Genomic DNA, 56272 nt, shown 5'->3' on the forward strand with positions numbered 1-56272 from the left:
TCATCGTCGGCGGCGTCATCGCCACCGTCGCGGGCAAGATGGCCTTCACCAAGGTCGGCGAGGCCGCCTGGTTCGACATGATCACGCCCTTCCACTTCGGCATGCCGATCTTCGACTGGGTGATGATCCTGACCATGGTCATGGTGATGATCGTGGTGATGATCGAATCGACCGGCATGTTCCTCGCGCTGGGCGACATGACCGGGGTGAAGGTCACGCAGAACCGCCTGTCCGCGGGCCTGCGCACCGACGGCCTCGGCACGCTCATCGGCGGGGTGTTCAACACCTTCCCCTACACCTCGTTCAGCCAGAACGTGGGTCTCGTCGGCGTCACGGGGATCAAGAGCCGCTTCGTCTGCGTGGCGGGCGGGCTGATCCTGATCGTGCTCGGCCTCGTGCCGAAGATGGGCGCACTGGTCGAGGCGGTTCCGACCTCGGTCCTGGGTGGCGCGGGGCTCGTCATGTTCGGCATGGTCGCCGCGACCGGCATCCGCATCCTCGCCGGCGTCGACTTTGCGAGGAACCGCAATAACCTTTTCATCGTTGCGGTCTCGGTCGGGTTCGGGATGATCCCGCTCGTCGCGCCAAACTTCAAGATGTGGATGCCGCACGAAATCCACCCGCTGATCGAATCCGGCATCCTGCTGGCGACGATCGCCGCGGTGGCGCTGAACGCCTTCTTCAACGGCGCGCGCGGCACCGCGGAAGATCTGCGGCAGGCCGCCAGCGTGGCCGATCACTGAGACCCCGGCAGGGGGCGGCGGCGCCCGCCCCCTGCTGCTTCGCGCTTGAACGGGCGCCGCTTTCGTGGTGAGGTGGCGTGAAGATTTGATCAAATTGAATGACCGTGATCGCCGCCGCCCCAAGCCTCACCGCACCGCCCCCGGCCTTCACCCCGGACGAGGCGCTCGGCCTTGCCGAACGTCACTTCGGGCGGACCGGGCGGCTTGACCGGCTGACCTCCGAACGGGACCTGAACTTCCGCCTGACCACCGCGGCGGGCGACAGCTTCGTGCTCAAGATCGGCAACGCCGCCGAGCCGGCGGACGTGACGGATTTCCAGATCGGCGCCCTGCTGCATATCGCGGCCCGCGATCCCGCGCTGCCGGTCCCGCGCGTCGTCCCTGCGCTTGACGGACGCTGCTCCGTGCTCCTGCCGGGGGGCGAGGTGCTTCGGCTGCTCAGCTGGGTGGACGGCCACCCCATGCCCCGCGTCCCGTCCAACCCGGCGCTGCGGCGCAGTCTTGGCTTGACGGCCGCCCGACTGACGCGCGCGCTTGCCGGGTTCGACCATCCCGCCGCCGGGCACGAGCTTCTGTGGGACATCCGCAATGCGGCCCGGCTGCGCCCGTTCCTGCCCTCGGTGACCGACCCGCGTCTCCATGACCTCGCCGCGCTCTGGCTCGGCCGGTTCGACGCTGAAATCGCCCCGGCGCTTCCCGGTCTTCCTTGGCAAGTGGTTCACGCCGACCTCAACCCGTTCAACCTGCTGACTGATCCGGACGGGCAGGCCGTCACCGGCATCCTCGATTTCGGCGACATGGTGCGCACGCCGCGCATCTGCGACCTCGCCGTGGCAGCCTCCTATCACGCGGACCCCGCCCGCCCGCTCGACACGCTGGCCGAGGTCGTGGCGGCCTGGCATGCGGTCCTGCCGCTGACGGCGGAGGAGGCGCGGCTTGTCCCTGACCTCATCGCCATGCGCATGGTGCTGACGGTCGTTATCGCCCACTGGCGCGCCGGCCTGTACCCCGACAACGCGCCCTATATCCTGCGCAACGTCCCGGCCTCCGGCGCCGGTCTCGCCGCGCTCACCGTCGCGGGCCGCGCCGCCGCCCGTACCCATATCGCCCGCGCAACGGAGACCCGGCCATGACAGCCCGCGAAGCCATGCCCAACGCCTTCGTCCCCGGCAAGGGCGACCTTCCGCCAGAGGATGCGGTCCTTGTCGCGCGCCGCGCGCGCGCGCTCGGCCCCGCCTACCGGTTGTTCTATGAAACCCCGGTGCACCTCGTCCGGGGCGAAGGCGTCTGGCTTTACGATGCGGCGGGCGAGGCCTACCTAGACACCTACAACAACGTCGCCTCGGTCGGGCACTGCCACCCCCGCGTGGTCGAGGCGATGGCGCGGCAGGCCGCGACCTTCGCCAGCCACACCCGCTACCTGCACGAGACGATCCTGGAGTACTCCGAGCGCCTGCTTGCGACGTTTCCGGCCGAACTCGGCCACCTGATGTTCACCTGCACCGGGTCCGAGGCCAATGACCTCGCGCTCCGCATCGCGCGCGAACACACGGGCGGATCGGGCATCATCGTGACCGAAAACGCCTATCATGGCGTAACACTTGCCGTCGCCGGCTTCTCGCCCTCGCTCGGCCCCGGCGTGCCCCTGGGCGAGCATGTCCGCACCGTCCCCGCGCCGATCCCCGCCCTTGGTGCGCGGACCGGAGAGGTCTTTGCCCTAGGCGTGCAGGCCGCCATCGAAGATCTTGCCCGCCACGGCATCCGCCCCGCAGTCCTGATCGTCGACACGGTCTTTTCCTCGGACGGCGTCATCCCCGACCCCGCGGGTTTCCTCGCCCCTGCCGTCGCCGCCATCCGCGCGGCCGGTGGTCTCTTCGTCGCCGACGAGGTGCAGCCCGGCTTCGGACGCACCGGCGCCGGGATGTGGGGCTTTGCCCGCCACGGCATCGTCCCCGACATGGTCTCGCTCGGCAAGCCCATGGGCAACGGTTACCCTGTCGCGGGCCTCGTGCTGCGCCCCGAGGTCGTCGCGGAGTTCGGGGCCAGGGGGCGCTACTTCAACACCTTCGGCGGCAATGCCGTTGCCGCGGCGACCGCCGCCGCCGTCCTTGACGTGATCGAGGCGGAAGACCTGATCGCCAATGCCCGGAGCACGGGGGCCTATCTCGTCCAGGGTCTCCGGACACTTTCGACCCGCTTCCCGGCGCTCGGCGCGGTGCGCGGTGCGGGCCTCTTCATCGGCGCCGACATCGTGACCGAAGGCGCGCCCGATGCGGCCCTGGCCCACCGCATCGTCAACGACCTGCGCGCGGCGCGGGTGCTGATCTCGGCCACCGGCAGGACCGCCAGCACATTGAAGATCCGCCCGCCGCTCGTCTTCGCCCCGGACCACGCGGACATCTTCCTTGAGCGGCTCGAAGGGGTGCTGGCCGCGCTCGCCTAAAGCGCCGCCATCAGACGCGCGGCATCGAGCATGCGGTTGGAAAACCCCCACTCGTTGTCGTACCAGCCGAAGACCCGGACCAGCCCGCCCGCGGTCACATGCGTTTCCGGCAGTGCCATGACGATGCTTTCGGGCCGAGCGCGCAGGTCCGACGATACCAGCGGCCGCTCGGTCCAGCCGATAACGCCACCCGCGGCCTTCAGCACCGCGTTCACTCCCTCGCGCGTGACGGCGGAGCGCGTCATCACGCTCAGGTCCACCGCCGAGACCGAAGCCGTGGGCACCCTGACCGCCGCCCCCTCGATCCGCCCGGCGATCTCGGGCAGGACCACGTCGAGAAGCCGCTGCGCGGAGGTCGTCGTCGGGACCATCGACAGCGCGGCCGCGCGCGAGCGGGCAAAATCCGCCCCCGGTGCATCCACCGTCGGCTGCGACCCGGTATAGCAGTGGATGGTGGTCATCCACCCGGTCCCGATCCCCCATTCCGCCTCGATCAGCCGCGCCAGCGGCGCGAGGGCATTGGTGGTGCAGGACGCATTGGAGACGATCCGGTGGTCGCGCGTCAGCCGCCCCTCGTTCGCCCCGATCACCAAGGTGAAGTCCGCCGAACCCGAGGGGCCGGAGACCAGAACCCGTCCCGCCCCCGCCTTGAGCCCCGCCTCCGCAAAGGACCGCTCTCCGCCAAGGCCGGTGCATTCCATCACCACGTCGACGCCGCCAAGATCGAGCAATGACAGGTCGCGCACCGCGCTCAGCGCGATCCCCTGCCCGTCGACGATCAGCGCGCCGCCTTCCAGTCGGACCGAGCCTTTCCAGGGGCCGAAGGTGCTGTCGTACTCGAACAGATAGGCCGCCATCTCGGGTTGCGCGATGTCGTTGATGGCAACGATCTCGACATCGGCATGGCGCGGGTCCGACAGCGCCGCGCGCAGCACCGACCGGCCGATCCTGCCGAACCCGTTGATCGCGACCCGAACCGCCATGCCTGCCCCCCGTCAACCGTCCGGTTCAGTCAAACCACGAAGGCGCGCGTCACGGAACCCCCGATCTTGTACCCGATACGCAGGGGTCGCCCCGGGCATGCCTGCTCTTCATTCTGGCCGAAATACTCCACGGGGGTCCGGGGGTGTGAAACCCCCGGCGCCTGCACCCGGGCGCGCCGCCTCAGACCTCGACCGAAGCCGCCAGGCCGCGTTCCACCGCGCGCCGCACGGCAGCCCCGGCAACCGCGAGGTCCTGCAGGCCCACGCCGGTTCCGTCGAACAGGGTGATCTCTTCCTGCCCCAGGCGCCCCGGTGCAAGCCCCGCGATCACCGCCCCGATCGGGGTGATGTCAGCCTCGCGCACAAGGCCCGCCGCGATGGCATGCTGTGCCTCGCCGATGCTTACCGACTGCGCCACCTCGTCGGTGAAGAGGCGCGCACGGGCCAGAAGCGCCGGTTCCACCTCCTGCTTGCCCTTCGTATCGGTTCCCATGCAGGCCAGATGCGTGCCGGGGCCCACATGGGCGGACAGGAGCGAGGCCGCGGGCGAGGAGGTGATGGTGACGATCACATCGGCCTCCACCATCCGCTCCAGGGCCACCGCCTCGAAGGGCAGCCCCAGTTCCGCGGCCACCTCGCCCAGCTTCGGCAGCATGTCGGGATGGTAGTTCCAGCCGATGACCCTCTCGAAGCGCCGCACCCTTGCCGCCGCGCGCAACTGGAACGCCGCCTGGTGACCTGCGCCCACCATGCCCAGGACCTTTGCATCCGGCCGCGCGAGCCGGTCGATCGAGAGGGCCGAGGCCGCGGCCGTGCGCAGCGCGGTCAGAAGATTGCCGCCGACCATCGCCGTCGGCCGCCCGCTCTCGGGGTCGAACAGGTAGACCGTCGACTGGTGATTGGTCATGCCCCGCGCCATGTTGCCGGGAAAGTAGCCCCCCGCCTTCACGCCCAGCATGCCGCCCGCGCGATCCAGCCCCGACTTGAAGCCGTATTGCCGGCCCTCGCCCAGGGCCTCCCGCACCACCGGAAAGTTGGTGGCCTCGCCCCGCGCCATGGCGGCAAAGGTCGCCTCGACCGCGGCAAAGGCATCCTCGGCCGAGACGAGATCGGCAATCAGCTTCTCAGGCACGATCAGCATGCCGCTTCCCTTTCATTCTGGTGCAAATACTCCGGGGGTGTGGGGGCAGCGCCCCCACCTGCCTAGCGCAATGCGCGATCAATAGGCCTTGCCGCGCGCCGACACCGGCCAGACCACCTCGACCTTGCCGTTCCGGACGCCGACGTACCAGTCATGGACGTTGGCGGTCGGGTCGCAGTGGCCGGGCACCAGCTTCAGTTTCTCGTTGACCTTCAGCACACCGCTGGGGTCCGAAATGACACCATGTTCGTCCGAGCACTTGATGTATTTCACGTCGTCGCGGCCGTAGACGACCGGCAGCCCGCTGTCGACGGACTGCGCCTTGAGACCCGCGTCGCATATCGCCTTGTCGGCCTTCGCGTGGCTCATGACGCTGGTCAGGATGAAGAAGGCGTTCTCCCATTCGCCCTGGTCGATCCGGTGCCCGTCCTTGTCGAGGATGCGGCCATAGTCGGCATCCATGAAGGCGTAGGAGCCGCACTGAAGCTCGTTGTAGACGCCCGAGGCACTTTCGAAATAGTAGGATCCGGTGCCGCCGCCCGAGACGAGTTCCGGATCCAGCCCCGCGGCCTTCAGCCCCTCGACCGCATCCCGGACCATGGCGATCGCCGTGTCCAGCTTGGCCTTGCGGTCCTCGTACTTGTCCATGTGCTGCATCGCGCCCTGATAGGCCTGGATGCCGGTGAACTTCAGCCCCGGCGCCGCATCGACGGCCTTTGCGATCGCTACCACCGCCTCGGTCGTCGTCACGCCGCAGCGGCCTGCGCCGCAGTCGATCTCGATGAAGACCTCCAACTCGGTCCCGTGCCGGACCGCCGCCGCCGACAGGTCGGCCACGTTGGCGATGTCGTCCACGCAGACGATGATCCGGCTGCCCAGCTTCGGCAACCGCGCCAGCCGGTCGATCTTCGCCGGATCGCGCACCTGGTTCGACACCAGCACGTCCTTGATGCCGCCGCGCACGAAGACCTCCGCCTCGCTCACCTTCTGGCAGCAGACGCCGACCGCGCCGCCCAGCCGTTCCTGCAGCTTCGCCACGTCGACCGACTTGTGCATCTTGCCATGCACCCGGTGGCGCATCCCGTGCGCCCGGGCATAGTCGCCCATCTTCCTGATGTTGCGCTCCAGCGCGTCAAGGTCGAGGACGAGGCACGGCGTCTGGATGTCCCTTTCGTCCATGCCGGGCTTGGCGGGAATGTCGAAGCCGACTTCCAGCGCGTTCAGGTTCACGGGTGCGTTCATTCTTGCCTCCTCAGCCCTGCATCCAGGGCAGTCTGTCCAGATCGACGTTGCCGCCGGTGATGATCACGCCGACGCGCTTGCCGGCGAAACGGTCGTGGTTCTTCAGGATGGTGGCCAGCGGCACCGCGCTTGACGGTTCCATGACCACGCGCAGGTGTTTCCAGGTCAGCTTCATCGCCTCGACGATCTCCGCGTCGGAGGCGGTGAAGATGTCGCTGACATGGGTCTTCACGAAGTGCCAGGTCAGGTCCTTGAGCGGCACCAGAAGGCCGTCGGCCACCGTCTTCGGCGCGTCATCGGCGATGATGTGGCCGGCCTTGAAGCTGCGATAGGCGTCGTCGGCCTGCTCCGGCTCCGCCGCGATCACCTTGGTCTCCGGCGCCAGCGTCGCAAGCGTCAGGCAGGTGCCCGAGATCATGCCGCCGCCGCCGATCGGTGCCACGACGAAATCGAGCCCGTCGGTATCCTCCACCAGTTCCCGCGAACAGGTTCCCTGACCGGCGATCACGCGCGGGTCGTTGTAGGGATGCACGAAGTCGCCACCGGTTTCGGCCTGCACCTTCGCGAAGGTCGCCTCACGCGATGAGGTCGAGGGTTCGCATTCGGTGATCCTGCCGCCGTAGCGGCGCACCGTGTCCTTCTTGGCCTGCGGGGCCGTGTGCGGCATCACCACGTTGCAGGGGATGCCGCGCAGCATGGCGGCATAACTCAGGCACGAGGCGTGGTTGCCGCTGGAATGGGTGGCCACGCCCCTGGCCGCCTGCGCCTCGTCCAGCCCGAAGACCGCGTTCGCCGCGCCGCGCACCTTGAAGGCGCCCGGCTCCTGGAAGTTCTCGCACTTGAAGAACAGCTCGCAGCCCGCCAACTCGTTCAGATAGTCCGAGGTGCGGATCGGCGTGCGGCGGATGAAGGGCTTGATGCGGTCGTGCGCATCCAGCATGTCCTGATAGCTCGGGATGTGCATGGACTGGTCCTTCATCTCACGCCGCCGCCTTCGCGGCCTCACCGGCGCTATTGCGATAATGATCCTGCGCCGCCGCGACGCCCGCGCCAAGCGTGATCGGATAGCCGAGGTCGGCCATGCACATTTCCGCCGTGGCCAGGCCCGCCAGCATCATCGCATCGGTCAGGCTGCCGAGATGGCCGATGCGGAAGACCTTGCCCGCGACCTCGCCGAGGCCGACGCCGAAGGCCATGCCATATTTCTCCGCGGCCAGCTTCACGATGTCGGTGCCGTTGAACCCTTCGGGCACGACGACCGCGGTGACGGTGTCGGAATAAAGGTCCGACGAGGCCGCGCAGGGCCGCATCCCCCAGGCGGCGACGGCGCGGCGCACGCCCTCGGCGATGCGGTGGTGGCGGGCGTAGACATTGGCCAGCCCCTCGTCCTGCAGCATCTGCACCGAGGTGGCCAGCCCGTTGATCAGCCCGACCGCCGGGGTGTAGGGATAGCCGCCCGCCGCGTAGGTGCGCATCATGTCGCGGAAGTCGAAGAAGGTGCGGGGCAGGGTGGCGGTGTCCATCGCCGCGACCGCCCTGGGCGACAGGCCGAGGATGGCGAGGCCCGCGGGCAGCATGAAGCCCTTCTGGCTGCCCGCGACCGCGATATCGACGCCCCAGCCGTCCATCTCGAACGGCATCGAGCCGATGGAACTGACCCCGTCGACGAAAAGCATCGCGGGATGCTTCGCCCGGTCCATGGCCTTGCGGATGCCGGCGATATCGCTTTTCACACCGGTCGCCGTCTCGTTGTGGGTGGCAAGAACCGCGCGGATGCGATGCGAAGCATCGGCGGCCAGCGCGGCCTCGATGGCCGCGAGGGGCGCGCCTTCGCCCCAGGGCGTCTCGATGATCTCGACGTTCAGCCCGTGGCGCTGGCACATGTCGATCCAGCGGTGGCTGAACATGCCGAAACGCGCCGCCAGCACGGTGTCGCCGGGGCTGAGCGTGTTGGAGATCGCCGCCTCCCACCCACCGGTGCCGGTCGAGGGGAACAGGATGACCTCGCCCGCCCGGGTGCCCAGCACCGCCTTCACGCCGGCGAGGGCCGGCTTGAAGATCCGCGCGAAGGCGGGCGAACGGTGGTCGACCGTCGGCATGTCGCAGGCCTTGCGGATGACCTCCGGGATGTTGGTCGGGCCGGGAATGAAGACCGGATTCTGATAGGACATGGGCTCCCCCAATTCGGAACAGCCTGCAGGATAGTCGAGCGGGGCAGAGTCTCCAATTTTTTCGAAAAATAATTTCAATGGACGGAAAAATGATTCAAGGTGTTGAAACGGTGATGATTTGCGTTTTTCATCGATTGAAACGTGTTTTCGGAATGGCAAAAGCAGGAGGGCAGGGGATGGCAGAGCCACGCGCCAGGGGGCGGCCGAAAAGCTTTCACGACCGCACCGAACAGAACACCATCCAGTCGCTCGACCGCGCGCTGATGATCCTGAAGGTGGTGAGCGAGGCGGGCGGCCTGACCCTGTCCGAGCTCGCGCACCGCAGCGGGCAGTCCATCCCCACCGTCTACCGCGTGCTGACCACGCTGCAGTCGCACGGCTTCGTCGAGGTGGAGGAACCGGGCCAGCTCTGGCATGTCGGCGGCGGCGCCTTTCGCGTCGGGTCGGAATTCCTACGCCGCACCAAGGTGGTGGAGCGCGCGCGTCAACCGATGGACCGGCTGATGCGGGAAACCGGCGAAACCTCGAACCTCGGGGTGGAACATCGCGACCGGGTGCTGTTCCTGAGCCAGGTGGAGACGCATGAGGCGATCCGCGCCTTCTTTCCGCCCGGCACGCTGTCGGCCATGCATACCTCGGGGATCGGCAAGGCGCTGCTGGCCTGGTATCCCGAATCGCGGGTGCGCCAGATCGCGGCCGAGGGGTTGGCGACGCTCACCCCCCGCTCGCTCGCGACGACGGAGGCGTTGCTGGCCGATCTTGCCGCGACCCGGTCGCGCGGCTACGCAATCGACGACCAGGAACGGGCCGAGGGGATGCGCTGCGTCGCCGCGCCGATCTTCAACGCCCATGGCGAGCCGGTGGCGGGCCTCTCGGTCTCGGGCCCCGCGTTCCGCATGGCGCTTGACGATGCGCCGGCGATCGGGGCGCGCGTCCGTGCCGCGGCAGACACCGTCACCGACGCGACCGGCGGGCGCATGCCGGGATAGGGCAAAGCCTGTTTACAGGACCCGGTCGCGGGCGCCATAGTCGGGTCAGGACGCGCCAGGGAGGAAGCCATGCCCTCGATTTCGAAAGAGTTCTCCGGCCAGACAGTGATCACGACCTTCGAGATGACCCCCGGCACGGCGCAGGACCTTATGGACGAACTGCGGGAGGCCTATGACAGGTTCATTTCGCACCAGCCCGGCTTCATCGGCGCGGGCCTGCACATGAACGATGCACAGACCCGCATCGCCAACTATTCGCAGTGGCGGCGGCGCGAGGATTTCCAGGCCATGCTGCGGACCCCGGAGATGCGGGAAAGAAACCGGCGCATCGCGTCGCTCTGTTCCCGGTTCGAGCCGGTGATGTACGAGGTCATGGCCAGTTACGACTGAGCCCGCCGGCTCAGTTCCCTTCGGCCAGGCAGTCGCGGAACGCCGCCGCCGTCCCCTCCAGCACGGCGCCGTAAAGGCCCGGCCCGGGTTCCTGAGCGCGACCCTCGGGATCGAGCGGGCGGCCGATCCGGGCGGATGTGCCCTCTGCCAACGCCGCGATGATCTTCGGATCGCTGCCGGCTTCCGGAAAGACGCAGGCCGCGCCGCCCTGTTCAAGAAGGGCGCGAATCGCGCTCAGATGCGCCGCGCCGGGTGTTGCGGCGTCGCCTTCGGAAATGCGCTCAGCGATGGTCAGGCCGAAGCGATCCGCAAAGTAGCCCAGCGCATCGTGGGACACGACGACCGGCGCGCGGGGGGTGGCGGCCAGATCGGCCTCGATCGTCGCAACCACGGCCGCGATGGCAGCCTTCGCGGCGACTGCGTTGGCGCGGTAGGTGTCGGCATGTTCGCCGTCCATCTCGGCAAGCGTCCCCGCAATCGTGTCGAGCCAGAGGGCGGCGTTGGCAGGGTCAAGCCAGGCATGCGGGTCGGTGGCGCCGTGGTCGTGGTCGTGCTCGTCTTCATGATCGTCACCCGGCGCGTCCGCGTCGTCGAAGGGGCGAATCCGGGTGCCGTCCACCTGAAGGAGGGCGACCGAACGGCCGGGTGCGGCGGCCTCAAGCGCGCGGTCCAGCCAAGGTGTCATCTCCGGCCCGATCCAGAAGACGACATCGGCGGCACCGAGCTCGCCGCGTTGGGACGGGCGCAGCTGAAAGTCGTGCGCATCCGCGCCGCCGACCAGCAGAACGCCCGGTGTCCCCAGTTCCCCCATGACGGACGCAACCAGCGAATGGACGACCGGCGTGTCGGTCACGACCTGCGGAACTTCGGCGGCGGCCGGGGCGGCGGCCGAAGTGGCGGCGAGGGCGAGGGTCAGGGCGAGGCTGCGCATGGGAACTCCGTCTTGCGGGCATCCGGCTCATATCTTATGTTATATCGTAACAGTCAAGACGTATTGTGATAACATAACGTAAGGGGCGAAATGACCCAAGGTTGCGACAACGCGGTCCTGGCGTTTGCCAAGCACGACCACGGCCATTGCACGGATGATGTCCTGGCCCGGGCCGACGCGCTTTCGGAAGAACGCGGCGTCCGGCTGACCCCTGTGCGCCGCCGCGCGCTTGAGATCCTGCTTGAGGCGCACAGGGCCATGGGCGCCTACGAGGTGCTGGAGCGGCTTGCGGCGGAGGGCTACGGCAACAAGCCCCCCGTCGCCTACAGGGCGCTGGAGTTCCTGGTCGAACAGGGACTGGCGCACCGCATCCGGCGGCTGAACGCCTTTGCCGCCTGCATGCATCCGGGCGAGACGCATGCCCCGGCCTTCTTCATCTGCCGGACCTGCGGCGCGGTTGCCGAGGCCCCGGCCGAGGCGGTTCGCGCGGCGATGGAGGTTGCGGCCCGTGCGCTCGGCTTTGCCATCGAGCGCATGAACGCCGAGGCCCTGGGCCTGTGCCCCGGCTGCGCGGAGGCGGCACGATGAAACTGGTCGAGGCGCGCGGGCTGACCATCCGCCACGGCGACCGCACGATCCTGTCTGCGGTCAACCTCTCCATCACCAAGGGCGAGATCGTCACCATCGTCGGCCCGAACGGGTCGGGCAAGTCGACGCTCATCAAGGCGTTGATCGGACTTGAGAAACCTTCGCAAGGACAGGTGAACCGGGCGCCCGGTCTCAGCATCGGCTATGTTCCGCAGCGGCTGCACCTCGATGCCCGCCTGCCGATGAGCGTGCGGCGGTTCCTGTCGCTGCCCGACCGCGTGACGGACGCCGCAGCGCAGGTGGCGCTGGCGCGCGTGGGCGTGCCGGGGCTGGGTGCGCGGCAGATGGCGGTGCTGTCGGGCGGGCAGTTCCAGCGTGTCCTGCTGGCGCGCGCGCTGCTGTCCTCGCCCGAAATCCTGATCCTGGACGAGCCCACGCAGGGCCTTGATCAGCCGGGCGTGGCCGCCTTCTACCGCCTGGTCGAAGAGGTCAGGGCCGAAACCGGCGTCGCCGTCCTGATGGTCAGCCACGACCTTCATGTGGTGATGAGCGCGACCGACCGCGTCATCTGCCTGAACGGCCATGTCTGCTGCGAGGGCGCGCCGCACATCGTGTCCGAGGCCCCCGAATACCGGGCGCTTTTCGGGCTGGGAACCGGCGGGGCGCTGGCGCTCTACCGCCATGTGCATGACCATGACCATGACCACGACCATGATCACGACCACGGGCATCACCACCATCATCCCGCCGCGCCGCGCGATGCCGCGGACCCGTCCCGCCAAACGCATGAGCGCCACGATGCCTGACGACTTCCTGATCCGCGCTGCCATCGCAGGCATGGGCCTCGCGCTGGCGACCGGCCCGCTTGGCGCTTTCGTCGTCTGGCGCCGGATGGCGTTCTTCGGCGATGCGACCGCGCATGCCGCGATCCTCGGCGTGGCGCTTGCGCTCGCCGCCGACCTTCCGCTTCAGTCCGGCATGCTGGCGGTGGCGCTGGCGATGGGCCTGATCGCCGCAGCGCTGACCGGGCGCGGACAGGCCGCCGATACCGTGCTGGGTGTGCTTGCCCATTCCGCCCTTGCCTTCGGTCTGATCGCCGTGTCCTTCCTTCCCGCCGTCCGCACCGACCTGTCGGCCTACCTCTTCGGGGATATCCTGGCGGTCACGACCGCTGACCTGGCCTGGGTGTGGGGTGGGGTCGCACTGGTGCTCGGCCTGCTCCTGTGGCGCTGGCAGGCGCTTCTGACCGCGACCGTGGACGAGGCGCTGGCGCGCGCCTCCGGGATCGACCCGCGCCGAGAGGGGCTGGTGCTGACGCTCGCGCTGGCGGTGGTCGTCGCGGTGGCGGTCAAGATCGTCGGCGCGCTCCTGATCGCGGCGATGCTGATCATCCCGGCCGCCGCCGCACGCGGCCTGGCGCGGTCGCCCGAGGCGATGGCGCTTTTCGCTACGGCCTTCGGCGCCCTTTCGGTGCTGGGCGGGCTCTGGCTGTCCTTGCGCCTCGACACGCCCGCCGGGCCGTCGATCGTGGCCGCCGCGGCGGTGATCTTCGCGCTCAGCCTGTTCCCCCGCCGCGCCGCCTAGATTTCCGCCGGCGCGGAAGGTAAGGGCGAAGGGAAGACGGGTATCAGGGGGCGGCATGACGAACCACCTTTACGACGCGCTGTTCGGGCGCCACGCGGGCAGCGACGCCACCTTCCTGATCCTGGCCGACGGGCAAACGCTTTCCTATCGCGACTTCCTGGCGATGATCGGCCGCCATGCGCAGGCGCTCAGGGCTGCGGGCCTGCGCCCCGGCGACCGGGTGGCCCTGCAACTGGAGAAAAGCCCCCAGATGCTGGCCGTGATCGCCGCGGCGATCCGCGCGGGGGTCGTCTTCCTGCCGCTCAACACCGCCTACACCCCGTCCGAGGTGGCCTACTTCGTCGGCGATTCCGGGGCCCGCCTGCTTCTGGCCGATGCAGCGCGGGCCGAGACGCTCGCCCCCGTTGCGGCAGACTGCGGCGCGGCGCTCCTGACGCTCGACGCCGATGGCGGCGGCAGTTTCGGCGCCCTCGCGCGCGGGCAGGCAGAGGATTTCCCGACGGAGCCTTGCGGGCCCGGGACGCTTGCCGCGCTCCTCTACACCTCGGGCACGACGGGGCGGTCGAAGGGGGCGATGCTCAGCCACGGTAACCTCCTGTCGAACGCCGAGGTTCTGGTCGACCACTGGCGCTTCACCGGGGCCGACGTGCTGCTCCACGCGCTGCCGATCTTCCATACCCACGGCCTATTCGTCGCGACGAACGTGGCGCTCCTTGCCGGATGCCCGATGATCTTCCTGCCGAAGTTCGACGCCGATGCGGTGATCCGGGCCCTGCCTCGGGCAACCGCGATGATGGGTGTGCCGACCTTCTACACCCGCCTGCTCGATGACCCGCGCCTGACCCGGGACCTTGTCGCAGGCATCCGGCTTTTCATCTCGGGTTCCGCGCCGCTTCTCGCCGACACCCACCGAGAGTGGGAGGGCCGGACCGGCCACCGCATCCTCGAACGCTACGGCATGACCGAGACCAACATGAACACCTCGAACCCCTGTGAGGGGGAACGCCGCCCGGGCACCGTCGGCTTGCCCCTGCCGGGGGTGGAACTGAAGGTATGCGACAGCGAGGGGCGCGAGGTTCCGCAGGGCCAGATCGGCGTGATCGAGGTGCGCGGCCCGAACGTCTTCCAAGGCTACTGGCAGATGCCGGAAAAGACGAAGGAAGAACTGCGCGCGGATGGCTTCTTCATCACCGGCGACCTCGGGCGGATCGACGCGGACGGCTATGTCACCATCGTCGGCCGGGCGAAGGACCTGATCTTCTCGGGCGGCTTCAACGTCTACCCGAAAGAGGTCGAGATGGCGCTCGATGCCTGCCCCGGCGTTCTGGAAAGTGCCGTTATCGGCGTGCCGCATCCCGACTTCGGCGAAGCCGTGGTGGCCGTCGTGGTAGCCGCGAAGGGCGTGACGCTCGACCCGGAGGCGCTGGGAAAGCATCTCGCGCAGGAGATCGCGGCCTTCAAGCGCCCCAAGCACATCGCCGTCGTTCCCGACCTGCCGCGCAACACCATGGGCAAGGTGCAGAAGAACCTCCTGCGCGAGCGCTTCCGCGGCCTCTTTCAGGCCTGATTACCGGCGTGGCGGGCGCGAGCGATAGACCGGCAGGCGCCATCCGAACAGAAGGCTGCCTGCCCGCAGGGTGAAGGTAACCGCGGCGCAGGCGGGAAGGGCGACGCTCTCGGGCGCGACCTGCGATGCAAGGATCGCCGCCGCCGCCCCGGCCAGGGCTGCGGTCACATAAAGCTCCCCCTGCTTCAGGACCAGCGGCACCTCGTTGCAGACGACATCGCGCATGAGCCCGCCCAGGCAACCCGTCGCCACGCCCATCAGCAGCACGACCGCCGCGCCATGGCCCAACGCCATCGCCACCCCGGTTCCGGCCGGAACCGCGACCGCAAGGGCCAGCGCGTCGAGCCAGGTCAGCAGCTTCAGCCTGCTCTCGAACAGATGCGCGGTGAAGAATACCAGGGCCGCCGCCGCGACCGCCGCCAGAATGAACCCGGGCTCGGCAACCCAGAAGACCGGGTTGCGGTCAAGGATGACATCGCGCACCGTGCCGCCCCCGGTGGCGGTCAGAGCGGCGACAAAGGCGAAGCCGACGATGTCCAGCTGCGCGCGGCTCGCGACCAGCGCCCCCGTCAGCGCGAAGACGATAACGGAGGCATAGTCGAGAAGCTCAAGCAGCGTCATTCGTCCCCGCCCTTCGCGGCTTGAACGGCGCCATGCCCGCCCGCGCCAGCTCGTCGGCGCGTTCGTTCTCGGGATGACCCGCATGTCCCTTGATCCATTCCCAGGTCACCCGGTGGCCGGCCTGCACCGCATCGAGCCTTTGCCAGAGATCGACATTCTTCACCGGCTTCCTGTCCGCGGTGCGCCAACCGTTCCGCTTCCAGCCGTGGATCCAGGTCATCACGCCGTTCTTCACATAGGCGCTGTCGGTGACGATGGTGATCGTCGACGGCCACTTCAGCGCCTCCAGCGCGGAAATCGCCGCCAGCAACTCCATGCGGTTGTTCGTCGTCTCCGCCTCGCCGCCCTTCAATTCGCGCTCGCGCACGACGCTGCCGGCCTCGACGGCCCGCATCAGCACGCCCCATCCCCCCGGCCCCGGATTTCCAGAACAGGCCCCGTCGGTAAAGGCGAAAAGATCCGGCATCTGCTTCTTCTTTTTCCAAATATCCTCGGGGGTGTGGGGGCAGACAGCCCCCACGGCCCGCCCGCCGCCGGTCAGGCCGGAATGCGGAGCGCGCGCGGGACCTTGAACTCCACGTTCTCGCGCGCGGTCTCGACCATTTCCACCGTCACGTCGAACCGTGCCCGGAATGCGTCGATGACCTCGTTCACCAGCACCTCCGGCGCCGAGGCCCCGGCGGTGACGCCGACCGACCGCAGCCGCCCGAGCGCGCGCCAGTCGATGTCGCCGGCGCGCTGCACCAGTTGCGCGTGCGCGCAGCCCGCGGCACGGCCGACCTCGACCAGCCGGCGCGAGTTCGACGAATTCGGCGCCCCGATCACCAGCAGCGCGTCGATCTTCGGCGCGATCGCCTTCACGGCCTCCTGCCGGTTCGTGGTGGCATAGCAGATGTCTTCCTTGTGCGGCCCGACGATGGCGGGGAAGCGCGTCTTCAAGGCCGCGACCACTTCGGCGGTGTCGTCGACCGACAGCGTCGTCTGGGTGATGAAGGCCAGCCGGGCCGGATCGCGGGGCGCGATCTTGGCCACGTCCGCCACCGTCTCGACCAGGATGACCTCGCCTTCCGGCAACTGGCCCATCGTGCCCAGGGTCTCGGGGTGGCCGGCGTGGCCGATCATCACCATCTGCAGGCCGTTCTCGTGGTGCCGCTCCGCCTCGATATGGACCTTGGAGACCAGCGGGCAGGTGGCATCGACGAAGGTCATGCCGCGCCGCGCGGCTTCGGCCGGTACCGCTTTCGGCACGCCATGGGCGGAAAAGATCACCGGCCGGTCGGCGGGGCAGTCGTCGAGGTCCTCGACGAAGACCGCGCCTTTCGCCCGCAGGCCGTCGACGACGAAGCGGTTGTGCACGATCTCGTGGCGGACATAGACGGGTGCCCCCCATTTCTCGATCGCCATCTCGACGATGCGGATGGCGCGGTCGACGCCGGCGCAGAAGCCGCGCGGCGCTGCCAGGTAAAGGGTGAGCTGTTCGGTCATCGCGTCCTCGGTCCGTCGTGCCGGGACACTAAGCCAGCCCCGGGTCCGAGACAACCGGCCGTCCGCCGCCTGCGGGGCGCGGCCTGCGCCGGGGCCGGCCCGCCCCGCTGCGGTCGCCGCCGGCTCACTTACCGCCGGCGGCCTCTTCCTCACGCTCGTAGCGGGGCTCGCGCGGCGGCCGCCCGATCACCTCGCGCAGCGCGTCAAGCTCGATGAAGTTGTCGGCCTGCCGGCGCAATTCGTCGGCGATCATCGGCGGCTGCGAGCGGATCGTGGAGACGACCGAGACCCGCACCCCCTGCCGCTGCAGGCTTTCGACCAGCGGGCGGAAATCGCCATCGCCCGAGAACAGGACGATGTGATCGACGCGGGGGGCAAGTTCCATGGCATCGACGGTCAGTTCGATGTCCATGTTGCCCTTGACCTTCCGCCGGCCCTGGCTGTCGGTGTATTCCTTCGCGGGCTTCGTCACCATGCAGAAGCCGTTGTAGTGCAGCCAGTCCACCAGTGGGCGGATCGGCGAATACTCGTCGTTCTCCAGCAGCGCGGTATAGTAGAACGCGCGCAGAAGCTTGCCCCGCCGCTCGAACTCCTGCCTGAGAAGCTTGTAGTCGATGTCGAACCCGAGCGCCTTCGCGGCCGCATAGAGGTTCGACCCGTCGATGAACAGCGCAAGCCGTTCGTCCTTGTAGAACATCAAATGTTCCTTCCAAAATAGGTGTTGCCGAAGTCCGTTCCGGCGGCACCGGGTTGGCCAATCCGGTTTCGGCGAAGGTCTGAGTGGAGCTACAGTAAGCAACATCGGGAGGGTCAATGGTATCTGTCCAAAAGGATAGGCAGGCGCTGATCGCGCTCGGCGGAAACCTTCCGGCCGGAACGGTCGGGTCGGCCGACCTCCTGCGCATCGCCCTGGCCGATCTTGCCGGCAGGGCGGGGCGGCTTCAGGCGGTCAGCAGGTTCTTCTTGACACCGGCCTTCCCGGCCGGGTCCGGGCCGGACTACGTCAATGCCGCGGCCCTTCTGTCCACCGCGCTTGCCCCCGGTGCGCTGCTTGCGGTGCTGCACGATGTCGAGGCGCTGCACGGGCGCGAACGGACGACGCGCTGGGGCGCGCGCACGCTCGACCTCGACCTTCTCGCGATGGGGGACAAGGTCTTGCCCGACGCGGCCACCCAGGACCGCTGGCGAGCGCTTGACCCCGCGCGCCAGCGCGAGGTGGCGCCGGACCGTCTGATCCTGCCCCATCCCCGGCTTCAGGACCGCGGATTCGTGCTTGTGCCGCTGATGGACATCGCCCCCCTGTGGCGCCATCCGCGGACGGGGAAGACGGTCGCGGAGATGGCCGCTGCCCTGCCCGAGGCCGACAAAGCGGCGATCCGGCCGCTTTGAGGGGGATTCCGTGCTTGTCAAGGCTGGACATAGGGCATAAATAGCGGCTTCCACCTTCCCAGATGGATTGGAGTAGCCGATGGCCCGCGTGACGGTCGAAGATTGCGTTGACAAGGTTCCGAACCGGTTCGAGCTGGTCATGCTCGCGGCGCATCGTGCGCGCGAAATCGCCGCAGGCTCCGGGCTGACGATCGACCGCGACAACGACAAGAACCCCGTCGTGGCACTGCGCGAGATCGCGGACGAGACGCAGACCGCCGCGGAACTGCGCGAGCGGATGATCGAAAGCCACCAGACGCAGATCGAGGTCGACGAGCCCGAGGATGACGCCATGGCGCTTCTGATGCGGACCGAGGTCGATCGTCCCGCCCACGACGACATGGACGAAGAGCGTCTTCTGCGCCAGTTGATGGAAGCGCAGGGCCAGGGCTGAAGGCTCACGCCCGGGACGAGCGGACCACGATGATCGACGTCGAAGACCTCATCGCCCTTGTCCACAACTACAATCCGCACACCAATGCCGACCTGATCCGGCGCGCCTATGACTATGGCCGCCGGATGCACGAGGGCCAGAAGCGCCATTCGGGAGAAGATTACTTCTCCCACCCCGTCGCCGTCGCCGCGATCCTGACCGAGCAGCGGCTGGACGACGCCACCATCGTGACGGCGCTGTTGCACGACACGATAGAGGATACCAAGTCCACCTTCGCCGAGGTCGCCCGCCAGTTCGGCGAGGAGATCGCGGAACTGGTGGACGGGGTCACCAAGCTGACCAACCTGCAACTGTCCTCGACCGCCTCGAAGCAGTCGGAAAACTTCCGCAAGCTGTTCATGGCGATGTCGAAGGACCTGCGGGTCATCCTCGTCAAGCTGGCCGACCGGCTGCACAACATGCGCACCATCAAGTCGCTGCCGGCCGAAAAGCAGGCGCGCAAGGCGCGCGAGACGATGGACATCTTCGCGCCGCTCGCTGGCCGCATGGGCATGCAGTGGATGCGCGAGGAGCTTGAGGACCTGTCCTTCCGCGTCCTCAACCCCGAGGCGCGATCCTCGATCATCCGGCGCTTCATCACGCTCCAGAAGGAAACCGGCGACGTGATCCAGAAGATCACCGCCGACATCCGGCTGGAGCTGGAGAAGGAGGCGATCGAGGCCGATGTCTACGGCCGCGCCAAGAAGCCCTATTCGATCTGGCGCAAGATGCAGGAAAAGCAGCTTGCCTTCTCGCGCCTGTCGGACATCTACGGCTTCCGCGTGATCTGCCGGTCGGAAAGCGACTGCTACCGCATCCTCGGCGCGATCCACCGCCGCTGGCGCGCGGTGCCGGGGCGGTTCAAGGACTACATCAGCCAGCCGAAGTCGAACGGCTATCGCTCCATCCACACCACCGTGTCGGGGCGCGACGGCAAGCGGGTGGAGGTGCAGATCCGCACCCGGCAGATGCACGAGGTGGCCGAGGCGGGGGTCGCCGCCCACTGGTCCTACCGTGACGGCCAGCGTGCGCAGAACCCCTTCGCTGTCGATCCCGCGAAATGGATCGCCACGCTGACCGAACGCTTCGACACCGGCGAGGATCACGACGAGTTTCTCGAGAACGTGAAGCTCGAGATGTATTCCGACCAGGTCTTCTGCTTCACGCCGAAGGGCGACGTGGTGCAGTTGCCGAAGGGGGCGACGCCCATCGACTTCGCCTATGCGATCCACACCCGGATCGGCAATTCCTGCGTCGGCGCCAAGGTCGACGGGATTCGCGTGCCGCTCTGGACGCGGCTGAAGAACGGCCAGTCGGTCGAGGTCATCACCGCGACCGGGCAGCGCCCGCAGGCGACCTGGATCGACATCGTGGTGACCGGCCGCGCCAAGTCCGCTATCCGCCGCAGCCTGCGGGAAGAGGACCGCGAGCGTTTCGTCAAGCTCGGTCAGGAACTGGCCCGCGTCGCGTTCGAGCATGTCGGCCGCAAGGTCACCGAGAAGGCCCTGAAGATTGCGGCCAAGAACCTGGCCCTGGCCGATGAGAAGGAAGTTCTGGCGCGCATCGGTTCGGCCGAACTGACCGCGAGCGAGGTTCTCGCGGCGATCTATCCCGAACTGGCGCAGAACCCGTCCGAGGAGGTTGATTCGCGCCGGGCCGTCCTGGGCCTGACCGCCGACCAAAGCTTCCGGCGCGCGAACTGCTGCCAGCCGGTGCCCGGCGAGCGGATCGTCGGCATCACCTATCGCGGGCAGGGCGTGGTCGTTCACGCCATCGACTGCCCCGCGCTGGCCGAGTTCGAGGATCAGCCCGCGCGCTGGATCGACCTGCACTGGCACTCGGGTCGGCACGCCGCCGCCTATTCCGTCAGCCTCAATCTCACGATTGCGAACGATGCGGGCGTGCTGGGGCGAATCTGCACCTTGATTGGCACCCACAAGGCCAATATCTCCGATCTGACGTTCGTTGACCGCAAACCGGATTTCTACCGGCTGATTGTCGAGGTCGACCTGCGGGACGCAGAGCATCTTCATGCAGTGCTGACCGCGCTTGAAGCGGAACCGGATGTCGCTCAGGTCGAGCGGTACCGGGACCTGAACCGCAAGCCCTGAGGCAGGGCAGGAAGGAAGCTGACCGGTGGTCTTCAAGCGGCGCAACCCGCGGACCTACCTGCAGATGCTGGCGGAGTCGTTCTGGCCCCGCGGCGGCTGGACGCGCGCCTTCCATTATGTCCGGCACCGCATCCACCGCCTGCCCGACAACCCGCGCAGCATCGCCCGCGGGGTCGCCGCTGGCGTCTTCGTCAGCTTCACACCGCTTTACGGGTTCCACTTCATCGCCGCCTATCTTTCTGCCCGACTTGTGCGTGGCAACGTGCTCGCGGCGCTGCTTGGCACCTTTTTCGGCAACCCGCTTACCTTTCCCATCATCGCCTTCAGTTCCCTCAAGATCGGCCATTTCATCCTCGGGACGGAGTTTGACGAGGCCGCCCATGCCACGCTGTTCGGCGAATTCGTGGGTGCGGGGCAGGACCTGAAGCACAACTTCCTCGCGCTGTTCACGGATACCGTCGCGCATTGGGACAACCTGATCGGCTTCTTCGACAGGGTCTTCCTGCCCTACCTCGTGGGCGGGCTGATCCCCGGCCTGATCGCCGGTGTCGTCAGCTACTGGCTGTCCGAGCCGGTGATCGCCGCCTACCAGAAACGGCGGCGGAAGAAGCTGAAGGACCGGCTGGAGAAACTGCGCGAGAAGCTGCACGCACGCGCCGAGGAGCGGCGCGAGAAGAACTGAGGTGAATTGTACCGATGACGATTCACCCGTTCACAGCGTCCCATGGCCTGTTCTAACGTGATCCCCGACCCATCGACGAACGGAGCAGCTCAGGTGGCGCAACTCAGGCTTGGCGTGAACATCGACCATGTGGCGACCGTCCGTAACGCGCGCGGCACCGCGTGGCCCGATCCCGTGCGCGCGGCGCTTCTGGCCGAGGCGGCGGGGGCGGACGGCATCACCGCGCATCTGCGCGAGGACCGGCGCCACATCGTCGACGCGGATATCGAGCGGCTGATGGCGTCGCTGACGCGACCGCTCAACTTCGAGTGCGCCGCAACGGCCGAGATGCAGGCCATCGCGCTGCGCCACCGCCCGCACGCCGTCTGCATCGTCCCCGAGAAGCGGGAGGAGCGGACGACCGAGGGCGGGCTTGACGTCGCCGCCGACATCGCCCGTCTCACCGACTACATCGCGCCGCTGCGGGAGGCGGGCAGCCGCGTGTCGATGTTCATCGGCCACGATCCCCGCCAGATCGAGGCGTCCGCCCGGATCGGCGCGGCAGTGGTGGAACTTCACACCGGCCATTACTGCGACCTGCATGCCGAGGGTCGTCTTGCCGAACGCGACGCGGAGCTTGCAGCCCTTGCCGAGGGCGCGCGGCTTGCGCATTCGCTGGGGCTGGAGGTCCACGCCGGCCACGGGCTGACCTACGACACCGTCGGACCCATCGCCGCCCTGCCCGAAGTCCGCGAACTCAACATCGGGCATTTCCTGATCGGAGAGGCGATCTTCGTCGGACTGGACACAGCCATCGGCAAGATGCGCCAATTGATGGACGAGTCGCGCGGCGGTTAAGCTACGGCGGCGGCGCGGCGCCCCGCGTCCGACCCAGACCGGCCGCTGCCGTTTCCTCCTTCAGCCAGCGCGAGAAGGCTCGGACGGCGCGCCCCGGACGCCTGTCTTCCGCCGTGACGAGCCAGTAATGGTTCTGCGTCGCGTGGCGGCCGTGGAAGGGTTCCACAAGGCGACCGTTGGCCAGGGCATCGACGGCCAGCGTCTCGAATGTCAGGTACACGCCCGCGCCGGTCATTGCGGCGTCGAGGCACAGCATCGCGTCCGAGAACACCGGCCCTTCGCCCGGCACCACGTCGGGGTGGCCTTCGGGGCCAAGCCAGTCCTGCCAGCCGAAGTTCGCGCGGGTTTCGCGGATCACGGGCACATGGGCGAGGTCGCCATGGGTGCGAAGGCTGCGGGCAAGCTCGGGCGCGCAGACCGGAAAGATCACTTGCGGGAACAACCGCTCGGCGTTCACCCCGGGCCATCCGCCCCTGCCCACGCGGACGCACAGGTCGACCTCGCCCGCCGAGGGGTTCAGAAGCGAGAGATCGGCGTCGAAGCGGACACGGATACCCGGATGGGCCGCCTGGAATCGCGGCAGGCGCCAGATCAGCCAGCGCGCCGCAAAGACGGGCGCGACCGATACCGTCAGGACGTTGTCGAGATCGCGCCCGGCGCGCGCGATGGCCGCCCCGATCCGGGCGAACCCCTGCGAGAGCAGCACCGTGATCTCGCGTCCGCGTTCCGTCGGTGTCATGCCGCCCGGCCGCCGCTCGAAAAGCGTCAGGCCAAGCTGCCGTTCGGCCAGAAGCACCTGCTGGCTGACAGCGCCCGGCGTGACGCCAAGATCGTCGGCCGCCGCGCGCAGCGTGCCGCAGCGGGCGACCGCCTCGACGGCGCGCAGGGCGGGCAACGGGATGCGGTTCAGCGGGTTCATATAGCCAGGCTATACCCTGAAGCAGCAATCCGGCAATGCGCGACGGCGACCGATCGGGCAGGAACGACAGCACGACAGCGCCGGAAAGGATCCCGACAATGTTTCGATTTCTTCGCCGTTCCAAAGCCCGACCGCCGGCAGCGGCGACGGGCGACGATCCCTGGGCACGCCCCGAGATCGCCCGGATGTCGCTGCGCGAACTTGCAGACCTGCCGATGCCACGGCCTTCCCCTGTTCCGCGCCCGGCCGATGCGCTATGTGGGACGTCATCGGAAACGCGGGCCGCCTGACGTGACGGGGATCGGCCTGAACGGACAGGCAACCGCCCATGATCCTTGGCATCGGCACCGACCTTGCGAACATCGACCGGATCGCAGCCACGCTCGACCGGTTCGGCGACCGGTTCCTGAACCGGGTCTTCACCGAGACGGAACGCCGCAAGGCCGAACGGCGCAAGGACAGGGCCGGAACCTACGCCAAGCGTTGGGCCGCCAAGGAAGCCTGTTCGAAGGCGCTCGGCACCGGGCTCAGGATGGGGATATCGTGGAAGGACATGGCGGTTTCCAACCTGCGAACCGGCCAGCCGGTCATGCACCTGACCGGCTGGGCCGCCGAGCGGCTGGCCGCAATCACCCCGCCCGGGCATGAGGCGGTGGTCCATGTCTCGCTCACCGACGATCACCCCTGGGCGCAGGCCTTCGTCGTGATCGAGGCGCGCCCCCGTTCCGCCAAGGAAACTTGACACGCCCCGCGCCGGGCCCCATGAAGCGGGGCGCGCAGGAACACGGGACGCATCATGTCGAGCAAAGCCACGGACGGCATCGTCGAAACCTTCAAGACGATCGTCTACGCCCTTCTGATCGCAGGGGTCTTTCGCACCCTCTTCTTCCAGCCGTTCTGGATCCCCTCCGGTTCGATGAAGGACACGCTGCTGATCGGCGACTTCCTGTTCGTCAACAAGATGGCCTATGGCTATTCGCGCTATTCCTGCCCCTTCGCGATCTGCCCCGTCTCCGGCCGCATCCTGGCCTCCGAGCCCGAGCGTGGCGATGTCGTCGTCTTCCGCCATCCCGCGACGGGCAACGACTTCATCAAGCGCCTGATCGGACTTCCGGGCGACACCATCCAGGTGCTGGACGGCGTGCTTCAGATCAACGGGCAGGCGGTGCCGCAGGAACCCGCAGGCATCTTCGAGGAGATCAAGGAACCGCAAGGGTCCGAACGCCTCGTCCCGCGCTGCGCCAACGATCCGGTCGGCCAGGGCGGCATCTGCCAGAAGGAACGCTTCACCGAAACGCTTCCCGGCGGTCGCCAGCACGACATCCTCAACATCACCGACAGCTGGGGGGCGGACAACACGCCGATCTTCACGGTGCCGCCCGGAAACTACTTCTTCATGGGCGACAACCGCGACAACAGCCAGGACAGCCGCATTCCCGTGCAGTCTGGCGGTGTCGGCCTCGTTCCTGCCGAGTATCTCATCGGACGCGCGGAACGGATCATGTTCTCCTCCGCTGGCCGGTCTCTCTTCGCTTTCTGGACCTGGCGGGGGGATCGCTTCTTCAAGGCGATCGAGTGAAACTGTCGGCCGATCTTCAGGCCTTCGCGGCCAGGATCGGGCATGAGTTCGAGCAGCCCGAGCTTCTTCTGCGCGCGCTGACCCATGCATCGATCTCGACTCCGACGCGGCCTGACAACCAGCGGCTCGAATTCCTGGGCGACCGCGTTCTCGGCCTCGTCATGGCCGAGGCGCTTCTGGCCGCCGACGGTACCGCGACCGAGGGCCAGCTTGCGCCGCGCTACAACGCGCTCGTCCGCAAGGAAACCTGCGCGGCCGTTGCCCATGCGGCCGGCGTGGGCGAGGTGCTGAAACTCGGCCGGTCGGAAATGATGTCGGGCGGGCGCCGGAAGGAGGCGCTTCTTGGCGACGCGATCGAGGCGGTGATCGCCGCCGTCTACCTCGACGCGGGCTTCGAGGCGGCGCGCGCGATGGTCCTGCGGCTCTGGGACGCGCGCATCGGCGCGGTGGCCGAGGACGCCCGCGACGCCAAGACCGCGCTTCAGGAATGGGCGCAGGCGCGCGGCATGCCGCCCCCCGCCTATTCCGAGACGGAGCGCGAGGGCCCCGATCACCAGCCGGTGTTCACGGTCGAGGTGCGCCTGGCCTCCGGGCAAAGCGAACGTGCCCGCGCCGGGTCGAAGCGCCAGGCCGAACAGGCGGCGGCAAAGGCGCTTCTGGCGCGGGTGGAGGGAACTGATGACTGAGACACGCGCGGGCTTCGTGGCCCTGATCGGGGAGCCGAACGCCGGCAAGTCCACGCTCCTGAACCGGATGGTGGGGGCCAAGGTCTCCATCGTCACCCACAAGGTGCAGACCACGCGCGCGCGCATTCGCGGGATCGCGATGGAGGGGCAGGCGCAGATCGTCTTTGTCGACACGCCCGGGCTTTTCCGGCCCCGCCGCCGGCTGGACCGGGCGATGGTCGCCGCCGCCTGGGGCGGTGCGGCGGATGCCGATATCGTCGTCCTTCTGGTCGAGGCGCACCGCGGCCTGACCGAAGGGGTCAGGTCCATCCTCGACACGCTGAAGGACCGGCTGCCCAAGGGAACCCGCGTGGCGCTGGCCATCAACAAGATCGACCGGGTCAAGGCCGAGACGCTCCTCGCCCTCTCGCAGGAGCTGAACGCGGCCTACGAATTCGCGAAAACCTTCATGATCTCGGCCGAAAAGGGCTACGGCGTGCAGGACCTGAAGGAATGGCTCGCCGCGGAAGTGCCGGCAGGCCCCTGGTTCTACCCCGAGGACCAGATCGCCGACCTGCCGATGCGGATGATCGCCGCCGAGGTCACGCGTGAGAAGCTGACGCTCCGCCTGCACGAGGAATTGCCCTACCAGCTCACGGTCGAGACCGAGCGGTGGGAAGACCGCAAGGACGGATCGGCCCGCATCGACCAGATCGTCTACGTCGCGCGCGAGGGCCACAAGGGCATCGTGCTCGGCAACCGGGGCGAGACGATCAAGGCTGTCGGCAAGGCCGCGCGCGAGGAACTGACAGAGTTCCTCGGCCGCCCGGTGCACCTTTTCCTGACCGTGAAGGTAAGGCCGAACTGGCTTGAGGAAAGCGAACGCTACAACGAGATGGGGCTCGACTTCCGGGATGGCGACTGAGCCGCGGCTGACCGCCGATTTCTGGGTGCGCGCCTATCTCGCCCGGCTTCGGCTGGCGGACATCCCCGCCTACATCACCTGCCGCGGCGACCCGACCGCGGGGGCGGTGCTGGTGAAACTCGCCACGCTCGACGGGCAGGCACAGCTTTTCCAGCGCAGCTTCGACCTCATGACCGGCGCGCGCGCCTGGGTGACGCTCGCCGCGGGACCGGAGGCCGAGGTCGACGTCGCCGCCCGCCGCCAGCGCCAGATGGACCCGGACCTCTGGGTCATTGAGGTGGAAAGCCGCGAGGGCCGCACCCTTCTCGATGAAGAAGGGCTCTCCGGCTGAAGCCCCCGGGGCACAGGTGCCCGATGACCTTTCAGTCTGGCCCAAATACTCCCGCCGGAGGCGACCCCGCACGCAGTGCCAGAGGTCTTGTGCGCGAGCCCCCAGGGCTCGTGCACGCCGCTTTAAACAGGAAAGGCCCCGTCTTCACGGGGCCTTTCGATCTTGTTCGGGCTGTGATTACTGCGGAATCTCGCCGGTGATGCCTTCAACGAAGAAGTTCATCCCCAGAAGATCGCCGTCGGGCGCGGTCTGGCCCTCGGCCAGCCAGGCGCTGCCGTCCTGCTTGTTGATCGGGCCGGTGAACGGGTGATAGCTGCCCGCCGCGATCGCATCGCGCAGCGCCTCGGCCTCCTTCGTCACCTCGTCCGGCAGGCCGGTGAACTCTCCGATGCCGACGGTGCCCTGGGCAATGCCGTCCCAGGTGTCCTCCGAGGTCCAGTTGCCGTCGATGACGGCCTGGATCTGGCGGATGTAGTAGGGCGACCAGTCGTCGATGATCGAGGTCACGCGCGGGCTGGGCTTGTATTCGGCCATGTCGGAGGCCTGGCCAAAGCCGATGACCTTGCCGCCGGCCTTGGAGATCTCGGCCAGTGCCGCGGTGGAATCCGTATGGGCCGCGATCACGTCCACGCCCGCATCCATCAGCGCCTTGGCCGCATCGGCCTCCTTGCCCGGATCGAACCAAGTGTAGGCCCAGACCACCGACAGTTCCACATCCGGGTTCACCTTCTTCGCGTTGAGGAAGTAGGAGTTGATGCCCATGATCACTTCAGGGATCGGGAACGAGGCGATGTAGCCGATCTTGTTGGTCTGGGTCATGCGGCCGGCGATCAGCCCCTCGATCGCCCGGCCTTCGTAGAAGCGGGCGTTGTAGATGCCGACATTCGGATGCTCGCGCTTGAAGCCGGTGGCGTGTTCGAACTTCACGTTCGGAAACTTCGCGGCGATGGCATTGGTCGGATCCATGTAGCCGAACGAGGTGGTGAAGATGATGTTGCATCCCCCCAGCGCCATCTGGGTCATGACGCGTTCGGAATCCGCGCCCTCGGGGACGGATTCCTGCCACTGGAACTCGACCGCATCGCCGAAATGTTCCTGCGCCTTCATCACGGCGGTGTGGTGGGCCTGCGTCCAGCCGCCATCGCCGATGGTGCCGACATAGACGAAGCAGGCCTTCGTCTTGTCCTGTGCCAGCGCGGCGCTGCCGCCCAGTATCGCCAGGCCGAGGCCCGCCGCGGCCGTTGTCATCAGGGTTCTTCTCAGCATTCCTGTCTCCTGTTGGTTGGGCTTCGGGCCCGGTTGGGTGTGCCCTTTCAAGGGCCTTGCAGCGACACCGTCCTAGCGGGCGGCGTGGAAGTTCTGGCCGAGCGCGGCGGGGGCATTCAGGCTTGCCCGGCCGCGTCCGGAGGACATGATCACAAGCACGACGATGGTTACCAGATACGGCGACATCGACAAGTACTCCACCGGAATCGCCGACCCACCAGCCTGAAGGCTGAGTTGCAGGACGCTGATGCCGCCGAAAAGATAGGCGCCGATCAGCACGCGCCAGGGCCGCCAGCTGGCGAAGACCACGATGGCCAGCGCGATCCAGCCGGCACCCGCCGTCATCCCGTCCACCCATTGCGGCACCCGGACGAGGCTGACATAGGCGCCGCCGAGACCCGCCATGGCGCCGCCGAAGGCGATGCACATCAGGCGGATGCGGTTGACCTTGTAGCCGAGCGCGTGGGCGGCGTCGTGGCTTTCGCCCACGGCACGGATGATCAGGCCCAGGCGCGTGGCACGCAGCACCCACCAGACCCCGGCGACAAGCGCGATCGAGGCATAGACCATCCAGTCATGCGCAAAGAGGATGGGGCCGAGGACCGGGATGTCGGCCAGCGGACCGAAGGGAACCTTGCCGGTGAGCGGCGGCTTGATGCCGTTGTAGCCCTGGCCCATCAGCGACGACAGGCCAAGCCCGAACATCGTCAGTGCAAGCCCCGTCGCCACCTGGTTGGCCAGAACGACCTGGGTCAGGAAGGCGAAGACGAGGCTCAGCACCGCGCCGCCCGCCGCCCCGGCCAGGAAGCCCACGACCGGGCTGCCGGTCGCCACCGCGGCGATGAAGCCGCTGATCGCGCCCACGATCATCATCCCCTCGACCCCTAGGTTCAGGACGCCCGCCTTTTCGACCACAAGCTCGCCCAGCGCCGCCAGCATGATCGGGACCGCCGCAACCATCAGCGAGGCGACGAGGATGACAGGATTGATGCCGCCGAAGTCCATCACTTGACCCCCAGAATTGCAGTGCGGATGCGGAAGTTGGTCAGCACGTCGACACCGAGCAGGAAGAACAGGAGCATGCCCTGGAAGACCTGGATCGCCGCCGCGGGCAGGCCGAGGTTGGTCGCGGCCATCTCGCCGCCGACATAGGTCAGCGCCATCAGGATACCGGCAAAGACGATGCCGATGGGGTTCAGGCGCCCGAGGAAGGCCACGATGATCGCGGTGAAGCCGTAGCCCACGTTGAAGTCGATGCTGATCTGGCCCGCCGGCCCGGTAACCTCGAAAAGTCCCGCAAGGCCGGCAAGCCCGCCCGAAACCCCCATGCACAGCACCACCAGCCGCGACGGGTTGACCCCGTGAAAGCGCGCCGCGCGCGGGGCCTGGCCGGACAGCTTGATCTGGAAGCCGATGATGTGGCGCGACAGGATCACCCAGCCCACGATGGCCACCAGGAAGGCCGCGATGACGCCCCAGTGGATGCCGGTTCCGGCGATCAGTTCGGGGTTGGCCGCGGCAGGAAAGCTCGAGAAGTTGCGGCTTCCCGGAAAGCCCATGCCTTCGGGGTTCTTCAGGAACCCGGTCGAGGCCTTGGCGAGGATCGTCTGCGCGACGTAGACGAGCATCAGCGAGACGAGGATCTCGTTCGTGTTGAAGCGCGTCTTCAGAATGGCCGGGATCATCGCCCAGGCCCAGCCGCCCAAGGCACCCGCGATCACCATCGCCGGGAAGATGAGCCGCGATTCGGTCGGATAGACCGCAAGGCCCACCGCGGCGCCACAGATCGCGCCCATGATGTACTGGCCTTCGGCGCCGATGTTCCAGATACCCGCGCGAAAGCCCAGCGACAGGCCGATCGCGATCAGGATCAGCGGCCCGGCCTTCACCAGAAGCTGGCCCCGCAGGTAGAAGGCGAATTCGCCGAAGATAGGGTCCCAGAAGATCGTGCGGATCACCTCGACAGGATTCTTGCCCATGAAGGCAAAGAGGATCCCCCCCACGATCATGGTCAGGGCGACGGCGACCACCGGGGTGCCGTACTGCCAGAACTTCGAGGGGTTCGGGCGTTTCTCAAGCCTCAGCATGATGCGCGACCTCCATTCCGTGGGCGCCGCCCATCATCAATCCGATCTCGTCGATGGTGAGGCCCTCGACGGTTCTTGGCCGGGTCAGCCGGCCTTCGTTCAGCACTGCGAAGTTGTCGGCAATCTCCAGCAGTTCATCGAGGTCCTGGCTGATGACCACGACACCCGCGCCTTCGGCCGCCCGGTTCAGGATCGCCTGCCGGATCGCCGCCGCAGCCGCCGCATCGACGCCCCAGGTGGGCTGGTTGATCACGATCACCTGCGGGCTCTGGTCCAGCTCGCGCCCGATCAGGAACTTCTGCAGGTTACCCCCCGAAAGCGCCCGCGCCGCGACATGGTTGCCGGGGGTGCGCACGTCGTAGGTCTGGATGATCTCGTCGGCGAAGGCGCGTGTCGCGGCCCAGTCGATGAAGCCGTTGCGGGTCAGGTTGCGCCGGATCGCCCCGGTCAGGAGCGCGTTTTCAACCAGCGACATGTCGGGCGCCGCGCCATGGCCGTAGCGGTCTTCCGGCGCGGCCACCAGGCCCGCCTTGCGCCGCTCGCTCGGGCCAAGGTCTCCGGCAGCGTGTCCGTTGATGCGGATGCGGTCGGCGCCGGTCCGCAACTCGCCCGACAGCGCCAGCAGAAGCTCGTCCTGACCGTTGCCGGCAACCCCGGCGATGCCCAGGACCTCGCCGCGCGCCACGGTGAAGGCGATGTTCTTCAGCGAGGTGCCGAAAGGAATGGGCGAGGCGGCCGACAGGTCGGTGACGCCCAGCACGACCTCACCCTTGGCCGTTGCGCGCCGCTCGGGCGGGGTCAGCGTCGCGCCCACCATCAGTTCGGCCATCTCCCGCGCGGTCGTCTCGCGCGGGACGCAGGTTCCCACCACCTTGCCGCGCCGGAGGATCGTCGCGCCGTCGCAAAGCGCCCGGATTTCCTCGAGCTTGTGGGAAATGTAGAGGATCGCCGTTCCCTCCGCCGACAGTTGGCGCAGCGTCTTGAACAGGATCTCCACCTCCTGCGGGGTCAGCACGCTGGTCGGCTCGTCCATGATCAGGAGTTTCGGGTCCTGAAGCAGGCAGCGGATGATCTCCACCCGCTGGCGCTCACCAGCCGAGAGGTCCCCCACCATGCGCGCCGGGTCGAGCGGCAGGCCGTATTCCTCGCTCACCGCGCGGATGCGCGCGGCAAGTTCCCGCATGGGGGGCGGGTTCTCCATCCCCAGCGCCACGTTCTCGGCGACGTTCAGCGCCTCGAACAGGCTGAAGTGCTGGAACACCATCGCGACGCCCAGACCGCGCGCCTCCGAGGGCTCGGCCGGAGCATAGGACTTGCCCCGAAGCTCCATGCTGCCCTCGTCGGGCTTGACGAGGCCGTAGATCATCTTCACCAGCGTCGACTTGCCCGCGCCGTTCTCACCCAGAAGCGCATGCACCTCGCCCACGCCGATCGAGAACGACACATCCTCGTTCGCCTTCACCCCCGGATAGGATTTGCTGATCCCCCGGATGTTCAACAGCGTTTCCCTCGTCATCCCGCGCGCTCCTTTTCGGTCCGGGCTTTGGCGGATTTCAGCGTCATCATCTCTGCGGCCACGCCCACGGCGATTGCCTGCGGGTGCTTGCCCAGGCGCGGATCGCCGATCGGGCAGCGGATGGCCGCGATCCGGTCCGGCGCATGGCCGAGGGCGGCCAGGCGCGACCGGAATCGCGCCCACTTCGTTTCCGATCCGATCAGGCCGAGGCTGGCGAACCCGTGGTCCAGCAACCGGTGGCACAGGTCGAGGTCAAGCGCGTGCGAGAAGGTCAGGACCAGATGATCCGCGCCTTTCGGTGCCTCGGTGACGATCTCGCCGGGATCGGCTGCGATCCGCTGCACCACGCCGTCCGGCACGGCCGGAAAGCGGCCCGCGTCGGTGTCGATCCAGGTCAGGCGGAAGCCGGGCAGGGGGTGCATCACCGCGACGATGGCGCGCCCCACGTGGCCCGCGCCCCAGATCCAGAGGTCGCGCGCCGGCGCCGTCACCGGCTCGACGAACCAGCCCTGCACGATGCGCGCGGCGGGTGCGAAACCTTCGCCCCGGGCGCGCCTCAGGATGCGGGCGACGGCCATCGGCATTTCGCCCGTCGTTCCCGGCAGCGGCCGTGCCACGACCTCCGCCTCCGCCAGCCCTCGCAGCCCCTCCGCGTCCCAGCACTCCGAGAGGATCGTGACCGCCCCCCCGCAGCACTGGTTCAGCGCCGGTCCCAGCGGCATCCGATCCAGCCGCGCCGCGCCGCCCTTGGCCAGCATCTCGCGGGCCCGTGCGGCCGCCCCGTATTCCAGCGCGCCGCCGCCGATGGTTCCCTCCTGCCCGCCGGCCCAGACCAGCATCGCGGCACCCGCCTCGCGCGGGGCCGATCCGGCAACCTCTGCCACGACTACACGCACGACAGGGCCATGGGCCGCCACCGCGCGGCCCGCTTCTGCCAGATCGAAGCTCATGCCGCCCCCCTTGCGCGCTTGACCGCAGCCAGAACGGCCTCCGCGGTTGCGGGCGCCTGAAGGTCCGGGTAGTTCGGGCCGCAGGCCGCGCAGGCTTGCGACAGCGCCATGAAAGCGGAAATGCCGTGCATGAAGGGGGGCTCGCCCACCGCCTTCGAGCGATAGATCGTGTCTTCCCGGTTCGCGCCGTCCCAAAGCGCCACGTTGAAGACGCGCGGCCGGTCGGAACAGGCCGGGATCTTGTAGGTCGAGGGTGCATGCGTCCTGAGCCGCCCCTTGTCGTCCCAGACCAGTTCCTCGGTCGTCAGCCAGCCCGCACCCTGCACATAGGCGCCCTCCACCTGCCCAATATCCAGCGCCGGGTTCAGGCTCGCGCCCGCGTCATGCAGGATGTCGGTGCGCAGGATGCGGTTCTCGCCGGTCAGCGTGTCGATCACCGTCTCGGTGACCGACGCCCCATAGGAAAAGTAGTAGAACGGTCGCCCGCGCCCCGCCTTGCGGTCCCAGGTGATCTTGGGGGTGGCATAGAAGCCGGTCTGCGAAAGACTGACCCGCCCCATGTAGCAGCGGCTCGCCGCTTCGGCGAAGGTCATCTCCTCGCCGCCGACGATGACCTTGCCATCCTCGAACCGGACCTCGCCGGCCTTGCTCTGGTGCTGCGCAGCCAGATAGTCGGCCATCCGGTCGCGGATGCGGTCGCAGGCGTCCTTGACCGCCATGCCGTTCAGGTCCGACCCCGAGGAGGCCGCGGTGGCCGAGGTGTTCGGCACCTTGCCGGTATCGGTCGCCGTGATCATCACCCGGCCCACATCGACGCTGAAGGCTGACGCCGCGACCTGGCTGACCTTGCGGAACAGGCCCTGGCCCATCTCGGTCCCGCCATGGTTCAGGTGGATCGACCCGTCCTGGTAGACATGGACCAGCGCGCCCGCCTGGTTCAGGTGCGTGAGCGTGAACGAGATGCCGAACTTCACCGGCGTCAGCGCGATGCCGCGCTTCAGGATCGGGCTCTGCCGGTTCCAGTCGGCGATCTCCGTGCGCCGCGCCGCCAGCCCCGCATCCGCCTCCAGCCGGGCCACCAGCCCGTTCAGGATGAAGTCCTCGACCTCCATGTGATAGGGCGTCGTCTGCACCTCTTTCACTTTGGCCGAAATACTCCGGGGGTCCGGGGGCAGCGCCCCCGGCGCCTCGGCGTAGAAGTTCCGCTTGCGGACCTCCGTCGGGTCCAGCCCGAGGTCATGGGCGATGTGGTCCATCACCCGCTCGATCCCGATCATCCCCTGCGGGCCGCCGAAGCCGCGATAGGCGGTCGCAGACTGGGTGTTGGTCTTCAGCCGGTGGCTTTCGATCCGCACATGGTCGAGGTTGTAGGCGTTGTCGGCATGCAGCATCGCCCTGTCCGCGACCGGCAGGCTCAGGTCCATCGACCAGCCGCAGCGCGCGAGCTGGAGGAACTCGATCCCCTCGATGCGCCCCTCGGCATCCACGCCGACCCGGTATTCGATGCGGAAGTCGTGGCGCTTGCCGGTGATGGTCATGTCGTCGTCGCGGTCGTAGCGCATCTTGGCGGGCCGCCCCAGCAGCCGCGCCACCAGCGCGCAGGATACGGCCAGCGCGTTGCCCTGGCTTTCCTTGCCGCCGAATCCGCCGCCCATCCGCCGGCATTCCACCCGGACGGCGTGCATCGGCAGGCCGATCGCCTCGGCCACCTTGTGCTGGATCTCGGTCGGGTGCTGGGTCGAGGACTGGACGACCACGCCGCCTTCGGCCGGCACCGCCAGCGCCGCCTGCCCCTCGAGGTAGAAATGTTCCTGTCCGCCCATGGTGAAGCGGCCCACGATCACCCTCGGCGCGGCGGCGATGGCCGATGCCGCATCTCCCTTGGACCAGACGACCGGCCCGCCCTCGAACCGGCTGTTCGCGGCCAGCGCCTGGTCGACGGTCAGGATCGCGGGTTTCTCGCGATACTCGATCCGGCCCATCCGTGCGGCCTTGCGCGCCTGAAGATGGCTTTCCGCGATGACCAGGAAGATCGGCTGGCCGACATAGTGGACCGTGCCCGTCGCCAGCAGCGGCTCGTCATGGGCCGAGGGCGAGACGTCGTTGGCGAAGGGCAGGTCATCCGCCGTCCAGACGGCAATCACGCCGGGGGCAGCCTTCACCGCCGAAAGGTCCATCGACACGATGTCGGCGTGTGCGACGGTCGACAGGCCGAAGGCCAGATGCGCCGTATTCGCGGGCAGCGCCACATCGTCGATGTAGCGCGCCGTGCCGGTGACATGAAGTTCGGCGCTGTCGTGGGGGATCGGTTTTGCGACGCTCATGCCTGCACCTCCAGGACCGAAGCCGGCGTGCCGGCGCTTTCGTGGAAATGGCGCACCAGCATGTTCTGTGCCGTCTCCAGCCGGTAGGAGGCCGAGGCCCGCATGTCCGTCATCGGGGTGAAGTCGCGGGCGAAGGCTGGCAGCGCCGCCTCGATCGTGGCCAGCGTCCAGTCACGCCCGACAAGCGCCGCCTCGACCGAGGCCGCGCGTTTCGGAGTGCCCGCCATGCCGCCGAAGGCGATCCGGGCGGCGGTCACGCGACCGCCTTCGCGGGTGATGTTGAAGCAGCCGCAGACGGCCGAGATGTCCTGATCGAACCGCTTCGAAAGCTTGTAGCAGGCGAGGTCCGGCGCGGCGTCCGGGATCGTGACCGCCTCGACGAATTCGCCCTTCGCCCGGTCCTGCTTGCGGTAGTCGAGGAAGAACGCCTCCAGCGGCATCTCGCGGCGGGTGTCGCCCCGGCGCAGGTGCAGCGTCGCGTCCATCGCGATCAGCGCGGGTGGCGTGTCGCCGATGGGCGAGCCGTTGGCGATGTTGCCACCGATCGTTGCCGCGCCGCGCACCTGTTCGGAGGCGAAGCGGCGCAGCAGCTCGGCAAGGGTCGGGTGAGAGGACTGCACAGCCTTGCGCAGGGCGGCGATGGTCACCCCCGCGCCGATCCGCAGCCCGCCCGGCACCGTTGCGATCCGCTGAAGGTCGACGCAGGCGTGAAGGAAGGCGACCTCGGGCAGGTCGCGCAATTCCTTCGTCACCCAGAGGCCGACATCGGTCGCCCCGGCAATCAGCGTGGCGTCGGGATGCGCCGCGTACCAGGCGGCAAGCTCGTCGGAGGAGGCGGGCGCGAACGGCGCGGGTCCGGCGCTTGCGGGGCTGTCCTGCACCCAGGTCGGCACGGGCGTGCCTGCAACGGCCTCGGCCGCGCGGATGATGGGCGCGTATCCCGTGCAGCGGCAAAGGTTGCCCGCAAGGTAATCGTCGTGATCGGTCGCGCCGTTCGCCTGCGCCGCAGCCATCGACATGACGAAGCCCGGCGTGCAGAAGCCGCACTGGCTGCCGTGTTTGTCGACCATCGCCTTCTGGACGGGGTGCAACTCGCCCTTCGGGCCGGTCAGCCCCTCGACGGTGCGCACGGCCTTGCCGTGCAACTGCGGCAGGAACAGGATGCAGGCGTTGAGCGCGCGCGTCCCGGCGTCGTCCGTCACCATCACGGTGCAGGCGCCGCAGTCGCCCTCGTTGCAGCCTTCCTTGGTTCCGGTAAGCCCGCGCCCTTCGCGCAGCCAGTCCAACAGCGTCCGCGTCGGGTTGTCGGCCGACACGCGGACAGGCGTTCCGTTCAACAGAAACGCGATGTCGTTCATACTGTGGTCCCGCCGCCTTCTCTTCATCCGGGTTGTCGTGTGCCCGCCCGATGCGGCGTAAAGCGGAACACACCCCGTCTCCCTGTCGCAATCAAGCCTGCATGACGCCCGCATGGCAAGAATTATATCTTCCGGAATTCCGAAGGGAGTTTCAATTTTTCCTGAACAATGCATCGAGGACGACGTCCTGGATGACCGGACCCGATCACTCGGGTAGACTTGCGCGAAGCCCTCGGTTTCGGGGGCACCTTAGCGGCGCGGGGGGCGGCGTCAATGCGTGCAGCGGCTTTTCTCGTGATCCTCGGCGTCCTGCCCTTGCTCGGCCTTCATGTCTGGGCCGCGCATCGGTTCGTACGGCGCATTTCCGCGCGCGTTCGCGCCCTTGGCAGCGGGCGGGTGGAAAGCCGGGGCGACCTGCCGCCCGCGATCGACGCCTTCGCGCGGCGCGGCGGCGCCGGAGAGGGACCGGCCCCGCGCGCGGCGCGGTTGACCCAAAGCGCCGAACTCAGGCTGGGGCAGGGGGCGCCGTTTCGCCCTATCCGCGCAACCCAGCACGTCGCGCTGGCTTCGCCGGGCTTTGTCTGGGAAGCGGTGCGGCGCCTTGGCCCGCTGCCCCTGTTCCGTGTCGTCGATGCCTATGACGGCGCGGCGGGGGGGCTTCTCGAGGCGCGGGCGCTGGGGTCGGTTCCGGTGGCGTCGAAGGCGGGAAGCGACATCGCCCTGGGCGAGGCGCTGCGCTATCTTGCGGAACTGCCCTGGGCGCCGGATGCGATCCTGTGCAACCCCCACATCGGCTGGCGGATGATCGACGCCTCCCACGTCGAGGCGACGCTGCGCCTGCCCGGTGACGTGGCGAGGGTGACCTTCTCCCTAGACGCCGACGGCGACATCGTGCGGGTCGTGGCGAAAGACCGCCCCGCGCTGGACGCATGGGGGCAACCGGCCCGCTACGACTGGCGCGGTCGATTCTGGGGCTACCGCCGGATCGGCCCGCGCCGCATCCCCGAATGGGGCGAGGTGGGCTATGTCTATCCGGAGGGCTACGAAGTCTACTTTCGCGGCCGGATCCTGACCTGCGATCTTGTCGCCTGACCCAAGTCTGCTTCCGCTGTCCGGTCCGCTCCGCTAGTGTCGCCCCATGACCCGCGCGCCCCGATTCATCCACCTTCGCGTCCATACGGAATACTCGCTTCTGGAAGGCGCGGTGCCGGTGAAGAAGCTTCCCGCCCTGGCGGAGAAGATGGGGATGCCCGCCGTCGCCGTGACCGACACCAACAACATGTTCGCGGCGCTGGAGTTTTCGGTGACGGCGGCGGGTGCTGGCGTCCAGCCCATTGTCGGCTGCCAGCTCTCGCTCGACTTTGACCCGGTTCAGCCGGGCGAACGTGCCCGCCCGCCTGCGCCGATCGTCCTCCTGGCGCAGTCCGAAGCGGGTTACATGAACCTGATGAAGCTCAACACCTGCCTCTACCTGCGCGGGGACGGCGCGCTGCCGCATGTCACGGCGGAGGAGGTAGAGGCGCATGCCGAAGGGCTGATCTGCCTGTCCGGCGGGCCGGACGGGCCGGTGGGGCGGCTCCTCCAGACCGGGCAGGCAGGCAAGGCCGAGGCGATGCTGCGCCGGCTGGCCGCGGCCTTCCCGGACCGGCTTTACGTGGAACTTCAGCGCCATCCCGGCGAAGGCGGGCGGCTGACCGAAGCCGAACGCCTGACCGAGCGCGGACATGTCGAGATGGCCTACCGGCTTGGCTTGCCGCTGGTGGCGACCAACGATGTCCACTTTCCCAAGGCGCAGATGTTCGAGGCGCACGACGCGATGATCTGCATTGCCGCCGGGGCCTATGTCGATCAGCAGGAACCGCGCCGCAGGCTGACGCCGCAGCACTACCTCAAGACGCCCGAGGAGATGGCGGCGCTGTTCGCCGATCTTCCTGAAGCCCTGGAAAACACGGTCGAGATCGCGCGGCGCTGCGCCTTCAAGGCGTCGAAGCGCAAGCCGATCCTGCCGCGCTTCGCCGAGGACGAGGTGGAGGAATTGCGCCGTCAGGCCTGGGAAGGGCTGCGCGCGCGGCTTGCCGTCATCCCCCTTTCCGGCACGGTGGAGGATTACGAGGCGCGCCTGAAGTTCGAACTCGACATCATCGAGCAGATGGGGTTCCCCGGCTATTTCCTGATCGTCGCCGACTTCATCAAATGGGCGAAGGACCACGACATTCCCGTGGGTCCGGGGCGGGGGTCGGGCGCGGGCTCTCTCGTCGCCTATGCGCTGACGATCACCGACCTCGACCCGCTGCGCTATTCGCTGCTGTTCGAACGCTTCCTGAACCCCGAACGGGTCTCGATGCCGGACTTCGACATCGACTTCTGCATGGACCGGCGGGAGGAGGTGATCGAATACGTCCAGCAGCGCTACGGGCGCGAGAAGGTGGCGCAGATCATCACCTTCGGCGCGCTGCTGTCCAAGGCGGCGGTGCGCGACGTCGGGCGCGTGCTGCAGATGCCCTACGGGCAGGTGGACAAGCTGTCGAAGCTGATCCCGGTCGAGGGGGTCAAGCCCGTCTCGATCGAAAAGGCGCTGGCCGACGAACCCCGCCTGCGCGAGGCCGCGCGCGCCGAGGAGGTGGTGCAGCGGCTCCTCAACTACGCCCAGCAAATCGAGGGGCTGCTGCGCAACGCCTCGACCCATGCCGCGGGTGTCGTCATCGGCGACCGGCCGCTGGACGAGCTGGTGCCGCTTTACCAGGACCCGCGCTCGACCATGCCGGCGACCCAGTTCAACATGAAGTGGGTGGAGGCCGCGGGCCTCGTCAAGTTCGACTTCCTCGGGCTCAAGACCCTGACGGTGATCCAGAACGCCGTCGACCTGATCCGCGACGGCGGCCGGCACCTGCACATCGCCGCCGATGGGCGGGAACTTTACGCCCCGCCCGAGGGGGCGGTCGACCAGATCAACGCCATCCCGCTGGACGACCGGGCCGCGTATGACCTTTACGCCCGCGCCCAGACGGTTGCGGTGTTCCAGGTCGAAAGCACCGGCATGATGGACGCGCTCAGGCGCATGAAACCCACCTGCATCGAGGACATCGTGGCGCTTGTCGCGCTCTACCGCCCCGGCCCGATGGAGAACATCCCGACCTATTGCGAGGTCAAGAACGGCCTGCGCGACATCGAGAGCATCCACCCGACCATCGACCACATCCTTGCCGAAACCCAGGGCATCATCGTCTACCAGGAACAGGTGATGGAGATTGCCAAGGTCATGGCGGGCTATTCGCTTGGCGGCGCCGATCTTCTGCGCCGCGCCATGGGCAAGAAGATCAAGGAGGAGATGGACAAGGAACGCCCGAAGTTCATCGAGGGCGCGAAAAAGACCCATGACGTGCCGGCGAAGAAGGCGGGCGAGGTCTTCGACCTGCTGGAGAAATTCGCCAACTACGGTTTCAACAAGTCCCACGCCGCAGCCTATGCGGTGGTCAGCTACCAGACCGCCTGGCTCAAGGCCAACCACCCGGTCGAATTCATGGCCGCGGTGATGAACTGCGACATCCACCTGACCGACAAGCTGGCCGTCTACAAGCGCGAGGTCGATCGGATGGGGATCGCGACGGTGGCGCCGTGCGTCAATCGCTCCTTCGCGACCTTCACGGTCAGGGACGGGAAGGTCGTCTACGCGCTGGGTGCGCTGAAGAACGTCGGTGTCGAGGCGATGCGGATGATCGTCTCGGCACGGGGCGAGCGTCCCTTTGTCTCGCTGTTCGACTTCGCGCGGCGCGTGGACCTGAAACGGCTGGGCAAGCGGCCGCTGGAGATGCTGGCCCGGGCGGGGGCCTTCGACGTGCTGGACGCGAACCGCCGGCGCGTCTTCGACAGCCTCGATGCTCTTTCAGCCTGGTCGGCGGCTGTGCACGAGGCGTCGTCGTCCTCGCAGGTTTCCCTGTTCGGGGAAGCGGGTGACGACCTGCCCGAGCCGCGCCTTGCCCCGGTCGACGACTGGTTGCCGGTCGAGCGCCTGGGCGAGGAACACGCGGCGGTGGGGTTCTACCTGTCCGGCCACCCGCTTGACGACTACATGCCCGCCCTCAGGCGCAGGAAGGTGATGACGCTGGCCGAAGTCGCCGCCGCGGCCGAGCGCGCGCCCCTTGTCGCCCGAATGGCGGGCACGGTGGCTAACCGGCAGGAGCGCAAGTCGGCGCGCGGCAACCGCTTTGCCTTCGTCGGCCTGTCCGACCCGACCGGGCTTTACGAGGTCACGGTGTTTTCCGACACGCTCGAGGCCGCGCGCCAGCACCTTGAGCCCGGCAATGCCGTCGTCCTGACCGTCGAGGCGAACATGGAGGGCGAGACGCTGAAGCTGCTGGCACGCGCCGCCCAGCCTGTCGATGCGATTGCCGCTGACGCCGACAGCGCGGGCCTGCGCATCCATGTGGAGAGTGAAACTGCCGTCAGCGCGGTTGCGGGCCTGCTCGCGCGCATGCAGCAGGAGGCGAAGATCCGGTCGCGCGGACCGATCAGCTTCCTGGTCGCCGACCGCGCCACCGGCACCGAGGTCGAGGTGGAGACGGGCCGGGAATATCCGGTCAATCCCCAGATCAAGGGTGCGATCAAGGCGATGTCGGGCGTCGTCCTGGTGGAAGAAGTGTGAGCCGCCGCCCGCGATGGCTTGCGCAGGGCGCGCGCATCCTGGGAACGGTGCTCGCCGCGCCGTTCCGGGCGATAAGGCTGGTCTTTCCGCTGCCGCCCCTCGACCAAAGGGTTCCCTCTGCCGCGATTGCGCCGTCGGAGCGGACGACGCTCGGCGCCTCGGTCCTGCCGCTGGCCACCGCGCATCCTGGCGCCTCGGGGGTCATGGCGCTTGAGGGCGGCGTCGATGCCTTTGCGGCGCGGATGGCGCTGATCCATGCCGCGGAGGCGTCGATCGACCTGCAGTACTACATCTGGCAGGACGACCTGACCGGCCTGCGGATGCTGTCGGAACTTGCCGCCGCCGCGGCGCGCGGCGTGCGTGTGCGCCTGCTGGTGGACGACCTGGGCACACAGTCGCTGGACCGGGAACTCCTCCAGCTTTCCCGCATGCCGATGGCTGAGGTGCGGCTTTTCAATCCTTTCGTGTTGCGCCGGCCGCGGATGCTCAACTACCTTTTCGACTTCGCGCGCCTCAACCGGCGGATGCACAACAAGTCCTTCACCGTCGATGGCGTGGTCACCATCGTCGGCGGGCGCAACATCGGCGATCTCTATTTCGAGACCGGCAACGGGCATTTCTACTCGGACCTCGACGTGCTGGCGCTGGGTCCCGCCGCGCAGGCCGTCGGGGCGGATTTCGACCGGTACTGGAACAGCGCGTCCGCCTTTCCCGTGGAAAGTCTCGTCTCGGTGGCGCCTGGGGGGCAAAGCCGCCTTGCGACCGGCGCGGCGGCCGGACAGTCGCCTGCGCCAGCGTCAGACATAGACGAGGTGGTGCGGGCCTCGACCCTCTGCCACCAGATCCGCGACCAGACTCTGCCCGTCGAATGGGCTGCGGTCCGTCTTTTCAGCGACGATCCCGCCAAGGCGCTTGGCATGGTTGCGGGCGACGGCCTCATGGCCCGCGCGCTGATGGCCGAGATCGGACGCCCCGCCGCCGCCTACGACGTCATTTCCGCCTATTTCGTGCCGGGCACCGAGGCCACCGACAGCCTTGCGCACCTGGCCCGGTCCGGGGTCCGGGTCCGCACCCTGACCAACGCGCTTGAGGCGACGGATGTCGCGCCGGTGCATTCCGGCTACATCGGCTACCGCGGCGCGCTTGTCGATGCCGGTGTCGAGGTCTGGGAACTGAAGGGCGAGGGGGGGGAGCGCAAGCGGGTGGACGATCTGGGGATCAAGGGTATTTCCCGCACCGCGCTGCACGCCAAGACCTTCCAGATCGACGGGCGCCGCGCCTTCATCGGGTCGTTCAACTTCGATCCGCGGTCCCGGCGGCTCAACTGCGAAATGGGTCTGCTGATCGACAGCCCGGCGCTGGCCACCATGATCTCTGCCTGGCTGGACCGGATGCTGCCTACGCGGGCCTACCGTGTCCGGCGCGCCGAAAATGGCCGCCTGGTCTGGATCGGCGGGCACGGCGATCGGGACGAGGTGGTGTGGACGGCCGAACCCAACACCACCTGGCCGCTCCGCGTGGCGGTGTGGGCGATCGGGCTGCTGCCGGTCGAGTGGCTGCTGTAGCCCGTGCCTCAGCGCGCAAGGCGCCGGGCGAAGATCCGCGCCACCGTCACCGCAAGGACGATGCGCAGGAGATGATGCGCGGTCACATAGAGGATCGACAGGTTGAGGCTGAGGGCAATCAGCCCCATCTCGACCAGCCCGCCCGGCGCGAAGGCCAGGAATACCGCCGGCACGGTTTCGCCCACGGCGTCGGCCAGTCCCCAGGCGATCAGGCCCGCGCCGGTCATCATCAGGGCCACACTCATCAGCGACAGCCTCAGCGCCTCGAGGATGCGCCGCTTCGGCATGCCGGCAAAGCGCACGCCCAGCGAGGTGCCGATGACGACCTGCGTCGCCCAGACCGCGACCTGCGGCGGGACTGCCGCGGTCAGCCCGGTCAGGTGCGCCGCCCCCGACAGGAAGATCGGGCCTAGGACATGGCCCGCGGGCAGGCGCAGCTTCAGCCCGATGATGGCGCCGACGACACCGGCAAGGACGAGGATAGCCAGATCGGCGGGCCCCATCGCCGTGCCCGGCAGGGCCGCGCCGCCGGCCGATCCAACCGCGTGGCCCACCATCCAGGTGAAGAAGAGGGGGATGAAGACGATGGTCAGGATCAGCCGCAGGAACTGCAGCATGATCAGCATCTGCATGTCCGCGCCTGCCTCCTCGCCCATCTGCACGGTCTCGACAAGGCCGCCGGGCGCGGTGGCGAACAACGCCGTCACCCGGTCGATGCGCCCGGTCCCGACCAGAAGGCGGAATCCGGCGTAGTGCACCGCCGGGATGAACACCGCGAGGATGGCGAGCGAGGGAAGCCAGGCCAGGGCTTCGGTCAGCAATCCGGGATGCACCGCCCCCCCGATGGCAACGCCGATGACCGGGATGAACAGCATCCGCAGCCGCTGCGGCGCTTCCGGCAAGCGGCCGAGCGGGCGCAGGCCGGCCAGGGCGGCCGCACCCACCGCGAGGAGCGAGCCGAGAAGCATCGGCAGCGGCAGATGGGCCAGCTTTGCCGCGACCCCGCCCGCCGTGCCGATGGCGTAGGTCAGGGCAACGGTCGGCCAGTGCGGGGCGCCGAAGAAGGCGGACAGTCGGGAAGACATCGGAGGGTCGCGTCGGTGAATGCTGGTCGCCGGTCTTGCCCGCGATCCTGACACCAACCTGTCAGCGTGTTCGCCGGGGTGCAAGAGCCAGGCGCAAGGGCTACCAGTGCGGCGGCCTCTGGTCTGCCAGCGGGACGCTGCCGGAGCGTTCCGCCTCGGCCTCGGCCGCGCGTTCCATCAGCAACAGGACGCGCCGGGTCAGAAGGTCGATCTCGCGCGATTGCCTCGCGACGACCTCCGACAGGTCGTCGACCGTGCGCCGAAGATGCGCCAGCTCTTCCTCGGCACGTTCCAGCCTGTCCGTCATGCGCGCCACCCCGCGCAGGTCATGCGCATTTCGAATGGCCGCAGTTCGGGCAGGTCATGCAGCCCTCGCGTTTCTGCATCCCGAACTGCCCGCAGGCCGGGCAGGCCGGGCCGCGCGGCGCCTCGCCAACTGCCATGACCTGCGCCTTGGGGTCGGACTTCAGCCCCATCCCCTCGCCCCGGAGGAACCCGATCGCGACCATGTGGCGTTCTATCACGCCCCCGATCGCGGCCAGGATCGAGGGGATGTAGCGCCCCTCCATCCACGCCCCGCCGCGCGGGTCGAACACCGCCTTCAGCTCCTCGACCACGAAGGACACGTCGCCGCCCCTTCGGAACACCGCCGAGATCATCCGCGTCAGCGCCACGGTCCAGGCGTAATGCTCCATGTTCTTGGAGTTGATGAAGACCTCGAACGGGCGCCGGTGGCCGCCCTGCACGATGTCGTTGATGGTGATGTAGATCGCATGCTCGCTGTCGGGCCACTTGAGCTTGTAGGTCGCCCCCTCCAGCGCCTGCGGCCGGTCCAGCGGTTCGGAGAGGTAGACGACATCGCCGTGCGGGGTGAGGGGTTCATTCTCCCCGACCGCGACTACTTCCGGCGCTTCGGTGGCGCCGAAAAGAAGCCAGCCGGCTGGAACGCCCAGCGCCGCCGCAATAATTCTAGCGCCGTCACGCGACATCTCTCTCTGATTGTTCTTGTAGAAGCTGAGCATGGTATTGGAGATGCCGGTTGCCGAAGACAGCTGCGCCATATTGGCAAAGTTTGAGTTTTTCAGCGCCCACGCAAGTCGATCGCCGCTCGTCTGCAAAACCGGTAAGTCCGCTTTCGCCACACTCAGCACACTCCCCGTCACCGCGTTCGGGCGATAGGTGGTGCAGCCCTTGCAGCCCTGGTCCCAGGCGGCCATGTAGACGTCCTTGAACGCCTCGAAGCTGATTTCCTCGGGGCAGTTGATGGTCTTGGAGATGGACGAATCCACCCATTTTTGCGCCGCCGCCTGCATGCGAACGTGATCCATGGGCGGCAGCGTCTGGGCGTTGACGAAATGCTCCGGCAGGGGCTTGTCGCCGAAGCGTTCGCGCCAGAGCTGGACGGCATAGTCCACCACCTCCTCCTCGGTGCGGCTGCCGTCCTTCTGCAGGACCTTGCGCCTGTAGGCATAGGCGAACACGGGCTCGATCCCGGAGGACACGTTACCGGCGTAAAGGCTGATCGTGCCGGTGGGTGCGATCGAGGTCAGGAGCGCGTTGCGGATGCCGTGCGCGCGGATCGCCTCGCGCACGTCGCCGTCCATCTGCATCATGGTGCCGCTGGCCAGGAACTTCTCGGCGTCGAACAGGGGGAACGCCCCCTTTTCCTTCGCGAGGTCGACCGAGGCGAGGTAGGCCGCCCGCGCGATGCGGTGCATCCAGTCCTCGGTCTGACGGGCGGCCGCATCGGAGCCGTAGCGCAGCCCCACCATCAGGAGCGCGTCGGCCAGCCCGGTGACGCCCAGCCCGATACGGCGCTTGGCCTCGGCCTCGGCCGCCTGCTGCGGCAGCGGAAAGCGCGAGGCGTCGACGGTGTTGTCCATCATCCTGACCGCCACGCGCACCAGATCGTCCAGCGCGTCCTCGTCCAGCGTGGCACCCGGCCCGAACGGGTCGGCCACCAGCCGCGCGAGGTTGACCGAGCCCAGGAGGCAGGCGCCGTAGGGCGGCAGCGGCTGTTCCCCGCAGGGGTTGGTCGCCGCGATCGTCTCGGCATAGCCGAGGTTGTTCATCCGGTTGATCCGGTCGATGAAGATGACCCCCGGTTCGGCATAGTCGAAGGTCGCGCGCATGATCCGGTTCCACAGGTCGACCGCGGAAACGGTGCGGTAGACCTTGCCGCCGAAGGTCAGGTCCCACGGCCTGTCGGCCTTCACCGCCTCCATGAAAGGGTCGGTGACGAGGACCGAGAGGTTGAACATGCGAAGCCGCGCCGCGTCCTGCTTGGCCTCGATGAAGGCCTCGATGTCGGGGTGGTCGCAGCGCATGGTGGCCATCATCGCGCCGCGGCGCGAGCCCGCCGACATGATCGTGCGGCACATCGCGTCCCACACGTCCATGAAGCTGAGCGGGCCGGAGGCATCGGCCGCGACCCCGTGCACGGCCGCGCCACGCGGGCGGATGGTGGAGAAGTCATAGCCGATCCCGCCGCCCTGCTGCATCGTCAGCGCCGCTTCCTTCAGCGCGTCGAAGATGCCGGCCATGCTGTCGGGGATCGTGCCCATGACGAAGCAGTTGAAAAGCGTCACGCTGCGCCCAGTGCCCGCGCCCGCCGTGATCCGCCCGGCGGGCAGATAGCGAAAGCCCGACAGCGCGTCGTAGAATCGGCCCTCCCACTGCGCCGGATCCTTCTCCACCTCTGCCAGCGCGCGGGCGATGCGGCGCCAGGTGTCCTCAACCGTGACGTCCACGGGGGTGCCGTCGGCCTCCTTCAGCCGGTATTTCATGTCCCAGATCTGCTCGGCGATGGGGGCGGCGAAGGCGGTCATGGGTATCCTCGGCGGTCCTGGGGAAGGGCAACCAAGATACGCCCCGCGCCCGGCCTGGTCAACTTGATCTGGCGGCGCATCGGACTAGAATGCCAAGGTCTTGGGGGTGCCATGCCGGGATTCGTCCATCTTCTGAAACTTTGCGTCGGCGCCGACAGCGTCGAGGATCTGGTGGATTGGCACCGGACCCACCCCTCGCCCTTCCCCACGGGCGAGCGGCGGCACACCACCCGCATGTGGCCCAAGCGCGAGGCGGAGGTTCTGGCGGGCGGGTCGCTCTACTGGGTCATCAAGGGCGTGATCCTCTGCCGCCAGCGGATCGTCCGGCTGGACGAGGTGACCGGCGCCGACGGCATCCTGCGCTGCGGCATCATCATGGACCCGGAGGTGGTTCGGACCGAGGCCGCGGCGCGGCGCCCGTTCCAGGGCTGGCGCTACCTTGACCCGGCGGACGCGCCGCGCGACCTGCCGAAGGGCCGCGAAGGAGACAGCACGCTGCCCGAAGACCTCGCCCTCGCCCTGTCCGAAATCGGCCTCAGGTAGGGTCTGGCGGCCGCCGCGCCGCTTGTCCCGCCCGGCCCCATCCGCTACACCCGCGCGCGGATATTGCGGATGAGGGCGCTGGATCGCCCGCAAGCGAAAGACGGGACGATGGCCAAGGACAAGGGACCGAGACGACCGCGCGCCGAGACCCCGAAGGGGTTCCGCGACTATTTCGGCGCCGAGGTGAGCGAGCGCAAGGCGATGCTCGACACCATCGCGGAGGTCTATCACCGCTACGGCTTCGACGCGCTGGAAACCTCGGCGGTGGAAACGGTCGAGGCGCTGGGCAAGTTCCTGCCCGACGTGGACCGCCCCAACGCCGGCGTCTTCGCCTGGCGCGAGGACGAGGAGGGCGCAAGCCGCGAGGGCGACTGGCTGGCGCTGCGCTATGACCTGACCGCGCCCCTGGCCCGTGTTGCGGCGCAGTACCGCAACGACCTCGCCTCGCCCTACCGCCGCTACGCCATGGGCCCGGTCTGGCGCAACGAAAAGCCGGGGCCGGGGCGGTTCCGGCAGTTCTACCAGTGCGACGCCGATACGGTGGGCAGCGGATCGGTCGCGGCGGATGCGGAGATCTGCGCGATGCTGGCGGATGCATTGGAAGAGGTCGGCATCCCGCGCGGCGATTATGTGGTGCGGGTGAACAACCGCAAGGTGCTGAACGGGGTGATGGAGGTCGCGGGCATCCTCGACCCGACCGACCCCGAGAAGTTCGCCCACGAGCGCGGCATCGTGCTGCGGGCGATCGACAAGTTCGACAAGTTCGGCGAAGCGGGCGTGCGCGCGCTGATCGGCAAGGGGCGGATGGACGAAAGCGGCGACTTCACGAAGGGTGCAGGGTTGTCCGACGAACAGGCCGAATTGATAATGGGATTTGTTGCCGCATCGGACGCCGTTGACCGAAAACTAATAGATATGTTGGCTGAACATCCTACGCAGCCAGTGGCGGTTCTCAGACACATTCAAGCAGTTCGGGACGCTCGAAACGACTATGCTAGGCGTAAACTTGCGATTCCAATGGCGGCCATGGACGCTCGGAATAGAGTTACATTGAAGTATCTTGGTGACCTGGTGGGCTCATCTGAGACAGGCGCTGAGGGCGTATCCGAACTCGAACAGATCGCCTCCCTCCTCGACGCCCAGGGCTACGGTCCCGACCGCATCGTGATCGACCCCTCGGTGGTCCGCGGCCTCGGCTATTACACCGGGCCGGTGTTCGAGGCGGAACTGACCTTCGAGATCCTCGACGAGAAGGGTCGTCCGCGTCAGTTCGGCTCGGTCGCGGGTGGGGGGCGGTATGACGATCTTGTCAAGCGCTTCACCGGGCAGTCGGTGCCGGCGACCGGCGTTTCCATCGGCGTCGACCGTCTGCTGGCCGCGCTGCGCGCCAAGGGGCGCGTGCAGACCGACACGCGCGGCCCCGTCGTCGTCACCGTCATGGACCGCGACCGCATGGCCGACTACCAGGCGATGGCGACCGAACTGCGCCGCGCCGGCATCCGGGCGGAGGTCTACCTCGGCAACCCGAAGAACTTCGGCAACCAGTTGAAGTACGCCGACAAGCGCAACTCGCCCGTTGCCGTGATCCAGGGCGCGGACGAGGCCGCGCGTGGCGTGGTGCAGGTCAAGGACCTTTACCTTGGCGCGCGGATCGCGGCGGAGGCGAGCCACGAGGAATGGAAGGCCCAGCCCGCCCAGACCGAGGTCGCGCGCGACGCCCTTGTGGCCGAGGTGCGGCGCATCCTGGGGCAGGGCTGATGGCGGAAAAGGCGGCGGCCCGGGTCGAGGCGGCGCGCCTTGTCGCCGCCTTCCGCGCCGCGGGCGCGGTCGAGGTGGAGACCGACATCCTCCAGCCTGCCGAGGTGCTTCTGGACCTTTACGGCGAGGATATCCGCGCCCGCGCCTATGTGACCGCCGATCCGGTCCGGGGCGAGATGATGCTGCGCCCCGACTTCACGGTGCCCGTCGTGCAGATGCACATGGCCGACGGGGCGGAGCCCGCGCGCTACTGCTACGCGGGCGAGGTCTTCCGCAAGCAGGAACGGCCCTCCGCGCGGCGCGCGGAATACGTGCAGGTGGGTTACGAGGTGTTCGAGCGCAACGATCCCGTCGCTGCCGATGCCGAGGTTTTCGCGCTGTTCGCCCGGCTTCTGGCACCCCTTGGCCTGCGCGCGGCGACCGGGGACATCGCCATCCTGACGGCTGCGGTGCGCGGGCTGAAGACGCTTGAGACGCGCAAGGCCGCACTTCTGCGGCACATCTGGCGGCCGCGCCGGTTCACCGAACTGCTTGACCGCTTCGGCGGCCGCGCCCCGGTGCCGCCCAGCCGCCAGGCGCTTCTGCGGGCGCTTTCCGCGGGCGAACGGCCCGGATCGGCCCCCCATGTCGGCCTGCGCAGCAAGGGTGAGATCGCCGCGCGCCTTGCCGCGCTGGTCGAGGATGCCGGGGCTGCGCCGATTTCGGCCGAAGAGGTCGCCCGGCTCGAGGATCTCTTGAACCTTGCGGCCCCCGGCCCCGCCGCTCTGGCGCACCTGCGCGAGATGACGCGCGAGATGCCCGCCATCCTGCCCGCCGTCGACCGGATGGAGGCGCGGCTTGACGCGCTGGCACAGGCCGGGATCGACATCGGCACGCTCGCGTTCGAGGCCAGCCACGGGCGCACCACGCTCGAATACTACGACGGCTTCGTGTTCTCGTTCCACGCGGCCAACCCGGATCTGCCCCCGGTCGCCTCGGGCGGGCGCTACGACGCGCTGACCGAGGTCCTCGGGCAGGGCCGGTCCATCCCGGCCGTCGGCGGCATCATCCGCCCCGGCCTTGTCGCCGATCTGGGGGGGCTCGGGCCATGCTGAAGCTGGGCGTGCCCTCGAAGGGCCGGCTGATGGAGCAGTGCTTCGACTGGTTCGGGGCCCGCGGCGTGAAGCTTCGCCGCACCGGGTCCGACCGGGAATATGCCGGCGCGGTGGAAGGGGTGGACGGACTGCAGCTCGTGCTGCTGTCGGCGGGCGAGATCCCGCGCGAACTGGCCGCTGGCCGCATCCATCTGGGCGTGACCGGCTCGGACCTCGTGCAGGAGAAGCTGGCCGACTGGCCGTCGCAGGTGGTCGAGCTTGCGCCGATGGGGTTCGGTCATGCCGACCTGATCATCGCCGTGCCCGCCTGCTGGCCGGATGTCGACACGCTGGACGACCTTGACGCCGCGGCGGCGGCCTTTCGACGGGAACACGGGTTCCGCCTTCGCATCGCGACGAAGTACCACCGTCTGGTGCGCGATTTCCTGACCCGGCACGGGGTCGCCGACTACCAGCTGGTCGACAGTCAGGGCGCGACCGAGGGCACGGTCAAGAACCTGACCGCCGAGGCCGTGGCCGACATCACCTCGACCGGAGAGACCTTGCGGGCGAACCACCTCAAGATCCTGTCCGACGGGCTGGTGCATCAAAGCCAGGCGACACTTTATGCGGCGCGTGAGGCGGACTGGACGGGCGGCAGGCGCGCGACCCTGGCCCGGCTGGCGTCCCGTCTTGGCGTGTCCGCGGGCGATCTGGTCTGAACCGGGCCGGGCGATCCGGCGCTGATCCGCAGCCTGGATGGGGAAGGTTGAGGCGAGTACCGGATCGAGGCGGCCTTCGCGGGTTTGCTATCCGAAGGAACTTACAGAAAAAGCTCGATTCTTCTGTACGCTGATCGACTTGCCATCCCCTCTGCCAGACACCCGGGCGCTCGATGCGAACCATATCGCTGGCCACAGATGGCACAAAGTGCACGTGTTAGGCCCCGCCATCCGGTGGGCCTGGCCTGCGCTTGCATGGGGCCGTTCCCTGACGCGGCGCCATGTTTTTAGTTTTCCCGGAAGCTACGGTCGAGCGACTGCACCAAGGGCTCCACAAGATAGGAGACAAGCGTACGCTCGCCGTCGAGGATATAGACTTCGGCCGGCATTCCGGGCATCAGCCGCAGACCGGCAACCCTTTCCAGATCGCTCTCGTCGACCTCGACCTTCGCCAGGAAATAAGGCTCTCCGGTACGATCCTCGATCAGCCGGTCCGCAGATACGGACCTGAGCACGCCATGGATCTGCGGCAGGTTGCGCTGCCGGTAGGCAGTCAGCACGACCCGCGCCCGCATGCCGGGCTCGATCCGGTCGATGTCGGTGGGGCGGATGCGCGCGTCGATGATCATCGGCATGTCCTGCGGCACGATCTCGAGCAGGGTCTGACCGGGCTTGACCACTTCCTGCGGGCTGCGCGGCGCGACGTTCATCACCACGCCGGATATCGGCGCCCGGACCACCGTTCGGGACAGGATGTCGTCCAGCAGCGGGATGCGGCTGTCCACCTCGGAAAGCTGGCGCAGGATGTCGGCCAGTTCGCCGGTCGCGCGTTCCTGCACCTGGGCGTCCAGCGTCAGCAGCGAGAGTTCCGTCTCTCCGATCTTTTCGTGGTTTTCGGCGATGCGGGCGCGATTGCCCGCGATCTCCACCTCGATCTCGGCGGCTGCACATCGCAGCGAGAGGATGCGGGAGGCATGTTCGAGCCCGCGGTCCAGCAGGGTCTGGACCGTCGCCGTCTCCTCCGCGATCAGGGCGGCCTGCTCCTCGCGCGCGGCGATGACCGCCTCAAGCCCGAGGTTCTGCTCGGCAAGCTGGGCAATCCGGCGATGCAGGATGCTGCGCTGCCCTTCGACGCTGGCCCGGCGGTCGCGGAAAAGTGCCTGCTGCGCCGCCACGACCTCGGCGCTGGCCGGATCCGCGACCAGATCGGCGGGAAAGGCGATCTCGGTCGCCCTGTCGCGCTCGGCCGAAAGGCGTGCGGCCGCGGCCGCCAGGTAGCGCCGCCGTTCGGCCAGCCCGGCGCGGTTGGCACGCGCTTCCACGTCATCAAGGACGATCAGAGGATCGCCCGCCAGCACGGCATCCCCCTCGCGCACATGGATGGCGCGGACGATCCCTCCCTCGAGGTGGTCCACCGACTTCCGGCTCCCGTCCGGTGAAACCACGCCCAGCGCGATCGACGCGCTGGCCAGCGGCGCCACCCAGGACCAGCCGGCGAATGCCAGCGCCAGCACCGCAATGGTCGCGTAACCCAGCCAGCGCGGCCCGCGTGTCAGCCGCGCAAGCCGGCGTCTGCCCGAGGAACTGGCCCCGGCAGAGAGAATGCCGCCCGCGATCGGAACGAGGAACAGCGCCGTGGCAAGCCCCGCGAGGGTCAGGAGGCGCGGGTCCGCGTCCTGCGCGGTGGCGGTCAGCGCGCCGACGAAATCATCGAAGGCCGCCATCGTGGCGTCGAGCGTTTCCCTGAACACGGTCATGTCGGCACCTCGCAGTCATCTTCGTAGGCGTCACGCGACTGGGCCTGCGAAACCTGGGCGGCCGCGGCCGCGGTTTCGGTTGGTGGCCGCCGACGCTTCTTGCGCAGCGCCGCAAGCGCCTCGACCGGCGTTGCGGGCGCATCCCCGTCAGTCATCGGCGCGGGTTTCAGGATGGTGGCGGTTTCGCCGAACTTCACCGCCTGGCCAGCGTGCAGTACCAGCGCGTGGTCGGTCACCCGCAAGACCCCGGCTCGGTGCGACACGACGATCACCGTCGTCCCCATCGCGCGGAGCCTGCCGATGGCCGCGATCAGCGCGCGGTCGCCCTCGGCGTCGAGGTTCGAATTCGGCTCGTCAAGCACGACAAAGGATGGATCGCCGAACAACGCGCGAGCCAGTCCGATCCGCTGGCATTGGCCGATCGAAAGCTGCGTCCCTGCATCGGTGACCAGGGTGTCATAACCCTCCGGAAGCCGCAGGATCAGGTCATGCGCTCCCGCAAGCTGCGCCGCGCGGATCACCGCCTCGTCCTCGGTCTTGCGGAAGCGGGCGATGTTTTCCGCGATGGTTCCGGGGAACAGCCGGACCATTTGCGGCAGATAGCCGATGTACCGGCCGAGGTCGTCCGAATCCCAGGACGCGACGTCGGCGCCGTCCAGGCGGACATGGCCCGCGGTCGGACGGACCGCGCCGACCATAAGCCGGCACAGCGTCGACTTGCCCGCACCGGATTCGCCGACCACCCCGCAGATGCTGCCGGGGGCAAGGGCGAAGGACACGCCGCGCAGGATCGGCGGCGCATCCGGCACCGCGTAGCTCAGGGCCGACGCCTCGACCCGGCCCGAGGGCCGCGGCAGGCGCAGCGGGTCGGCCGCGTCGGCCCGCTTTTCGAAGGCGGCTGCCAGACGTCCCTCGGCCGCGCGCTTGGCGGTGAACCGGCCCCAGGCCATCAGCGACCGTTCGACCGGGGCGAGCACGCGGCCCAGGATGATCGACGCCGCCACCATCGCGCCTGGCGTCGTTTCGCCATGCAGGACAAGCCAGGCGCCGCTGCCGAGGATGAGCACCTGAAGGGCCGGCCGCACCGCCCGCGTCAGGCTCACGATGCCGATCGTGATCTCGTCGACGCGTTGCCGCGCCTCCATCGCGGCGGTGTGCCGGTCCTGCCAGCGGTCGAAGATCGGACCTTCCATGCCGAGCGGCATGATCGTCTCCCCCTCGGCCACAAGGCGCGTCGCCGCCTCCTGCCCGCTGCGAAGGTCCGCCAGCGCCCTGCCAAGGCGACGGCGTGTCAGGACTTCGTTCGCAAGGCTGGCGGCGAAAAGGACAAGCGCCCCGGCGACCGCGACCACACCGAGCACGGGATGCAGCGCCCATATGAAGACGATGAACACGAAGCTCCAGGGCGCGTCATGGAAGGCGATCACCGCGTCGCTCTGGTAATAGTTCCGGAGGTCGGCGACGTCGCGGATGCCGCTTTCGAAGCGACCTTCGGACAGGAGCCGGCCCATATTGCGTCTCAGCACCGGCGCAGACAGTTCGGCGTCGATATGGAGCGCCGCGCGCGACAGCATGACCCGCCGCGCCTGCTCCAGCACTCCGTAGGCCCCCAGCGCGACCAGCGCGACTACGGTCAGCCAGAGCAGCGTGTCGAGCGATCCGCTCGACAGCACGCGGTCATAGACCTGCAGCATGTAGATCGCGCTGACAAGCATCAGCAGGTTCGCCACTGACCCGAGCAGGAACAGAACCCATCTTTGGCGCCGCACGGCGCTCATCGCGTCCGAGAACTCGGAAGACCGCTTCGACATCGGTTGCCCCCCTTGAAGCGAGCCCGGGCAGGGCGCGGCCCCGCCCGGCGCACAATCAGACGCCGGCCACCGCGTCGTTGTCGTAAAGTCCGGTGCCGTCGAGGCTGACCGAGAAGCTTGCCGTGTCGGTGTCACCGTCGAAGTCGGTGATCTGCACGGTGAAGTCGAACTTCTGGTCCGGCGTTGGCTGCGCCTCGGTGATGTTGAACCCGCCGATGTCGAAGCCGTCGCCGTCGGTATCCACGTTCTCGACCAGGGCAAGGTTGTGCTCGTCCGCGGTGATGAACTCGATGCTGTAATTGTCGGCCGCGTTGTAGATGATCGCGCTGTGGTTGCCCGAACCGTCGTCGATGAAGTCGACGTCGATCACGGCGTCGTCGACCTCCGCGACATAGGCCCCGCCGGTCAGGGCCCAGTGCTCCAGGATGGTGCCGCCGCCGTCGCGCACGATCACCTCGACGATATCCTCCTGCGAGGCGCCTGTGAGCGGATTCTGCAGGAAGGCGTAGGCCTCGGCGTCCGTGTCGACCCCGTCGGCATCCGTGCCGCCCGACACCGGCACCACCGCGCTGTAGGCGGTGATCTGCAGATCCACGAGACTACCGTTGGGCGTGACCTGCGAGATGTCGACCTCTGCCCCGTTAGAAGGCATCAGCGCGGCGAAGTTGAGGTAATCCGCATCGCCATAGGCCGTGGTCAGTTGCGACGACGATCCGACGCCGACCACGATGGTGTCGGCCTCCGGATCATCGACATAGGCGATGAACATGCCCTCGCCGGAATCGGTGGTCTGGTTGTCGATGGCAAGCGCGGTGCCCGAGTTCTGTGCGTTCGAGGAGTTGACGAAATGGCCCGCGCTGCCGCCGACGACCGCCTGACCCGCCTTCGTCCCCGAGGTGACAAGGTTCACGCCCTCGCCGAACACGAGGATCGCCGGCCCGTCGGGATCGACCACCCCGCCCTGGTCCTTGGCGCCGAACACGCCGTAGATCTGCTTGCCCGAGGGGAAGCCGTCGAAGTCGAAGTTCAGTTCCGCCGGCGGCGGGTTCTGGTAGACCGAGAAGGTGTAGGTGCCGTTGGTCTGGTCGAGAACGACGTCGTAGTACTTGGTGTCGCCCGCGGTGAATCCGGCCACCCCGTCGCCGTCGACATAGTAGGTCACCGTCGTCGCGTCGCTGCTCAGCTCCGCCAGCAGACCCGGCACGGCGGCGGGCGCATTGCCCGAGGTGTCGCCGCTGTAGCTGGTGAAGGTGTAGGTCTTCGTGCCCGCGGCCGACAGGTTCGTGGCGTTGTTCTCGTCCGCGCCGATGACCCCGTTCAGCGTCTTGGTCGCAGACTCGCCGGACGCGAAGTCGATCGTCGAATTGGCAATGGGCCCGATCGCGGAGATGTCGTCGACCACCGTGATCTCGAAGGTCGAGGCCGGCAGCCCGATCGTGTCGTCGTCGTAGTCCGCCGCCTGCACGACCGAGGAGAAGTCGATCGTCAGGCTGCTCTGGCCGTTGCCGGTGGCGTGGTCGAGCTGGTCGAACTGGGTGTAGGTATAGGTCCCGTCGCCATCGAGCACGAGCGTGAACACCGTGATCGCGCCCGCCGTCGCCGTCAGCGTGTCGCCGACGACGGCATAGCTGAGCGCCACCCCCTTCGAGGAAAGCGCGGGCAGGCCCGAGGTGTCGACGAGAAGCGACCAGGCCGCCGGCTCGTCCGTCCCCGCGGTCACGAGGGCCGACAGGTCGCCCGTCGCCGTCAGCGGGTTGGTGCCCGTGTCGCTGCCGTCCGAGAGCGCCGTCTGCAGGTCGTCCTCGTCGACCGACCCGCTTTCCGTCCCGCCGGTCAGCACCGGCACGTCGTCCTGGACCGCATAGGTCAGGAACCCGGCCTCGGTCGCGAGCGGGTCGTTGTCGGCATCGAGGATCAGCAGCATGGCCGAGAAGTCGATAACGCTGACGGTGCCCCCGCCCGCAAGCAGGAGCGCGGTATTCTCGCCCCCGCCGGCCGCATGGTCGAGCTGGTCGTTGAGCGTCAGCGTTGCCGCGCCGACACTGCTGACTGAGAAGGTGAAGACGAGCCGCTCCCCGGCGCCGCCCTTGTCGACCCAGGCACGGATCACGTCCGCCCCGCCCATGGAGGCGTCGTCAAGCGTCAGCTCGTAATCGACCGCCTCGCCCTTCGACAGAAGCGCAGGCAGCACGGTATCGG

The 56272-nt window shown here is 68.1% G+C and carries 50 protein-coding genes (2 of these 50 cut by a window edge); 26 read left to right on the forward strand and 24 right to left on the reverse strand.

Features of this window, described 5'->3' with window-relative positions:
- The 3 genes from N5I32_RS12290 to N5I32_RS12300 all read left to right on the forward strand — a co-directional run.
- Positions 1 to 743 carry the 3' portion of a nucleobase:cation symporter-2 family protein gene (locus N5I32_RS12290; RefSeq protein ID WP_261496170.1) on the forward strand. It extends 742 nt beyond the left edge of the window, so the window shows 743 of its 1485 coding nt (coding positions 743-1485); the start codon falls outside the window, past its left edge; its stop codon occupies positions 741 to 743.
- Positions 744 to 841: 98 nt separating this feature from the next.
- Positions 842 to 1876 carry a phosphotransferase gene (locus tag N5I32_RS12295; protein ID WP_261496171.1) on the forward strand — a complete coding sequence of 345 codons (1035 nt, stop codon included), beginning with the start codon at positions 842 to 844 and terminating at the stop codon, positions 1874 to 1876.
- Positions 1873 to 3186 (forward strand): aspartate aminotransferase family protein, encoded by a 1314-nt coding sequence (locus N5I32_RS12300; RefSeq protein ID WP_261496172.1) that lies wholly within the window; start codon positions 1873 to 1875, stop codon positions 3184 to 3186. The genes N5I32_RS12295 and N5I32_RS12300 overlap by 4 nt, the downstream gene beginning before the upstream one ends.
- Here the strand turns inward: N5I32_RS12300 and N5I32_RS12305 are convergent.
- The 5 genes from N5I32_RS12305 to bhcA all read right to left on the reverse strand — a co-directional run bounded on the left by N5I32_RS12305 (position 3183) and on the right by bhcA (position 8723).
- Positions 3183 to 4169, reverse strand: coding sequence for a type I glyceraldehyde-3-phosphate dehydrogenase (locus tag N5I32_RS12305; RefSeq protein ID WP_261496173.1), 987 nt, complete (start codon positions 4167 to 4169; stop codon positions 3183 to 3185). The genes N5I32_RS12300 and N5I32_RS12305 overlap by 4 nt on opposite strands.
- A gap of 181 nt (positions 4170 to 4350) precedes the next feature.
- Entirely contained in the window at positions 4351 to 5310 is a 960-nt protein-coding gene (bhcD, locus tag N5I32_RS12310; protein WP_261496174.1) for an iminosuccinate reductase BhcD, read from the reverse strand.
- A 78-nt stretch (positions 5311 to 5388) separates the two neighbouring features.
- A complete protein-coding gene (bhcC, locus tag N5I32_RS12315; RefSeq protein WP_261496175.1) occupies positions 5389 to 6552 on the reverse strand; it encodes a 3-hydroxy-D-aspartate aldolase BhcC in 1164 nt (387 codons plus the stop codon).
- A 10-nt stretch (positions 6553 to 6562) separates the two neighbouring features.
- The gene (gene bhcB / locus N5I32_RS12320; protein ID WP_261496176.1) at positions 6563 to 7531 is read right to left on the reverse strand and encodes a beta-hydroxyaspartate dehydratase BhcB; all 969 of its coding nucleotides are present in this window, start codon (positions 7529 to 7531) and stop codon (positions 6563 to 6565) included.
- 1 nt (position 7532) lies between these two features.
- Entirely contained in the window at positions 7533 to 8723 is a 1191-nt protein-coding gene (gene bhcA, locus N5I32_RS12325) for an L-aspartate--glyoxylate aminotransferase BhcA (protein WP_261496177.1), read from the reverse strand.
- Positions 8724 to 8899: 176 nt separating this feature from the next.
- Here bhcA and bhcR point away from each other — a divergent pair, with 176 nt between their 5' ends.
- Together bhcR and N5I32_RS12335 are read left to right on the forward strand one after the other, a co-directional pair.
- Positions 8900 to 9712 (forward strand): HTH-type transcriptional regulator BhcR, encoded by an 813-nt coding sequence (bhcR, locus tag N5I32_RS12330; protein ID WP_261496178.1) that lies wholly within the window; start codon positions 8900 to 8902, stop codon positions 9710 to 9712.
- A gap of 69 nt (positions 9713 to 9781) precedes the next feature.
- Positions 9782 to 10102, forward strand: a complete 321-nt coding sequence (locus N5I32_RS12335; RefSeq protein WP_261496179.1) for an antibiotic biosynthesis monooxygenase family protein — start codon at positions 9782 to 9784, stop codon at positions 10100 to 10102.
- 10 nt (positions 10103 to 10112) lie between these two features.
- On the opposite strand, the gene N5I32_RS12340 is transcribed toward N5I32_RS12335, so the two are convergent.
- Positions 10113 to 11033 carry a zinc ABC transporter substrate-binding protein gene (locus N5I32_RS12340; RefSeq protein WP_261496180.1) on the reverse strand — a complete coding sequence of 307 codons (921 nt, stop codon included), beginning with the start codon at positions 11031 to 11033 and terminating at the stop codon, positions 10113 to 10115.
- 90 nt (positions 11034 to 11123) lie between these two features.
- Here N5I32_RS12340 and N5I32_RS12345 point away from each other — a divergent pair, with 90 nt between their 5' ends.
- From N5I32_RS12345 to N5I32_RS12360, 4 genes are read left to right on the forward strand one after another with little or no spacing between them, the layout of a single operon-like run.
- Positions 11124 to 11621, forward strand: a complete 498-nt coding sequence (locus N5I32_RS12345; RefSeq protein WP_261496181.1) for a transcriptional repressor — start codon at positions 11124 to 11126, stop codon at positions 11619 to 11621.
- A complete protein-coding gene (locus tag N5I32_RS12350; protein ID WP_261496182.1) occupies positions 11618 to 12427 on the forward strand; it encodes a metal ABC transporter ATP-binding protein in 810 nt (269 codons plus the stop codon). The genes N5I32_RS12345 and N5I32_RS12350 overlap by 4 nt, the downstream gene beginning before the upstream one ends.
- Entirely contained in the window at positions 12420 to 13205 is a 786-nt protein-coding gene (locus N5I32_RS12355; protein ID WP_261496677.1) for a metal ABC transporter permease, read from the forward strand. The genes N5I32_RS12350 and N5I32_RS12355 overlap by 8 nt, the downstream gene beginning before the upstream one ends.
- A 55-nt stretch (positions 13206 to 13260) precedes the next feature.
- Complete coding sequence (locus tag N5I32_RS12360; protein ID WP_261496183.1) at positions 13261 to 14772, forward strand: malonate--CoA ligase; 1512 nt, start codon at positions 13261 to 13263, stop codon at positions 14770 to 14772.
- Here N5I32_RS12360 and N5I32_RS12365 read toward each other — a convergent pair whose 3' ends face one another.
- The 4 genes from N5I32_RS12365 to N5I32_RS12380 all read right to left on the reverse strand — a co-directional run bounded on the left by N5I32_RS12365 (position 14773) and on the right by N5I32_RS12380 (position 17575).
- The gene (locus N5I32_RS12365) at positions 14773 to 15393 is read right to left on the reverse strand and encodes a trimeric intracellular cation channel family protein (RefSeq protein ID WP_261496184.1); all 621 of its coding nucleotides are present in this window, start codon (positions 15391 to 15393) and stop codon (positions 14773 to 14775) included.
- Entirely contained in the window at positions 15380 to 15859 is a 480-nt protein-coding gene (gene rnhA / locus N5I32_RS12370; protein ID WP_261496185.1) for a ribonuclease HI, read from the reverse strand. Before rnhA ends, N5I32_RS12365 begins: the two co-directional genes overlap by 14 nt.
- A gap of 71 nt (positions 15860 to 15930) precedes the next feature.
- Entirely contained in the window at positions 15931 to 16878 is a 948-nt protein-coding gene (ispH, locus tag N5I32_RS12375) for a 4-hydroxy-3-methylbut-2-enyl diphosphate reductase (protein WP_261496186.1), read from the reverse strand.
- A 124-nt stretch (positions 16879 to 17002) separates the two neighbouring features.
- On the reverse strand, positions 17003 to 17575 hold the full coding sequence (locus tag N5I32_RS12380; RefSeq protein ID WP_261496187.1) for a LabA-like NYN domain-containing protein: 573 nt from the start codon (positions 17573 to 17575) through the stop codon (positions 17003 to 17005).
- Positions 17576 to 17691: 116 nt separating this feature from the next.
- On the opposite strand from N5I32_RS12380, the gene folK reads away from it, so the two are divergent.
- From folK to N5I32_RS12405, 5 genes are all read left to right on the forward strand, one after another.
- Entirely contained in the window at positions 17692 to 18267 is a 576-nt protein-coding gene (gene folK / locus N5I32_RS12385; protein ID WP_261496188.1) for a 2-amino-4-hydroxy-6-hydroxymethyldihydropteridine diphosphokinase, read from the forward strand.
- 79 nt (positions 18268 to 18346) lie between these two features.
- On the forward strand, positions 18347 to 18700 hold the full coding sequence (gene rpoZ, locus N5I32_RS12390; protein WP_261496189.1) for a DNA-directed RNA polymerase subunit omega: 354 nt from the start codon (positions 18347 to 18349) through the stop codon (positions 18698 to 18700).
- A 29-nt stretch (positions 18701 to 18729) separates the two neighbouring features.
- Positions 18730 to 20850, forward strand: coding sequence for a RelA/SpoT family protein (locus N5I32_RS12395; protein ID WP_261496190.1), 2121 nt, complete (start codon positions 18730 to 18732; stop codon positions 20848 to 20850).
- Positions 20851 to 20875: 25 nt separating this feature from the next.
- Positions 20876 to 21532 carry a DUF2062 domain-containing protein gene (locus tag N5I32_RS12400; protein ID WP_261496191.1) on the forward strand — a complete coding sequence of 219 codons (657 nt, stop codon included), beginning with the start codon at positions 20876 to 20878 and terminating at the stop codon, positions 21530 to 21532.
- Between the two features lie 93 nt (positions 21533 to 21625).
- Positions 21626 to 22369: a pyridoxine 5'-phosphate synthase gene (locus N5I32_RS12405; protein ID WP_261496192.1), complete on the forward strand. Its 744-nt coding sequence runs from the start codon at positions 21626 to 21628 to the stop codon at positions 22367 to 22369.
- A 1-nt stretch (position 22370) separates the two neighbouring features.
- Here N5I32_RS12405 and N5I32_RS12410 read toward each other — a convergent pair whose 3' ends face one another.
- Complete coding sequence (locus N5I32_RS12410; RefSeq protein ID WP_261496193.1) at positions 22371 to 23288, reverse strand: LysR substrate-binding domain-containing protein; 918 nt, start codon at positions 23286 to 23288, stop codon at positions 22371 to 22373.
- Between the two features lie 328 nt (positions 23289 to 23616).
- On the opposite strand from N5I32_RS12410, the gene acpS reads away from it, so the two are divergent.
- The 5 genes from acpS to N5I32_RS12435 are packed head-to-tail and all read left to right on the forward strand — an operon-like array spanning position 23617 to position 26788.
- Positions 23617 to 24030, forward strand: a complete 414-nt coding sequence (gene acpS / locus N5I32_RS12415; protein WP_261496194.1) for a holo-ACP synthase — start codon at positions 23617 to 23619, stop codon at positions 24028 to 24030.
- Between the two features lie 54 nt (positions 24031 to 24084).
- The gene (gene lepB, locus N5I32_RS12420) at positions 24085 to 24867 is read left to right on the forward strand and encodes a signal peptidase I (RefSeq protein ID WP_261496195.1); all 783 of its coding nucleotides are present in this window, start codon (positions 24085 to 24087) and stop codon (positions 24865 to 24867) included.
- Entirely contained in the window at positions 24864 to 25553 is a 690-nt protein-coding gene (gene rnc, locus N5I32_RS12425) for a ribonuclease III (RefSeq protein WP_261496196.1), read from the forward strand. Before lepB ends, rnc begins: the two co-directional genes overlap by 4 nt.
- Positions 25546 to 26457: a GTPase Era gene (era, locus tag N5I32_RS12430; RefSeq protein WP_261496197.1), complete on the forward strand. Its 912-nt coding sequence runs from the start codon at positions 25546 to 25548 to the stop codon at positions 26455 to 26457. Before rnc ends, era begins: the two co-directional genes overlap by 8 nt.
- Entirely contained in the window at positions 26447 to 26788 is a 342-nt protein-coding gene (locus N5I32_RS12435) for a DUF1491 family protein (protein ID WP_261496198.1), read from the forward strand. The genes era and N5I32_RS12435 overlap by 11 nt, the downstream gene beginning before the upstream one ends.
- A 177-nt stretch (positions 26789 to 26965) precedes the next feature.
- Here N5I32_RS12435 and N5I32_RS12440 read toward each other — a convergent pair whose 3' ends face one another.
- The 7 genes from N5I32_RS12440 to N5I32_RS12470 form a co-directional block, all read right to left on the reverse strand.
- Positions 26966 to 28054, reverse strand: coding sequence for a BMP family ABC transporter substrate-binding protein (locus N5I32_RS12440; RefSeq protein ID WP_261496199.1), 1089 nt, complete (start codon positions 28052 to 28054; stop codon positions 26966 to 26968).
- Between the two features lie 72 nt (positions 28055 to 28126).
- Entirely contained in the window at positions 28127 to 29059 is a 933-nt protein-coding gene (locus N5I32_RS12445) for an ABC transporter permease (protein WP_261496200.1), read from the reverse strand.
- Complete coding sequence (locus N5I32_RS12450; protein ID WP_261496201.1) at positions 29059 to 30141, reverse strand: ABC transporter permease; 1083 nt, start codon at positions 30139 to 30141, stop codon at positions 29059 to 29061. Before N5I32_RS12450 ends, N5I32_RS12445 begins: the two co-directional genes overlap by 1 nt.
- The gene (locus tag N5I32_RS12455; RefSeq protein WP_261496202.1) at positions 30128 to 31657 is read right to left on the reverse strand and encodes an ABC transporter ATP-binding protein; all 1530 of its coding nucleotides are present in this window, start codon (positions 31655 to 31657) and stop codon (positions 30128 to 30130) included. The genes N5I32_RS12450 and N5I32_RS12455 overlap by 14 nt, the downstream gene beginning before the upstream one ends.
- Positions 31654 to 32607: a xanthine dehydrogenase accessory protein XdhC gene (gene xdhC, locus N5I32_RS12460; protein WP_261496203.1), complete on the reverse strand. Its 954-nt coding sequence runs from the start codon at positions 32605 to 32607 to the stop codon at positions 31654 to 31656. Before xdhC ends, N5I32_RS12455 begins: the two co-directional genes overlap by 4 nt.
- Entirely contained in the window at positions 32604 to 34931 is a 2328-nt protein-coding gene (gene xdhB, locus N5I32_RS12465) for a xanthine dehydrogenase molybdopterin binding subunit (RefSeq protein WP_261496204.1), read from the reverse strand. Before xdhB ends, xdhC begins: the two co-directional genes overlap by 4 nt.
- Entirely contained in the window at positions 34928 to 36289 is a 1362-nt protein-coding gene (locus N5I32_RS12470) for a xanthine dehydrogenase small subunit (RefSeq protein WP_261496205.1), read from the reverse strand. Before N5I32_RS12470 ends, xdhB begins: the two co-directional genes overlap by 4 nt.
- Positions 36290 to 36562: 273 nt before the next feature.
- Here N5I32_RS12470 and N5I32_RS12475 point away from each other — a divergent pair, with 273 nt between their 5' ends.
- The 3 genes from N5I32_RS12475 to N5I32_RS12485 are packed head-to-tail and all read left to right on the forward strand — an operon-like array spanning position 36563 to position 42496.
- Positions 36563 to 37381 (forward strand): DUF6544 family protein, encoded by an 819-nt coding sequence (locus tag N5I32_RS12475; RefSeq protein WP_261496206.1) that lies wholly within the window; start codon positions 36563 to 36565, stop codon positions 37379 to 37381.
- A 46-nt stretch (positions 37382 to 37427) separates the two neighbouring features.
- Positions 37428 to 40931 (forward strand): DNA polymerase III subunit alpha, encoded by a 3504-nt coding sequence (dnaE, locus tag N5I32_RS12480; RefSeq protein ID WP_261496207.1) that lies wholly within the window; start codon positions 37428 to 37430, stop codon positions 40929 to 40931.
- Positions 40928 to 42496, forward strand: coding sequence for a phospholipase D family protein (locus tag N5I32_RS12485; RefSeq protein ID WP_261496208.1), 1569 nt, complete (start codon positions 40928 to 40930; stop codon positions 42494 to 42496). The genes dnaE and N5I32_RS12485 overlap by 4 nt, the downstream gene beginning before the upstream one ends.
- Positions 42497 to 42504: 8 nt before the next feature.
- On the opposite strand, the gene N5I32_RS12490 is transcribed toward N5I32_RS12485, so the two are convergent.
- The 3 genes from N5I32_RS12490 to N5I32_RS12500 all read right to left on the reverse strand — a co-directional run bounded on the left by N5I32_RS12490 (position 42505) and on the right by N5I32_RS12500 (position 46409).
- On the reverse strand, positions 42505 to 43581 hold the full coding sequence (locus N5I32_RS12490; RefSeq protein ID WP_261496209.1) for an AbrB family transcriptional regulator: 1077 nt from the start codon (positions 43579 to 43581) through the stop codon (positions 42505 to 42507).
- 100 nt (positions 43582 to 43681) lie between these two features.
- Positions 43682 to 43888, reverse strand: a complete 207-nt coding sequence (locus N5I32_RS12495) for a SlyX family protein (protein WP_261496210.1) — start codon at positions 43886 to 43888, stop codon at positions 43682 to 43684.
- Positions 43889 to 43907: 19 nt separating this feature from the next.
- Complete coding sequence (locus N5I32_RS12500) at positions 43908 to 46409, reverse strand: adenosylcobalamin-dependent ribonucleoside-diphosphate reductase (protein ID WP_261496211.1); 2502 nt, start codon at positions 46407 to 46409, stop codon at positions 43908 to 43910.
- 111 nt (positions 46410 to 46520) lie between these two features.
- Here N5I32_RS12500 and N5I32_RS12505 point away from each other — a divergent pair, with 111 nt between their 5' ends.
- From N5I32_RS12505 to hisG, 4 genes are all read left to right on the forward strand, one after another.
- Complete coding sequence (locus tag N5I32_RS12505; RefSeq protein WP_261496212.1) at positions 46521 to 46952, forward strand: DUF1489 family protein; 432 nt, start codon at positions 46521 to 46523, stop codon at positions 46950 to 46952.
- A 108-nt stretch (positions 46953 to 47060) separates the two neighbouring features.
- On the forward strand, positions 47061 to 48710 hold the full coding sequence (hisS, locus tag N5I32_RS12510; RefSeq protein WP_261496679.1) for a histidine--tRNA ligase: 1650 nt from the start codon (positions 47061 to 47063) through the stop codon (positions 48708 to 48710).
- On the forward strand, positions 48710 to 49804 hold the full coding sequence (locus N5I32_RS12515; RefSeq protein ID WP_261496213.1) for an ATP phosphoribosyltransferase regulatory subunit: 1095 nt from the start codon (positions 48710 to 48712) through the stop codon (positions 49802 to 49804). The genes hisS and N5I32_RS12515 overlap by 1 nt, the downstream gene beginning before the upstream one ends.
- The gene (gene hisG, locus N5I32_RS12520; protein WP_261496214.1) at positions 49798 to 50505 is read left to right on the forward strand and encodes an ATP phosphoribosyltransferase; all 708 of its coding nucleotides are present in this window, start codon (positions 49798 to 49800) and stop codon (positions 50503 to 50505) included. The genes N5I32_RS12515 and hisG overlap by 7 nt, the downstream gene beginning before the upstream one ends.
- A gap of 287 nt (positions 50506 to 50792) precedes the next feature.
- On the opposite strand, the gene N5I32_RS12525 is transcribed toward hisG, so the two are convergent.
- The 3 genes in view from N5I32_RS12525 to N5I32_RS12535 are tightly spaced (at most 55 nt apart) and all read right to left on the reverse strand, a layout consistent with a single transcriptional unit that may run on beyond the window.
- Positions 50793 to 52262, reverse strand: a complete 1470-nt coding sequence (locus N5I32_RS12525; RefSeq protein WP_261496215.1) for an HlyD family type I secretion periplasmic adaptor subunit — start codon at positions 52260 to 52262, stop codon at positions 50793 to 50795.
- Positions 52259 to 54073 (reverse strand): type I secretion system permease/ATPase, encoded by a 1815-nt coding sequence (locus tag N5I32_RS12530; protein WP_261496216.1) that lies wholly within the window; start codon positions 54071 to 54073, stop codon positions 52259 to 52261. Before N5I32_RS12530 ends, N5I32_RS12525 begins: the two co-directional genes overlap by 4 nt.
- A gap of 55 nt (positions 54074 to 54128) precedes the next feature.
- Positions 54129 to 56272 carry the 3' portion of a T1SS-143 repeat domain-containing protein gene (locus N5I32_RS12535; protein ID WP_261496217.1) on the reverse strand. Its footprint extends 856 nt past the window's final position, so the window shows 2144 of its 3000 coding nt (coding positions 857-3000); the start codon falls outside the window, past its right edge; the stop codon is at positions 54129 to 54131.

The sequence above is a fragment of the Albidovulum sediminis genome, assembly GCF_025380365.1.
Lineage (GTDB): Bacteria > Pseudomonadota > Alphaproteobacteria > Rhodobacterales > Rhodobacteraceae > Albidovulum > Albidovulum sediminis.

What these genes read in the sequence shown, in the direction of transcription:
- N5I32_RS12295 (WP_261496171.1), top strand. Translation starts at nt 842, where the DNA reads ATGACCGTGATCGCCGCCGCCCCAAGCCTCACCGCACCGCCCCCGGCC.
- N5I32_RS12300 (WP_261496172.1), top strand. Translation starts at nt 1,873, where the DNA reads ATGACAGCCCGCGAAGCCATGCCCAACGCCTTCGTCCCCGGCAAGGGC.
- N5I32_RS12305 (WP_261496173.1), bottom strand. Translation starts at nt 4,169, where the DNA reads ATGGCGGTTCGGGTCGCGATCAACGGGTTCGGCAGGATCGGCCGGTCG.
- bhcD (WP_261496174.1), bottom strand. Translation starts at nt 5,310, where the DNA reads ATGCTGATCGTGCCTGAGAAGCTGATTGCCGATCTCGTCTCGGCCGAG.
- bhcC (WP_261496175.1), bottom strand. Translation starts at nt 6,552, where the DNA reads ATGAACGCACCCGTGAACCTGAACGCGCTGGAAGTCGGCTTCGACATT.
- bhcB (WP_261496176.1), bottom strand. Translation starts at nt 7,531, where the DNA reads ATGAAGGACCAGTCCATGCACATCCCGAGCTATCAGGACATGCTGGAT.
- bhcA (WP_261496177.1), bottom strand. Translation starts at nt 8,723, where the DNA reads ATGTCCTATCAGAATCCGGTCTTCATTCCCGGCCCGACCAACATCCCG.
- bhcR (WP_261496178.1), top strand. Translation starts at nt 8,900, where the DNA reads ATGGCAGAGCCACGCGCCAGGGGGCGGCCGAAAAGCTTTCACGACCGC.
- N5I32_RS12335 (WP_261496179.1), top strand. Translation starts at nt 9,782, where the DNA reads ATGCCCTCGATTTCGAAAGAGTTCTCCGGCCAGACAGTGATCACGACC.
- N5I32_RS12340 (WP_261496180.1), bottom strand. Translation starts at nt 11,033, where the DNA reads ATGCGCAGCCTCGCCCTGACCCTCGCCCTCGCCGCCACTTCGGCCGCC.
- N5I32_RS12345 (WP_261496181.1), top strand. Translation starts at nt 11,124, where the DNA reads ATGACCCAAGGTTGCGACAACGCGGTCCTGGCGTTTGCCAAGCACGAC.
- N5I32_RS12350 (WP_261496182.1), top strand. Translation starts at nt 11,618, where the DNA reads ATGAAACTGGTCGAGGCGCGCGGGCTGACCATCCGCCACGGCGACCGC.
- N5I32_RS12355 (WP_261496677.1), top strand. Translation starts at nt 12,420, where the DNA reads ATGCCTGACGACTTCCTGATCCGCGCTGCCATCGCAGGCATGGGCCTC.
- N5I32_RS12360 (WP_261496183.1), top strand. Translation starts at nt 13,261, where the DNA reads ATGACGAACCACCTTTACGACGCGCTGTTCGGGCGCCACGCGGGCAGC.
- N5I32_RS12365 (WP_261496184.1), bottom strand. Translation starts at nt 15,393, where the DNA reads ATGACGCTGCTTGAGCTTCTCGACTATGCCTCCGTTATCGTCTTCGCG.
- rnhA (WP_261496185.1), bottom strand. Translation starts at nt 15,859, where the DNA reads ATGCCGGATCTTTTCGCCTTTACCGACGGGGCCTGTTCTGGAAATCCG.
- ispH (WP_261496186.1), bottom strand. Translation starts at nt 16,878, where the DNA reads ATGACCGAACAGCTCACCCTTTACCTGGCAGCGCCGCGCGGCTTCTGC.
- N5I32_RS12380 (WP_261496187.1), bottom strand. Translation starts at nt 17,575, where the DNA reads ATGTTCTACAAGGACGAACGGCTTGCGCTGTTCATCGACGGGTCGAAC.
- folK (WP_261496188.1), top strand. Translation starts at nt 17,692, where the DNA reads ATGGTATCTGTCCAAAAGGATAGGCAGGCGCTGATCGCGCTCGGCGGA.
- rpoZ (WP_261496189.1), top strand. Translation starts at nt 18,347, where the DNA reads ATGGCCCGCGTGACGGTCGAAGATTGCGTTGACAAGGTTCCGAACCGG.
- N5I32_RS12395 (WP_261496190.1), top strand. Translation starts at nt 18,730, where the DNA reads ATGATCGACGTCGAAGACCTCATCGCCCTTGTCCACAACTACAATCCG.
- N5I32_RS12410 (WP_261496193.1), bottom strand. Translation starts at nt 23,288, where the DNA reads ATGAACCCGCTGAACCGCATCCCGTTGCCCGCCCTGCGCGCCGTCGAG.
- acpS (WP_261496194.1), top strand. Translation starts at nt 23,617, where the DNA reads ATGATCCTTGGCATCGGCACCGACCTTGCGAACATCGACCGGATCGCA.
- lepB (WP_261496195.1), top strand. Translation starts at nt 24,085, where the DNA reads ATGTCGAGCAAAGCCACGGACGGCATCGTCGAAACCTTCAAGACGATC.
- era (WP_261496197.1), top strand. Translation starts at nt 25,546, where the DNA reads ATGACTGAGACACGCGCGGGCTTCGTGGCCCTGATCGGGGAGCCGAAC.
- N5I32_RS12435 (WP_261496198.1), top strand. Translation starts at nt 26,447, where the DNA reads ATGGCGACTGAGCCGCGGCTGACCGCCGATTTCTGGGTGCGCGCCTAT.
- N5I32_RS12440 (WP_261496199.1), bottom strand. Translation starts at nt 28,054, where the DNA reads ATGCTGAGAAGAACCCTGATGACAACGGCCGCGGCGGGCCTCGGCCTG.
- N5I32_RS12445 (WP_261496200.1), bottom strand. Translation starts at nt 29,059, where the DNA reads ATGGACTTCGGCGGCATCAATCCTGTCATCCTCGTCGCCTCGCTGATG.
- N5I32_RS12450 (WP_261496201.1), bottom strand. Translation starts at nt 30,141, where the DNA reads ATGCTGAGGCTTGAGAAACGCCCGAACCCCTCGAAGTTCTGGCAGTAC.
- N5I32_RS12455 (WP_261496202.1), bottom strand. Translation starts at nt 31,657, where the DNA reads ATGACGAGGGAAACGCTGTTGAACATCCGGGGGATCAGCAAATCCTAT.
- xdhC (WP_261496203.1), bottom strand. Translation starts at nt 32,607, where the DNA reads ATGAGCTTCGATCTGGCAGAAGCGGGCCGCGCGGTGGCGGCCCATGGC.
- xdhB (WP_261496204.1), bottom strand. Translation starts at nt 34,931, where the DNA reads ATGAGCGTCGCAAAACCGATCCCCCACGACAGCGCCGAACTTCATGTC.
- N5I32_RS12470 (WP_261496205.1), bottom strand. Translation starts at nt 36,289, where the DNA reads ATGAACGACATCGCGTTTCTGTTGAACGGAACGCCTGTCCGCGTGTCG.
- N5I32_RS12475 (WP_261496206.1), top strand. Translation starts at nt 36,563, where the DNA reads ATGCGTGCAGCGGCTTTTCTCGTGATCCTCGGCGTCCTGCCCTTGCTC.
- dnaE (WP_261496207.1), top strand. Translation starts at nt 37,428, where the DNA reads ATGACCCGCGCGCCCCGATTCATCCACCTTCGCGTCCATACGGAATAC.
- N5I32_RS12490 (WP_261496209.1), bottom strand. Translation starts at nt 43,581, where the DNA reads ATGTCTTCCCGACTGTCCGCCTTCTTCGGCGCCCCGCACTGGCCGACC.
- N5I32_RS12495 (WP_261496210.1), bottom strand. Translation starts at nt 43,888, where the DNA reads ATGACGGACAGGCTGGAACGTGCCGAGGAAGAGCTGGCGCATCTTCGG.
- N5I32_RS12500 (WP_261496211.1), bottom strand. Translation starts at nt 46,409, where the DNA reads ATGACCGCCTTCGCCGCCCCCATCGCCGAGCAGATCTGGGACATGAAA.
- N5I32_RS12505 (WP_261496212.1), top strand. Translation starts at nt 46,521, where the DNA reads ATGCCGGGATTCGTCCATCTTCTGAAACTTTGCGTCGGCGCCGACAGC.
- hisS (WP_261496679.1), top strand. Translation starts at nt 47,061, where the DNA reads ATGGCCAAGGACAAGGGACCGAGACGACCGCGCGCCGAGACCCCGAAG.
- N5I32_RS12515 (WP_261496213.1), top strand. Translation starts at nt 48,710, where the DNA reads ATGGCGGAAAAGGCGGCGGCCCGGGTCGAGGCGGCGCGCCTTGTCGCC.
- hisG (WP_261496214.1), top strand. Translation starts at nt 49,798, where the DNA reads ATGCTGAAGCTGGGCGTGCCCTCGAAGGGCCGGCTGATGGAGCAGTGC.
- N5I32_RS12525 (WP_261496215.1), bottom strand. Translation starts at nt 52,262, where the DNA reads ATGACCGTGTTCAGGGAAACGCTCGACGCCACGATGGCGGCCTTCGAT.
- N5I32_RS12530 (WP_261496216.1), bottom strand. Translation starts at nt 54,073, where the DNA reads ATGTCGAAGCGGTCTTCCGAGTTCTCGGACGCGATGAGCGCCGTGCGG.